Source organism: Shewanella sp. SR44-4 (assembly GCF_014163715.1).
Classification (GTDB): Bacteria; Pseudomonadota; Gammaproteobacteria; order Enterobacterales; family Shewanellaceae; genus Shewanella.
Genome location: NZ_JACJDU010000001.1, coordinates 1 through 57671 on the forward strand (window position 1 = coordinate 1; position 57671 = coordinate 57671).

The following is a 57671-nucleotide window of genomic DNA, read 5'->3' on the forward strand; positions in this document are numbered from 1 at the left end:
TCTTCAACAGACTCATGAACTAATTCAAGCTCTTGCTCAAACATAAAAAATCCCCACCAGAATACTGGTAGGGATTATCTTTCATCTGCAAGATCGGTCAAGTGCCCTTAAACGATCGGCATTGCATCAAAGATGGGCGTTTTTTTATGGATAACCAAAAAGTTTGCTAGGCGCTTATTTATGGATGATGCTTTTGTTACGGCCTTCTTGCTTAGCGACATATAAGGCTTTATCTGCACCCGATAACCAGGTTGAGCTATTATCTATTTCAGAATCTAAATCGTTAATGCCCAGACTCACCGTGACTCTAATGAGGCGGTTTTCGAATGCGACTTCCGATGCTTCAATGCGCTTTCTTAATCGTTCGGTAAAGTTGAGAGCTTCTTCTGCGGTTGTCTTAGATAGCACCACTCCAAACTCTTCTCCGCCATATCGGCCTGCACAGTCAGTGTCACGTAATGCTTGCTTTAACAAATAGGCAATATGTTGGATCACTTTATCACCGGCAGGGTGACCATATTCATCGTTAATGCGCTTGAAATTATCAATATCAATCATCACCAATGATGCCGCATCGCCATAACGTGAATAACGATCGAATTCTTTTTCCATGCAACTTTGCCAATGGCGACGGTTATGCAAAAGGGTTAAACCATCGGTTTGACTGAGTTGTTCAAGTTGCTCATTAGCGGCTTTAAGTTGCAGTTTATTAACCGCAATATCGGTCACATCATAGATAATAATGCTGATATGAGTGATTTGCCCTGTTAACGAAGCTAATGGCAGTAAGGTAATATTTTGGTACATAAAATCGGCTCGGCCAGTCACTGGACGATAGTTTTTAAACTGAAATACGTATGGACGCTGTTCCCAACTAATAAAGGTGCGATTTTTAAGTAAAAAAACCGACTCCATTTTATGTTTTAGCCACGTGGCGGGTAAGTCGGGAAACTTTTCAAATAGATTACTACCTTTAATAGAATTGGGTGAGACACCGCTGTGGTTTTCCATAAAACCGTTCCAAAGTTGGATGTTATAGTCGCGATCGAGCACAACTAAACCAACCTCAATGGTTTGCACCATATCGATTAGCCAGTGGAGTTCGTTCATCGCACTTTGATCATTTGACATAAAAAGTATCCAACATTAGTCGAGTAAATAGCCAAGTTTGTAGTTCAGCGTAGGAATTGAGTCTTCAGTAAATAGCAGCAGAAGATCACATTCAATATTGTAATCTTCTATTCGATAGTTAATTTCCATCGCGAGAGTGCGCTGCCATTTGTCAGAGTTGTCGTGAATGAGCTCGTTGACACTGCAGTGTCTGCCAAGCACTACTGGATGGGTCTGACTGAATTTCATGTCGAGTTGTTCAGAAATACCATTTAAAAAAGCGCCAATGAGCACATTACCAGTGTCCATCATTACTTCTATTTCAGTACCAATATCATTTGGATTTTCTAATCCCATTAACTTGGCCATATCTTCAAAACTAGAATCATGGAACAGTAATAACGCTTCACCTGCGATACCTGCACCAATAAATCCTTGGCAAAGCCCAGAGACTGTTGAGTTTCGTTCGGTGGCTTTTAAGGCCATCGTTAATTCGCTGACTTCAAGCACATTAACGTTAGGAATAGGCAGTAGTACAAATACATCCAGAAGCTTAGCGAGCAAGTCAGCGGCTCTGCCCATGGCGACGTTGGCTATTTCTTGACATGCATCACGCATGTCAACTTTCATCATTGGCGTTTCTTCAGCTTTATTACCCTGGGTAAGAGTCAAAATACCGTACTCTTGCAGAATATGGCTAATAGCCTCTGCACTAACGGGTTTTTGAATAAAGTCGAGGGCACCTAATGCTTTGACTCGTTCATGAGCCTTAATTTGAATATCACCTGACACCACAATAATCAGTGCCGGTAAATCTTGTTGTTGTACCGCTTGAAGTACTTCGTAACCATCCATGACTGGCATGTTGAGATCGAGAAACACAATCTCACCTTTACCTGCGCGAATAACTTCAAGGCCTTCAGCGCCATTGGTGGCGTAGCTAATTTCAACGTCCCAATCTTTGGGGAGAGTTCTTGCCATTTGTTTTCTGGCGAGCGCAGAATCGTCGCATATTAATATTGGAATGGTCATTGTTGCTGGTCTTCCTTATTTCGCCTTTAGGGGAAAAAAACTCGTTAATGCAACTGCGAGTGGTGCGAGGCGGATAGTTATTATTATAAGACTATTTACAGCGATTTTTTGTTCGTTAGATCATTATACTTATTTGCTTACAATATTGATAACTTAGTTTTAACATTTAATTAAGTTTGTAACATTTATGTGGCCGTTGCCACAAAGTCATCAATGTCATATCAATCAGGTGTTACATGTTATGTAAAAACATGAAGATTAGATGGTTATGCTTATATTGATAATATATCAGGCTAACACTCAATGAAATTTTGTTCAAAATAACGTGTGGCAATATTTTGACCAGTGCCGATTATTTGTCATGTTATTACTATTCGCCAGATAGTCCAGATATGTTAGTCTAAAAACTGGACTGACCAGTAACAGGGTGTTTCATGGAAAGAGAGTTGATTAAGTTGACGGTAGATAATGGCATTGCCCATGTTTGCTTAAATAGACCCAGTAAAATTAATGCGCTTAATGTTGAAATGTTTACTGCGATTGATAACGTAATTAAACAACTCCGTGGCGATAAACGAGTTAATGCGGTTATTTTATCGGGTGCGGAAGGTAACTTTTGTTCAGGCTTGGATGTGAAAAGTGTCGCGAGTTCACCTACAAGTGCATTAAAGCTTTTATTCAAGTGGTTGCCTGGTAATGCAAATTTAGCCCAACGTGTGTCGTTGGGATGGCAGCGTTTGCCTGTTCCTGTTATTGCGGTTCTAGAAGGCTGTTGCTACGGCGGTGGGACTCAAATTGCATTGGGTGCTGACATTCGTATTGCGACGCCAAGCTGTAAGTTGTCGATAATGGAAGCAAAGTGGGGACTTGTGCCAGATATGGCTGGTTTGGTGGCATTAAGGCAAATTATGCCCAAAGACAAAGCGTTGATGTTGACCTATACCGCGGATATTTTAACTGCCGAGCAAGCGCTTGAGCTAGGCTTGGTGACTCAAATAAGTGATAACGCTTATGAGTGTGCCACGTTATTAGCCCAAAAAATCATCCGCACTTCCCCGGATGCTAATGCTGCGATTAAACGCAGCATCAATCAAAGTTGGACCGCTTCAGTGCGCAGCCTATTAGCCCGAGAATCACTAAGCCAAATAAGGTTGTTGCTGGGTAAAAACCGCGTGATTGCTGCGATTAGACAAACTAAAAATCCTGATAAAGCCTATCGTTCTCGTCAATCTTGGTGGTAATAATCTGTTTTCGCTAATGCTCTATTTTTAGTCATGGCTACGCTGAATTTACTATCTTCCGATAACGGTTCTGGAAAAGCCTTCTATTTGATCGAGGGCTTCTTCCCAGCCACTCGGGCTGCTTAAGTCCAAGCTCATTTGGTATTGGCGATAATACTTAGCAGGTTTCACTTGATTGTAGTTGAGGCGGGTAGGTGCTTGTTCAATTGAATTCGGATGTGCATCGGCGGATTGAATATCAAGGATCGGGATCGACATGGTGACTAATTGTTCGGCGATCGATTTACGCTGACTTTGCGGATCAATTAAATACTCAAATTCGCGATAAGCGTTGACGATGACTAGCACATCAGGGATGGGAATTTTTTTGTCATAAAGCAGATTCGTGACCATGCCGGCCGTGTCATCAATAACAATTAGAATCTTGCCGCCAGGAAATAAACTGGTGGTTGAGGTTAATTGGTTCAGGGCTTCATTGAGATTACTTTGCTGAAAGTTACGTAATTCAAGCAATTGAGACGACTCATACTTTGGGATACTTTTATTGCTGGTTAATTGCAGTTGTTCGGTGCCTGCTTTAGTGATTTCTTCTGGTTTTGTTGCATAGTTAGGCCGATATAGCCCTTTTGCTGGGGTTAAGCTAATACTTGCCCAACCGCGGGCATTAATATTGGTTCGTAAGTAGCTGGCTAAGCCGGCAGCATCAGCATCGGTGTCCGACGCAGCAATAATCATCGCTGAACCAAAGTGTTTTTTACTCTGCCAAGACCTTACAAGCACTTCAGTTTGTTTACCGTCAATAGTGATAAATTTGATTTCATCGGTAGGTAAGTAGCCGTAAGGTTGCTGTGCCTTTGCGCCAGGCGCTGCCAGTAATATGCTTATCGTTACGATTAATAACCGACTAAATTGTCCTAGTTGCACCATAACCTCGAGCGAATAACACCATAATGCGGTTAGCTTAATGTATAACCGCGAATAAAAACAATGCCCTGATATACAGGGCATTGGTTACACGACATGATTTATACAACATTATTTAATGCTAGTTAGCCGTTATACGTGGCTGACAAGTACCATACGTATTGCATCAAGCTGTAATTGACTGTTATCCATGTAGCCCGTTATCTCGGTCATTTGATTACGAATATATTCTAGCTCGTCTTCACGAATGTTCGGATTTACGGCTTTTAGGGCTTCAAGTCTTTCCAGCTCGCCTGTGAGTTGTTGAGTCATTTTAGCGCGAGCATTCACTACTAGCTGCTTAAGCGACTCTTTTGCATACTCTTCACCTTTGGCCAATAACGGATGTAAAATAGGCTGTGAGGCATTAACAAGCTTGCTAGCGATGTGACGGTTTACCGCACTTAGCTGTTTGTCAAAACTGGCATAGTCCACTTTATCTGCCATGTTAAGACCATTTTTATCCAATAACACCCGGATAGGTGTCGGTGGTAAATAACGGTATAACTGAGTCGATTTTGGGGCAGAGGCATCAGCCATGTAAATTAATTCTAAAAACAGCGTCCCCGCGGGAAGCGCTTTATTCTTTAGAATTGCCACACTGGTGGTGCCCGTTTCTGAGCCGGTGATTAAATCTAAGCCGGTTTGTACTAAAGGATGCTCTTGGGTGATAAATGCAATGTCATCACGAGACAAAGCGGTTTCACGATCAAACGTCACCGTAATACCGTCTTCATTCAGCCCAGGATAAGTAGGGAACATCATGTGCTCACTCGGGCGTAAAATGATTGAGTTTTCACCGCGATCTTCTTGATCGACACCAATAATATCCCATAAACGAATGACCGAACCGATGAGATGAGTATCGTTATCGCTGTCTGATAAACGCTTAATTAATGCATTGGCACGCTCGCCACCGTGAGAGTTTATCTCTAGCAATTTATCGCGGCCTTGCTCCATTGCCTGTTTAAGCTCTTTATAACGATGCTGGGTGTGATTCAGCAATTGAGTCATCTGATCTTCATCATCGTCGCAAAGTACGTTAATCAGTTCATCGGCAAATTCGTTAAACAACACATGACCGCTCGGGCAGGTGAGTTCGAATGCATTTAATCCTTGATCATACCAACGCATCAATCTTTCTTGAGCGGTATCGCGCAAGTAAGGCAAATGAATTTGGATATCGTTTTGTTGCCCAATACGATCTAAGCGGCCAATACGTTGCTCTAACAAATCAGGATTAAGCGGCAAATCAAACAAAATCAAATGGCTAGCAAACTGGAAGTTACGCCCTTCGGAGCCTATTTCAGAACAAATTAATGCTTGGGCGCCGCCGTCTTCTTGAGCAAAGTAAGCGCCGGCTTTATCGCGTTCGATAATCGACATATCTTCATGGAATACCGTAGCTTGAATACCTTCGCGGGTTCGCAGCGCTTCTTCAAGGCTTAATGCAGTTTCAGCCTGGCTAGCAATAATCAGTACTTTTTTACTGCGATGCGATTTTAGGAACTCAATTAACCAGTCTACCCGTGGATCAAACTTCCACCAGCTGGCACTGTCATTTTCAAAGGCCTGGTAAAGCTTCTCAGGGCTTAATGCTTGTGCTGCTTTAGCCAGTGGCTGCTTGGCACTGCCCATCATGGCGTTAACGCGTTCAGCGGTCACGTACTGCGCAGGCATCTCATATGGATAAGCATTAAATATACGCTTTGGAAAGCCTTTTACTGATGCGCGACTGTTACGATAAAGTACGCGGCCAGTGCCATGGCGGTCGAGCAATTCTTGGAGCAATTCTTGACGTGCTGCTTGCTGTGATTCTGCATCAACCTCTTTTGACTGGATCAAACGAATGCTTGGCTCGATGTCTTTCTCGCTAAGCAACTCAGTTAAGCTGTTAATGGCACTGTCGGGTAATTTTTTATCCTGACTTAATGCTTCAGCTGCTTCTGCCACATCTTTGTAGCTTGCTTCTTCAGCTAAGAAAGCATCGTAATCATAAAAACGATCTGGATCGAGCAAACGTAAACGAGCAAAGTGGCTTTGATGACCGAGTTGATCAGGGGTCGCGGTAAGGAGTAATACACCAGGGACCACTTCACTTAACGCTTCGACGATTTTATAAGCGCGACTAGGGGCATCTTCTGACCATTCTAAATGGTGAGCTTCATCGACAACCATTAAGTCCCAATCAGCGTCTACAGCTTGTTCAAGACGCTTTTTCTTGCGCAGTAAATCAAGTGAACAAATAATTAACTGCTCGGTATAAAACGGATTGTCATTATCGGCATAAGCTTCTACGCAGCGATCTTCATCAAATACTGAAAAGCGTAAATTAAAGCGGCGCAGCATTTCAACTAACCACTGGTGACGAAGTGTGTCCGGGACTATGACTAAAATACGTTCAGCACGACCAGTGAGTAATTGCTGATGAATAATTAAGCCAGCTTCAATGGTTTTACCTAAACCGACTTCATCGGCCAGTAATACGCGTGGAGCGTAACGGCTACCCACTTCATGAGCAATCCACTGCTGATGTGCAATTAAGCCTACGCGTGGGCCTTGTTGACCGAGTAAATCTGAGCTGGCTAATTTGTGGCGCAATAACTGACATTGATAACGCACCCCAAAACGTTCTAGGCGGTCAATTTGTCCGGCGAATAAACGATCTTGTGGTTTATTAAAGCGAATATTATGGCTTAGCATGGTCTCACGAAGACTGACTTTTTCTTGAGTCTCGCTATGAATACCATGATAAATCACCAATTGGTTTTTTTCTTCAAGCTCTTCAATGGTGATACTCCAACCTTCACCGCTTTCGACAGTGTCACCTGGGTTAAAAATAACTCGGGTTAAGGGAGCTTCACTGCGAGAAAACATCCGGTTTTCTCCAGTGGCAGGGAATAGCAGCGTAACCATGCGGCCTTCAACTTGAACGACTGTTCCTAATCCGAGTTCTGACTCGGTATCACTTATCCAGCGTTGACCTAAGGCAAACGGCATCTTTTACTCTCATTTATTGCGTGAAACAAAAAAGGGGGCGTATGTTAAACCAAACCCATCCAGATTGAAATTTTAGCATTGATTTATCGTTTAGATGTTCATTTTTACACCATCTTGACATGTTAGCGTCACATTGACGTCATAGTGTGAAGCAAAGGCGATGATGATGACATTGAGTTTTTACCCGACAAGTGACATATTTTATTAAGGCAGCATTGCTCATGGCAATGACCTGTTTTCAATAGAGACTTTAATTATCCCTTTAATGTTATACGTTTAGTTAAGTTAAGTGATACTGATATCTATTCATTGAGAGCACTCTGGAGGCACCATGCAACGAAACGACAAAAAGTTGTTTGTACTGGATACCAACGTGTTACTGCATGAACCTTTAGCGATATATTCGTTTAAGGAACATGACGTAGTTATTCCCATGACAGTGTTAGAAGAGCTCGACAGTATAAAGGACCGCAAACGAGATGTGAGTCGTGATGCACGAGTGGCTATACGTGCATTAGAAGATATTCTTGGTGGTCCCACGACCCCAGAGCAAATTTTAAAAGGCGTTGCATTGCCTACTCGCGAAGAACATTCTCAAGTTTCTGGTCATTTATCGATTTTCCCAGATCATCAAGTCGAGTTTATTATCGGCTCGCTGCCTGGAGACAATAACGATAACCGCATTATCAACACCGCCCTGCATTTACAAAAAATCCATTTTCCCCGCACTGTCGTGTTAGTCACTAAAGACATTAACATGCGCTTAAAAGCCAAAGGTGCAGGTATTGAGCGCGTAGAAGATTACCGCAGCGATCAGTTGATTGATGATGTGCGTTTTCTCGCCAAAGGCTTTTATCAATTCTCTGGGGATTTTTGGCAAAATGTCGATAAAGTCTCCACCGAACGTAGAGGGTTGCATACGGTTCACCAAGTACCATTGGAACATCTTGGTAATGAAAACTTTTATCTTAACCAGTATTTAATCGATGAAAGCTCGGATTTTTGTGGTCGAGTAGTCAGTAAAACCGATAAACATTTAGAGATGATCGATCGCGGCCGTGATCGCTTATTACATCATGAAGCATGGGGAATTAATCCTAAAAATATTTACCAAGGTATGGCGCTAGATGCTTTGCTAGATCCTGATATTGAACTGATTATTCTGACGGGGCCAGCAGGTTGCGGTAAGACGCTATTGGCGATGGCCGCGGCATTAGAATTGGTAGTTGAACGTAAGTTATATGACAAAATTATCGTCACCCGTAATACCCCTGAAATTGCTGAATCGATAGGTTTTTTACCTGGCAGCGAAGAAGAGAAAATGACCCCTTGGCTTGCCGCAATTACCGATACGCTTGAAGTGCTCCATAAAAATGATGTAAACCCAGCTGGTAGCGTTAATTACATAATGGAAAAAGCCAATATTCAGTTTAAGTCGATTAACTTTATGCGTGGCCGCTCTATTCAAAACTCGGTGGTTATTTTAGATGAATGTCAAAACCTAACCGCGTCACAAATTAAAACCATGATCACTCGTATGGGCGAAGGCACTAAACTGATTTGTAGTGGTAATTTAGCCCAAATTGACTCGACGTATTTAACACCGGTTACATCAGGATTAACTTACATAGTCGAACGTTTTAAAGACTTTGAAGGCAGCGCCAATATTTATCTTAATGGTGTCGTACGGTCTCGTTTAGCGGAGTTTGCAGAGGAGCATTTGTAACGGCTTAACTTGCTAAGGAAATCACTTTATTAATCATGGTTATATCCTGTCTATATACATAAGGTTACACAAGATAACCTTATGTATTTTCAATCGCCTACAATATGCCTTAATATTTGTAGTCTGTATTACTTGCAGGTTGGACAAGTATCTCTGGAGCCATTAATACATGTGCTTGAGCTTATCTTCCTGATATCATAATCATTACTGTTATAACTGCCGTTTTTGGTGTTATTCGTTCGACAGCGGGTCTTTTTTTTACGCTGTATCAAGGGTGGTTAATGAAACCGACTGAGCCAGATTTACAACTAAAATCTCCTATTCAACGTAATTATAACCGAGCGGTGTTCTACACCTATATCGGGGTGATTGTGATGGCTTTGCTGACCGCTGGCATTATGTTTGAACGTCAAAAAGAGCAGCAAATTCAACAGCGAGAAGAACAAGTTGCCCGTCATGTTATGCAAATCGACTTATTGCTTGAGTCGAGCATTCGTGCGGTGAAAAGTTTGCGTGATGTGGCGGTGGACCATTTACGTTTGGGGGAGTTTGTTCGTAAAGAGCGCTTACCAGAGTATGAAAAATTTAACGAAGATGGCCAGTATTTCACCTTAGAACCTAATTATGCCAACAGCGGCGTGCCGTTTACCAATATGGGACGCATTACGGGTGCTGGTTCATTAGATGATCGTAGCGAGAGCTTTTATCAAGAGCTTGAAATGCTGTTTGAACTGTCATTATCCTTCCCAGTCGCGAAAGAAGCAGCGCCTAAAGCTTCGTCGATTTATTATATTTCTAAGCGTCGGATGATGTCATTTTATCCATGGGAAAATAATGACTTACGCTTTAGGGATGAGCTGCTCAATAAGAAACAATTTCAATTAGCGACACCTTCAATGAACCCACAACGGAGTGTGTTTTGGAGTGAGGCATACATCGACTCGACGAATCAGGGCTTAATTACTACGCTTGGGTTACCCGTGTACCTTGAAGATGAGTTTATTGGTTCGATTAACCTCGACATGACGTTATCATCGTTAGATAAACAAATTCGCACCTATTTTAAAATGCCAGGCACGGTGATTCTGCTTGACCAGCAAAATAATATTTTATCTCACAGTGATTTTGACTCCAGTGAAATGAATAAGGTTTATCACATAAGCCAGCGAATTCCGGCAGAGTTACATTCATTATCGGAATCTGAGCTATTTGATGCCCACGAAGGCATATTGCGAAACGGTTATTATATTCATAGTGTGGCACTGCATAACGCGCCATGGCGATTACTGTATTTGCAAGATGAAGATGATTTATTTAAAGATTCTTGGGACAAGCTGCAACTGAGTTTTCTGTTAGTGGTATTGGCTTTGTCGCTGCTGGTTACCATAGTGCATTGGCAAACTCGCCGAGCATTCGTTAGCCCTGCTTCACGTTTGTTAACCCATTTAGAAGCATGTTCACAAACGCCTATCCGTCCGCCAGAGAAAATTACCCGTGGTTGGGAGCCATGGTTTGCGCTAGTGAGTCGTATTTTTGAAGAAAACCGTCAGTATACTCATCATCTTGCCGAACAAAACAAACGTCTTGATAACTTAGTTGCTAGGCGCACTCAGCGTTTACGTGAAACAACAGAGCGCCGTGAGCGAGAGTTTGCACTGTTACGATCATTGATCGATTCGATCCCTGAAGCGATCGTGTTTAAAGACAAAGAAGGCAAATACTTAGGCTGTAATAAGTCAGCTGAAAGAATGCTGGGTTATACCGAAAATGAGATTATAGGCTTAACGTCATCAGAAGTGGTGAGCCCAGAGCAAGGCTTGCGCATTGGTGAAGAAGACAACAAAGTACTGACTCAGCAACATTCCTTGCGTTACCAAGAACGAGTCAATATTGAAGGTAAACCGGTATTACTCGATACCTTTAAATTGCCGTTTTACAATCGCCGTGGCGATCTATTAGGTTTGATCTCTGTTTGGCGCGATATTACCCGTGAATATGAAGCTGCTGAACAGTTACGTATGTCTGAGCAACGTTATCATCTTGCTATGGATGCGGTAGAAGATGGCCTGTGGGATTGGTACATTGATTCTGAACAGATTATTTGTAATCCGGCTTTTTATTCTATGTTGGGTTATCAAGCTAATGAGTTTCCACCGTTACTCGAATCAATCGATGAGTTGTATCATCCTGACGATCGTGAACGGGTCCAAGAGTACCGCTCTCAATATGTGCGCGATCCGGTTGGCACTTATGAAATCGAATTTAGAATGCGCGGTAAAAATGACCAGTACTACTGGGTGTTATCCCGTGGTCGAGCGGTTGAGTTTTCCGAGGATGGTTGTAGTAAGCGGATGCTAGGTACTCATAAAGACATTACCCGCCAGAAGAGTAACGAAGTCGCCTTGCTTGAAGCAAAACAAGACGCCGAGTTAGCCAACATGTACAAGAGCGAATTTTTGGCCAACATGAGTCACGAAATTCGGACACCTATGAACGCGATTATTGGGATGTTGCAGTTAGCACAACGCACTAGCTTGACCGTGCAGCAACAAGATTATCTTAATAAAGCCGGTTTTTCTGCCCAATCGTTACTGCGAATTATTAATGACATTTTAGATTTTTCTAAAATTGAAGCCGGCAAATTAGAATTAGAAAGAGTCGCGTTTCCGCTGGATAAAGTGCTTGATCATGTTATTGATATTAATGCGCTTAAAGCGCAAGAAAAAGGCGTTGAATTACTGCTATATGCGCCTGTTACCGCAGGGCTTATTTTGTATGGCGATCCACTGCGTTTAGGCCAGGTCATCGTTAATTTATTGTCTAATGCGGTCAAATTTACCCAAACCGGTGAAGTTGAGCTGGGTTGTGAAGATGTGGGTGAGCGTGACGACCGTATTACCATGAAGTTCTGGGTACGCGATAGCGGTATTGGGATCAGTAAAGATCAACAAGCAATGCTGTTTGATGCATTCTCACAAGCCGATGGTTCAACCACACGTAAATATGGTGGCACAGGCTTAGGGTTATCTATCAGTAAACATTTAGTGTCGATGATGGGTGGTACCATGCAAGTTGAGTCCGAGCTGGGCGCTGGCAGTACTTTTAGTTTTACCATTAGCTTTGAAATTGCCGAAGAACAAGTGATCGAGCCGCTGGTGGTGCCAGAACAGTTAAATAACCTGACAACGCTGGTGGTTGACGACAACCCAAGTGCATTACAAATTTATTCGACATTGATGACCGACTTTAGCTTTGGTGTAAACACGGCTGACAGTGGTCAAAAAGCACTGGATATATTGCGTAAAAAACCAGTCGATTTATTGTTGTTGGATTGGATGATGCCTGAAATGAACGGCTGTGATGTTATTAAGGCGATAGATGAAATGGTCGCAGATGGTAGCTTAGCAAAGCGTCCTATTATTATCTTAATGACCGCTTATGCTGCTGAACCGTTAGACCATGAGCTGCAAAAAAATTCTGTTTATGCAGTGTTACAAAAACCGTTTAAGGCCTCGGCGTTATTTGATGAAATTATTAATGCCTTTGCCAAAGAACCCAAGCTAAATGCAATGCCGGTTATTATTGAAGCAGAACCCGCTAAAGCATCTGGCTTAGTATTGTTGGTTGAGGATAACTTTATTAACCAACAAGTGGCATCTGAATTACTCAAAAGTGCTGGTTATGAAGTTGTGATAGCTGACAATGGCCAAGTGGCATTAGATGTGATTGATTCTAAACCATTTGATGCAGTGTTAATGGATATTCAAATGCCGGTAATGGATGGATTAACTGCCACCGCCGAATTACGCAAACGTTATAGCAAACAACAAATGCCCATTATTGCCATGACGGCGCACGCAATGTCGGGTGATAAAGAAAAAAGTTTAGCAGCAGGCATGAATGCGCATATCACTAAGCCGATTGTGCTTACTGAATTATTTGAAACCTTATCTCATTGGATTACATATAAACATAATCATAAAGACGATTAGTATTTTTGAAGATAGGATATAAACGACAGGGAGATTAATTATGGTCCGCCGAAGTATTTCATTGGCGCTGTTGCTGGCAATCACACCAGCAACATTACTTTCTAACGCAGCAATGGCTGCCAGCGACTCAGCCCAAAAAATAATTAATAATGCTGAAGTGGCAAAAGGCTTTATCAATCTATTTTATGATGCCAAATCCGCACAGCTTTATTTACAAGCGAATAAGCTCAATCAACCCTTTCTATTGCTGACCAGTTTACCTCATGGTGTTGGTTCAAATGATATCGGTTTAGACCGTGGCCAGCTAGGCCAAACCCGAATGGTACAATTTGAACAGCATGGTCCTTATGTTGTGCTCAAGCAGCTTAATACCTATTTTCGCGCCTCCAGTGATAACGTTGCTGAGCGTCAAGCGGTCACACAAGCTTTTGCTGAATCGATTTTATGGCGCGGTAAATTAGTAGAAGGTAAAACGGCATTAGTCGCGATTAATGACCTAGTGATTAATGATTTGCATGGGGTGTCGGATGTATTAACGGCAACTAAGCAAGGTCTGTACAGCTTAGACAGCAGCCGCTCAGTGATATTGCCGCAAAAGATTAAATCGTTTGAACGTAATGCTGATATTGATGTTAATTTAACCTTTAAAGCCAGCAAAGCAGGCAAGCAAGTTGAGCAAGTTACTCCAGACGGTAAATTGTTGTCTGTTCAAGTGCGCTATTCCTTTGTGCAACTCCCTGATGTGGGTTATCAACCTCGTCGTTATCATCCCATGAGCGGTTATTTATCTGATGAATATGCCGATTATTCTACCGCAGTTGATCAACCACTGACTCAACGCCATTTACTGCGCCACAGATTAGAAAAAGTTACTCCGGGTGATGCTCCCAGTAAAGTGGTTAAACCTATTATTTATTACCTCGACCCAGGTGTACCTGAGCCTATTCGCAGTGCGTTATTGGAAGGTGCACGTTGGTGGGAAAGTGCATTTACTGATGCCGGTTTCATTGACGGCTTTAAAGTTGAATTGTTGCCAGAAGGTGCAGACCCTCAAGACGTGCGCTATAACATGATTCAATGGGTGCATCGCGCCACAAGAGGTTGGTCATATGGGGCAGCAGTAACCGACCCTCGTAGCGGTGAAATCATTAAAGGTAATGTCACGCTTGGCAGCTTAAGAGTACGTCAAGATCATCTTATTGCTCGAGGGCTAACGGCTGGTTGGCCTGATCGTAAAGCCGCTGCTGATGCCTCCATGGCATTGTCGCTTGCCCGTATTCGCCAGTTAGCAGCGCATGAAGTGGGCCATACCCTAGGGCTTGACCATAACTTTGCTGCATCAACAAACGATAATGCTTCGGTAATGGATTATCCGCATCCGTACGTGAGTATTCAAGACGATAAAATTAATATTGCCACGCCTTACACCGAAGGAATTGGTGAGTGGGACAAATACACCATCGCTTATGGTTATGGAGGCCTTACGCAGACCGAGTCTTTGTTAACGTCGACCCTAACTAAAGGCTTTCGATATATTGGGGAAGCAGACTCTCGTAGTGCCAGCGCCAGTAATGCATACGCCAGTTTATGGGATCGTGGTAACGATGCGGTAGCAGAGTTAGTACGTTTAGAAACAGTGCGTCGTAAAGCGATGGATGACTTTAACTCAGATGCTTTATTAGCCGGTGAACCTCATGGCGAATTAGCCGATGTATTTGTGCCCATATATTTGCTCACGCGTTATCAAATAGAAGCCGCAGCAAAGTGGATTGGCGGGACGGATTACAGTTATCAGCAAGTAGGTTCTGGCGTACGTTGGAATTATATTCGGCCTAAAATGCAACTTGCTGCGCTCGATGCATTATTGGCGAGTTTGCAAACCGAGAGCTTGTTAGTACCAAGTAATGTGTTGCAAGCGTTAGTGCCAAAAGCCGGTAATTATCGAAAAACTCGTGAAAGCTTTGGATCAAACTTAGGCGTGATAACTGATCCTGTGGCGATGGCAGAAGTGTTGAGCCGTCACATTGTGGCGCAATTATTAACCCCTGAACGTTTAAACCGTGTCAGTCAGGCCTATATGGAAGACAGTCAGCAACTGTCGGTGGTTCAATTAATCGATAAGCTTGCGGGTGCCAGTTTGTATCAAGACTTACCGAGTGGCCAGGGCCTAGCGATGCAAATGCGCGTCAATACAGTGGTGATTGATAGTTTGTTAGCAACGTACCATAGCCCTAAAACAGCGCCCGAAGTCAAAGCACAGTTAGCCGCAAGAGTTGATTATATTATTAAGCAACTTAAACGCCGCGGTAACCGTGGCAGCGATTATCAATCGGCGCATTACGATTGGCTGTTTCAAGGTATAACGAAAGGCATGACCGATCCTACTTATCGATTAATCACCAAGCCGGTGGACTTGCCTCCTGGCTCGCCAATTTAAGTGTTGGCTAATAGTGTTGGGTGAGAGTGTTGAGTGATAGTGTTGAGTGATGTATAGCGGACAATACGCGACCTCTATTGGGGTCGCGTATTGCTTTGCATCACCGCAACAGCATGATGATAGTGTTTGGAGTATGGCTATTTTGTTTGCGGTAAAGTGGCTTCTGCAACGATGACTTTAGGGTTTCTAGGGTAGAAATCATCTGCTTTACGATCGATATGGCTAAATTGGCGAGTGTTTTTATAGGGCAGTTTCATAAAACCTGAAATGCCATGACCTTGAATTTTATTTGCGTGAGTCATAATTCGATCTAAACAGGCTCGAAATGCCGCCTGTTTTCGTGGATTTAATAAACGTAAGTAACTGTGGATTTTTAAATGGTTTGGTAGCGCTTCAAAAATAATACAGCCAGTATGGTGGATTTGATTTAACCACCCCAGTTCGGTCATGATTTCTGCTGGCAGTTCCAAGTTTTCTTCCGGATCTTTACCGTCTTCAAAGTATGAGTGCAGCCGAGATTTATCTTCTAAGGTGGGCACATCACCGACCTCAAACGGCATTTGCAGTTCACCGGTTATTTTATATTGGTGCTCGGTACTTTTTCGCTCAAGGTGTAAGGTGTCTTTGGCATTAAAGAAGCAAGCCTTGAACACTCCAATCCGCTTAATTCCTCGCGCCATGGTGACCATATTATTTACTGCTAACACTAACGGCGCTTTACTGTCGGGATCGTAAATAGCTAAATTGGAGTCGATAAACACCCCAGACTCTTGCCAATGGATCACCAAACCGCCAACGATTGGATACTGTGCTAAACGGCCTACTGCGGCAATAAAGCCTTTTTCGGTATCGGCCATACCCACCATAAAATTGCGATAGTATTTTTCTAATTGCACATCATCCATTTTGGCAATGGGATCTAGAGTATTGTGCTCTTTCAAAAACGATTTACGCGAGCTGTAACTTACGGTTTCGACGGCTTTAGATCGCGGTTGAGCCCACACCGGAATGTCGGGTGCTAGCGGAGGTGACGATAATATCGGCAAATGCATTCGATGGCTGTGGCGCAGGCTTTTGAGAAAGTAATCACCCGCAAGATTGCGCTGTTCAACATCATCACTGAGCATTGCATCGAGTGTTTTTGCCAGTTCGATAGGTAATCCTATGCTGGTGGCTGGAATGATTTTTGTGCCGAAACGGCTAATTTGTCCTGATGCGAGTGCATATAAGGTTGCAGCAGCGCCTTGCTCGTCGAATCGAGGCGTAGATAACGCACCGCTCAGTTGTTCGTCACCAATAAAATACACATCGCCCATGCGCGCGTTAGTGTGCTGTTGGTCGCTTGATAGTAAGGACATGACATTGTCATCAACCGCGCGGCCGTGTTCATCTCGCTGAGCAAATACCGCAGATCCCCAATCGATTAAGGACAATTTGTCGGTTTCACTATCATAAACCAAGTTAGATGGCTTAATATCGCCATGCACTAAAGGCTTACCCTTACGCAGATAATATAAAATATTGGCTAATTGTCTCGCAATACTGACGATAATTACCGGCGGTAAAGCCCCTAATCTCTGGCAAATTTTGTCGAGATCTTCTCCTTGAGCCCGTTCCATTACTAAAATGCCTTGCTTACCGACCCGTTCGAATTTTATCGCCCCAGGTATATTGGGGTGTTTTACTTGGCTAAGCATATAGGCTTCTTCTTCAAGCCTATCTTGGACGCTTTGGGGTAAATTTACCCTTGAGAATTTAAACACATGTGATTGGCTAAACTCATTGATACCCGCAAATACAAAGCCATAGGCCCCCTTACCAATAAATTCAATTTGCTGATATCCCAATTTACTCAGCTGTTGCTTACACAAGCGGATCCAGGCCTTATGCTTGCGTGCATCATTGGCGCTGAGCAGATAGATGGACTGCTCTTCATTGATATAAAAGTGTTGCAGCTGCGGTGTTTGCAAAGGTAAGCCTCCTTTTTAAGTCCATTAAACCTTGATTAACCTTACTGCGGCAAGTGCTTCTTATTGAAAACAACAGATTGTATCCAAACATCCACGCAGTCTATTTAAACATGGCGGTTCTTTGACTCAATACCGCACAGTATTTTCTGTGAGCAAGGATTTTTAATTGTAAAAGGCCGCTTCCTATCTAAAAAATTATGATAAGTAAACCTTGACCTATATCAAATCAAAATCAATCAACACTCGGTACTATGGCTGTACTAGTTAATCAACGTTTTTGTGAGAGGTTATATGCATAATATAAATAAAGCTGATTTAATTCAGCTATTTAATTTTCCTCGGCAGCGAATTTTACAATCAATGGAAGTCACCCATTGTCCCCATGCAGTGTTTTTTAATCAAAGTGATGAGCAATGCATAACCTGTCATCAGGGGGAGGAGTGTTTATGGATTAATCATAACGATGAAATGGTTGCGCTTGAGATGAAGTCGGTTGACCAATTAAAGCAACAATTATTAATAGCGGTCGATTACATTGACTCAAATTTAAGCCCACACCACATGTCGCGCAGAAAGTGCCAATGTGAAAACTGTCGTTGGTTAAGGCAAGTACAAATGACACTAGACGGTAAAGCTTAGGCAGTTGAATGCCAAATCATTAAGGGAGGTTGCATCCTTTTTTTTTAGTCTTTAAAGTAGCCAGCATCTCATTAGCAACTTGACTGAAGAATAGCATCATGGAACCCAGCTTTTGGCATGAAAAATGGCAGTTACAACAAATTGGTTTTCACCAAAACCAAGTGAACCCTTTTTTAGTAAAATATTGGTCGCATATTGGTTTGAATGAAAACACTGAGGTATTCGTTCCTCTATGTGGTAAATCATTGGATATGTTTTATTTGGCCGAGCAGCGCCATACTGTGCTGGGATGTGAACTCAATACCCTCGCAGTTGAACAATTTTTTACCGACAATGATCTTACTTATCAAGTTAATCCTACCGACGAACATGTAGTCTTTTCTGCCGATCAAGTCACCTTATATCAAGGGGATATTTTTACTCTACCCAAAAGTGCAACAGCGTCGATTAGTGGTTTTTACGATCGTGCTGCCCTGATTGCGTGGCCAGAAGAAATGCGCCAACAGTATGTTAAAGCACTCGCTGCGCTTATACCGGCGAATGTAAGTGGCTTATTAATTACCCTAGATTACCTACAAGATACTCTAAAAGGGCCGCCATTTGCAGTTAGTCCAGATTGGGTTAAAAGCTATTTAACGCCATATTTTGATGTTGAATTATTGGAGTGTGTTGATGTACTGGCTGACAATCCGAGGTTTATGAATAAACACGTGCCTTGGCTTAATGAAGCTGTTTATAAGTTGACCCGAAAATCATAAACAGACCCTAAAACCTACCTATAACATCGGTAGGTTTTTTTATAACAGGCTAAGTCGGCTGTTTTCTGTAGACTAGCAAATGAATAATCAAAGGATCCGCAATGAACTTCAGTGATAAACCTGACCGCACATCGTCAAAAGCCCATAAATGGGAAAAATACAAAGGTACAGATATATTGCCTATGTGGATTGCTGATACTGAGTTTCGCTGTGCTGAGCCTATTTTGTCTGCCTTACATCAGCGCATTGATGATGGCCTGTTCGGTTATACCTTACCTGCTCACGATACCGATGCCAGTGAGGCCGTTGTGGCGTGGTGTCAACGTCAATATAACTGGAAGATTGATCCTAGTTGGCTAGTGTGGACTCCGGGTGTGGTGCCTGCATTTAATGTGGCTATTCAAGCTTATTGCCAAGCAGGTGATACAGTTATCGTACAAACACCCAATTATCCTCCGATATTGGCTGCACCGGCAATTAATAATCTCAAGCGAACTTGTATCGGCTCGATAGAAGTGGATGGTCGCTGGACACTCGATTTTGATGCCTTGGAAGAGGCTGCTGCGGATCCTAAAGCCAGCTTATTTATTATGTGTAATCCAATGAATCCGCTTGGAACAGTCTTAAACCAAGCAGAACTCGACACAATTGCAGCAATATGCAGAAAACATGGCGTCATGCTGTGCTCGGATGAAATACACTGTGATTTAATTTTAGATGACGTGCCACATTTACCCGCCAGTGCGCACCCAGAATTGGCTGAGCATTCAGTGACATTAATGGCCGCCAGTAAAACCTTCAATATCGCGGGATTAGGTACGTCTTTCGCTATTATTCCAAACGAAAAATTAAGAGTAGCATTCAACCATGCAGCCCGCGGCAGGTTACCATCGGTAACAGTCATAGGTCTTACCGCCACTAATGCAGCCTTCAGGCATTGCGATGAGTGGCATCAACAACAAGTGGCGTATTTAACTGAAAATCGTGATTATCTAGTGACTGAAATCAACAAAATCGACGGTTTAAAAGCTATCTCACCCGCGGCGACTTTTTTACTGTGGGTTGATGCCAGCGGTTTACAAGTCCCCGATACGCAAGCCTGGTGTGAAGCCAAAGGTGTCGGCCCATCAGCGGGCAGAGACTTTGGTGATAAAGACTGTTTTCGCTTGAACTTCGGCTGTTCACGAGATTACTTAGTCGAAGCAATTAAAAAACTGCAGGGCAGAGACGTTTAACCACCGGCAAAACTTTTTTTTACGGGTAATATCAATATAAAGTAAAAAAATTGACCCTTTATCCAGTAGTTAATCGTATGAATATAGAATAAGAATTAAAGGAACGTGTTTCACGATGACATTACCTATACAAAACGCTCAAGGAATGGCTAAACGATCCGCAACATTTGTTGACTCTGGATCATTGCGCCGAACCCCTACACTGGACAGTGGCACCGTGGATGATAAGCGCCAAGAAATAGCGCTATACTTCACCAACACCTTTGATACCTATACGCAACTGTTTGATTGTTTGCGCGATGATACTGGTTTCTATCAAAAACCTATACCTTTGCGCCACCCGCTTATTTTTTATCTTGGGCATACGGCCACTTTTTTCATCAACAAGCTACTATTGGCAAAACTGATATCCGATCGGATTAATCCTCATATGGAATCTATTTTTGCTGTGGGCGTTGATGAAATGAGCTGGGATGATTTGTCTGAAGACAGTTATGACTGGCCCAGTGTTGCTGCGGTAAAAGACTACCGTGCAAAAGTGCGCGCCACAGTATTAACATTAATTGATACCTTGGACCTTGCCCTACCCATTGATTGGGAAAATACCTGGTGGCCCATCGTCATGGGTATTGAGCACGAGCGTATTCACCTTGAGACATCGTCGGTACTCATTCGCCAACATGAGTTGGCTAAAGTCCAGCCATTACCTCAATGGCCAGCTTGTAAAGATGCTGGCCAGGCGCCAAAAAATAAACTAATAAGCGTCGCCGCTGGCTCAGTTAATCTTGGACAATCATTTGATAGTGCATTTTATGGCTGGGACAATGAATATGGCCAACATCAGGCTGAGGTAGCTGAGTTTAAAGCCAGCCAATATTTAGTCAGCAATCAGGAGTTCCTCGAGTTTGTTGAGGACGGTGGTTATGAGCATAATCGTTTTTGGAGTGATGAAGGTCTGGCTTGGCGGCAATTTACTGAGGCAAAACACCCAGCATTTTGGCGTTGGCACAATGGCTGGCGCTTGCGCTTAATGACTGAAGAAATTGATATGGCTTGGGACTGGCCTGCCGAAGTTAACTATCATGAAGCGAAAGCATTTTGTGAATGGAAGACAGAAGAAACTGGACAGAAAATTCGCATGCCAACTGAAGACGAATGGTATCGATTGTGTGCACAAGCGGGCGTAGAAGAGCTGGGTAACAGCGCGGCCAATGCAAACTTGCATCTCGACCATTTTGCATCATGCTGCCCAGTAACACGCTATCAACATGGCAATTGGTTTGATGTGGTGGGCAACGTATGGCAATGGACTGAAACGCCTATTTACCCTTTCGATAACTTTAAAGTACATCCACTGTATGACGATTTCACCACGCCAACTTTTGATGGTAAACACAACTTGATCAAAGGTGGTTCATGGATTTCAAGTGGAAACGAAGCGCGTCTTAGTGCACGTTATGCATTTAGGCGTCACTTTACGCAGCACGCCGGATTTCGTTATATTGCCTCTGAAGTTGAGGCAACGTCTCCTAAGGCTTACTACGAAAGTGACCAGTTATTGTCAGAATATGCAGAGTTTCACTTTGGTGACACCTGGTATGGCGTAGAGAATTTTCCTAAAGCTTTAGCTGATATTGCACTTGAGGCAATGAAGGGTAAACCCACCGGTAAAGCACTTGACTTAGGTTGTGCCTGTGGCCGAGCAAGTTTTGAGTTGGCCCGCCAGTTCGATGACGTAGACGGTATTGATTTTTCAGCAAACTTTACTCGCCTAGCAGCTAAAATGGCGCAGCAAGGCGCAGTGCGTTACGCCCGTGCCGAAGAAGGCGAATTAGTGAGCTATCATACTCGTACCCTGCAAGAATTAGGGTTGGACACTTATGCAAACCGTGTCGCATTTCATCAAGGCGACGCCTGTAACCTCAAATCCCAATTCACGGCTTATGATTTAGTTTTAGCAGCTAATTTGATTGACCGACTCTACCAGCCGAGTCGTTTTCTGGCGGATATGGCACAGCGCATCAATGATGGCGGCTTGCTTATTATTGCATCGCCTTACACGTGGTTGGAAGAACATACACCTAAGGAAGAGTGGATAGGTGGTTTCAAAAAAGATGGTGAAAACTACAGCACGTTAGATGGCTTGAAAGATCAACTATCAAGCCATTTTAAGTTGGTTGGTGAGCCGCGCAAAGTCCCGTTTGTGATCCGCGAAACTCAGCACAAGTTTCAGCATACTTTGTCTGAACTTACGGTTTGGGAGCGCTTGCCACGCTGATAAGTGTCTCAATTTCTTGAGCAATCAATTTGTGGTCTGCCAGTTGTTCAAACCAGCTGGTGGCCACAGCATCGCTTTGCAATCCCAGTAAGGTTCCCAGCACTATTCCTCGATGTACGTTGTCACCGCCTAAGTTAGTATTCACTCGCAGTGCTTGCCAAGGATCATGTTGGTATTTACAGGCCAGATACAAGACGACAGGCCAAGAATCTGAAATATAACATGCCCTTGAAAATATTTGGCCGACGACCTGATTGTCGGGCACATTACGTTTTAACAGACCGGCTAAATTAGTACTGGTTAGGCCTATGCTTGCTTCAAGTAAAAGAGCCTTAACGCTTGCTTCATCCGGCCCATCCATCAGAGCGCACAACAGTTGCACGTAGCTATCACATACCTGCATTAAAGATTCATCAGGATGGGTTAAGGCCAGATGTGCTCGGCAGGTAATCTTTATTTCGGCTTCGCTTATGCCCTTAAGTCGTTCTGAAAAAACCAAAGGTGCTATGGTCACCAATGCACCAATAGATGCAGTGTCGTGAGTTATCATGCCACAGTTTTCAGGCTTGCGTCCCTGCGCCAAGTTAGCAAAAAATCCTCTATGGTAGGACTCTGCATAAGTATCGGGATGAGCGGCGGGAGTCATTGTCATAAAGTCAATGTAGGCATTAACAAATGCTTGTCGGTCATAGGGTTGTGGCGAACTCGCCAGGGTGCGCATCACTACTCGAGCGCAATGGGCGTTGAGGGTGTTTTCACCCGCCAGCATGCCTTGATGATAATGTACATTCGGTTTGTCCCAAAACTGCGCCTTATCTTTTAAAATAATATCGCCTACCACTTGCGGCGACTGATCGTTAGCTGAATGCCCCTTAGACGACCGATCATTGGACTGTCGCCCCCCTTTATGTTTGGAGTGCAAGGACATAATAGATGAAGGGTGAAACTCAGGTGCGGCCTCAAAGCGCTGAATACCACCAGTAAAGGCACGCTCGATTTCCATCGGTTGATAATACCAATGCACTGGCATGGCCAAAGCATCAGCAATAAAGCTTGTTTTAAGTGCCCAGGTAACGCGAAGTGGCTGAGAAGGGTTGTGATTCATGATAATGCCTCTTTCACATGGTAAAAAAGAATACGTATCTGCATTAGATACAGCAACAATAGACTCCGCAACAATAGGTTGTGAATCGATAACGAATGGATAATTTTTACCATGTGAATATTGATTAAAAATGTATGTGGTCATACTAGATACGTTATTTATACAAAACTAGACGTTTTTTTAAGGCAATAGGCTAAATTTATTTCGCAACCAAAATCTTCAACCCGACAAGCGCAACAGCTTTTTGAGTATGAGGAGGACGAAGAGGATATCGCGGATGTAACCCATTGAGTTTATAAATGTGCCTGTAAATGAGCTTGTAAATGAATGTATAAATAATCATGTGCAGCGCTCTGTGATGATATATCTTTTGAGTTGGCTTTTACTTGGTAGCTAACCTACTGGTTATAATAGATAAAATGTTTATTTTTAATATCCTGCTTGTTTATAGTTTACCCAATTACTTGTACTGATATACTCAGCTTCATCCCAATTGTTACCATAATGTGTGCCAATGTCTGTAATCACTCCCAACTTACCCCGTAGCCCTAGTTTTTTGCAGTCTCTTATCTGTTTTAGCGTGATTATCATCACCATAGCGGGTGGACTTTTTGGTCTAGGGATCAGCCTGCATACACTGATGTTTCTGTGCTTGTTATGGATAGGACTCAACGCTTTTAGTCTTGGTTACGGCTATATACATATACGTGAGTTGATGACTAGCGCCCTTACCAGAGCCATGCCTGCCATCTATATATTTATATTGATCGGCATGGTGATTGCTAGTTTTATGCACAGTGGCACCATCGCCACGCTTATTTATTATGGTCTTAGTTGGCTGAGTCCGAGTTTGTTTTTGGCGGTTGGTTTATTACTGTGCGCCTTGATGTCGCTAGCAACTGGAACATCTTGGGGTACTGTCGGCACCTTAGGCGTGGTTTTTATTGGCATCGGCTCTGCGATGAATATTCCACTGCCTTTAGTCGCAGGTATGATTGTCTGCGGTGCAACTTTCGGTGATAAAATGTCGCCGATTTCAGATACCACAAACCTCGCCGCTATGAGTGCTGGCACGGATCTCTATCGACACATTTACTCCATGCTGTTCACCACAACGCCGACCTTTATCCTCACTTTCTTAATATTTTTAGTGATCGGATTGAACTATAGTGAACAAAATCTAGACTTGGCAGAAGTTACCTCAATTCAAACCGCACTTGCCAACAATTACAGCCTTACGCCGCTGATTACGTTATTACCACTGATTTTACTCGCGGTACTGAGCATTAGAAAGGTGCCCGCTGAAGTGACGATGTCATGCAGCATAATTCTCGCCGTGCTAATCGCGATTTTTTATCAGCAAGAAAGTGCTATCTCCGTGCTTAATGCACTGTGGGAAAATACGCCCGAATCAACGGGTATCGCCAGTTTAGATGCTTTGCTTGGTCGCGGCGGCATTAGCAGTATGAGCTGGACCTTGCTGCTGGCGTTAATGGCTATCGCACTAGGCGGCATTTTACACGGCGCGGGATTTCTCAGCGCACTATTAGCCGGCATCATAAAAAGAGTGCAGCGCACCGCCACCCTTATTGCTACGACGATTATGTCCGGTTTTTTAGGTAACATTGCTATGGGAGAGGCTTATATTTCGATTATTCTCAGTTGCCAACTGTTTAAGCCCAAATATGAGCAACAAAATTTAGAGGCCGCCATTCTTTCGCGCTCAGTTGAAGAAGGTGCCACTATGACTACAGGCCTTATTCCGTGGACCACAGCTGGTGCCTTTTATACCGCCACTCTAGGGGTAGACGTACTTGACTACGCGCCCTATGCTTTTTTCAACTACCTTAATGCCATCATAGCTGTGGCAATGGCCGCCTTTGGTATTGGTCTTCTCAAACCGAAAACTAAACCAGCTTTGGCGTAAAGGATATTAATCTCTTATCAATCCATAGGGCTGTTAGCGTTAAGACTGTAAATTTAGCCAATGCTTGAGCTGAATCGACCGCCATAGCGTTTAACATTTTTTATAGCATTGTTTTTATAACATAGTATTTATAGCATTGATTATAAATACTATTAGCTACACTTCGTCTTCAAAGATACTTTCAATAGGTAGCTTGAATAAACGTGCCGCTTTAAAGGCTAATGGCAAACTAGGATCAAACTTACCTGTTTCGATCGCATTGATCGTCTGCCTAGAAACATTAAGTAAGTCTGCTAGTTGTGCTTGGGTCAGGTCTTGCTCTGCCCTGAGTACTTTTAGGCGATTTTTCATTGGTACTTCCTATGACCTAAAATAATACCGACTAAATAGGTGAGTCCCATAATGATCACCAAGTGAGAAATTTCCGCGTGACCAGCTATTAAGTTTGTTGTGTCTAAATTTGAGTAGCTCAAGCCAACAATTAGCCCCACCCCCAGACTGAGGCCCATCGCATTTAATTGAATTTTTTGCTGCAATTCATCTAAGCCAAGTAGTTGGCGTCTATTGGCTAAAATCATCCCGATACCCATCATGAAATTAATGCCAATGGCCATTATGGTGATGACATCTTGTTGCCAAATAAATTGTGGACCAAAGTTGGCGACGGCCATACTTATCACCCACGCTAAAGTCCATTTTGCTAAACGAGCTGTATTATGTTTGTTGGTATTTTTCCAGTCTTGATTGTGTGTTAGTGGCGACATTATCAACATTCCCTTGGTCGTGCTTAGTTGTCATTATGTCAACTAAGCTTGACTTTAAGTTATCGCAATCTATTAATGCTTGTCAAGTAAGCTTTACTTTTTCGAGATGTTGTAAATTAACCTCAACTCGGGGTAAAAGGTGGGATATGTAAGGAAAAATACAATATTCGGCCTATTTCATATCAAACTTGTTATAGCCAGTTGCACACGTGTAAGTGAACCATTATGTTCACTTACAGATTAAAGTTTGACGAACAATCACACTTCTGTCGGCACTATTTTTGTATAGTGCCAAGGGATTTAATGAGCCTCAAGACCCTGTAACAGTTCGTTTGTCGCAGTCGCTAATCATCTTCGAATATCTTGTTGGTATGCATTGAAGGGCCTGTGAGTCTCATCGCAGGATATTCAGTAAAACCTTATAGTGTATCGATTCACTTAATAAAGTAGGACAGTGATCCCCATGAAAACTAAAATAATATTAGACACAGATCCCGGTATTGATGATGTATTTGCTATTCTGTTTGCCGAAGCACATCCAGATATTGATCTTATGGCCATCACCACGGTTTATGGCAATGTGACCATTGAAAATGCGACCCGTAATGCGCTTTATCTTAAACAAAAATTTCTGCTGCAGGCCGATATTGTCACCGGCGCGAGTAAACCTATCGTACGTCCTCCTGTTGGCCCAACGGTCGTTGTTCACGGAGAAGGTGGCTTTGGTGATGTGAATGTCCCAGCCGAAGTAGAAGGTCAAGCTGATCCGCGGCCTGCGTATCAATACATCATTGACGCTGTAAAGGCGGAGCCTGGTGAGATTACTTTAGTGGCCATCGGTCCGTTAACTAACCTTGCGCTAGCGCTTCAGGCTGACCCAAGCATTGTCGACTTAGTTAACAAGGTGGTCATTATGGGTGGCGCTTTTGGTGAGAACGGCCATCGTGGCAATGTGACCCCTTTTGCCGAAGCTAATGTACACGATGATCCTCATGCTGCTGATATGGTGTTGACGGCCTCATGGCCTGTGGTTGTGATTGGCTTAGATGTGACTGAACAAAGCTTTTTTACTCGTGATTATCTTGATCAATTACGCGACAATGCAGGCGACGTGGGCCAATTTATTTGGGATGTTAGCCGGTTCTATTTGAGGTTTTATAGTGAAAAAGTGGGCTTAGAAGCTTGCCATGTGCATGACCCCTCTGCCATTGCCTATGTGATTAATCCAGAGTTGTTCACACTTAGAGAAGGGCCAATACGAGTCGTTGTCGATGGTGTTGCCGAAGGAATGACCATTCAGAAGATTGATGACCGTGTTTACCCGCATGATGAATGGATGAATCAGGCGCCGCAACAGGTTGCAGTCGCGGTCAAAGATGCCGAACTATTGGAGCTATATCGCGACAGTATTATCAATTATGCCGCAACATTGAAATAGCACTGTCGGCATCTGGCGGACTAATACCGCTTACCTAACACTAGCGCAGTAATTACTGCGCTTTTTTCATGGGCGTTCGACTCTAGTGTTTTACATTAGCGCTTTACATTAGAACTCAGCACTTGCTATTAAGCATTAAGTCTTGCTGCGACAAGTGAGCCGTCTGGCATATTTGCTGCGCCGAGGCGCTCAACAGCGAGTGACGCATAAGCGTTGGCATATTTAGCGGCCTGATGCAGTGTACTGCCTCTAGCAAGCTCAGCGACTAAAGCGCCATTAAAAGCATCGCCTGCACCAGTGGTATCAACAACCGCGCTTTTTAGTGCATCTAGCAGGGTGAAGTGATCATTTTCATAAAGTAATACCCCATCAGATCCGAGAGTGATGACTACCGATGTTACGCCTAAGGCATGTATTGCAATCGCGGCCTGCTTAGCACTATCTAGATTGGTTACTTCGATTCCTGTCATTAACGAAGCTTCTGTTTCATTAGGGGTGATCATATCAACCAAAGGTAATAACTCGAGAGTTCTCTGATGATACGGCGCCGGATTGAGGATCACTTTTGCGCCATTGTCTTTGGCAATGCTCATCGCGAGCTTGATAGCATCAAAATTGGTTTCAAGCTGGGTTAAAAATAATTGTGCACTAACAATATGGTGTTTGGCTGAGTGTATTTCATCATCGGTCAGCGTCATGTTTGCGCCTTCGTTGACCGCAATCATATTCTCGCCAGCTTGTTCACTAACGTAAATCATCGCGGTACCTGTCGGGCTAGTTGATGACTCGAGGATAATCGTGTTGTCTATGCCGGTACTGTTGAGGTGTTGGCGCGCAAATTGACTAAATTGATCAGTACCAATTTTAGTCATAAAGGTAATATGGGCACCATTTTTAGCCGCAGCATAAGCTTGGTTTGCCCCTTTGCCGCCAGCGCCAATACTACTGCTACTTGAATGCAAGGTTTCACCCGGTTGGGGAAAGCGTGCTAATTTTGCCACAATATCGACATTGAATGAGCCAAGTACAAATACATTATGTTTCATTTTGATTAATCTACCTTGGTTTGAGTCGAGTTCATTGCTGTCATTCAGTATGCTGCGGTCGAGTAATTCTGCCAACATAGCGTCCAAGCTATACTTTTTGATATTCGCGCCTTCAGACTGACAGACTCCACCATGAATTCGTTTTACTAGACCGTCTTTTTCCAGCTGCACGAGATCACAACGAACCGTTTTAGCGGTTACTGCCAGTAATGTGGATATTTTTTGGTTAGACAGTTTTTTATGCATACTGAGTAACTTGAGAATAACAGCCAGTCTTTCATTTCGACTTAGTTTTTTCATAATGGAATATAGTGCTTCAGCAGAAAATAAATTGTGATAAAGACCAGAGCTTAACATGCAAAGTGAACCAGTTGGTTCGTTTGCTATTGGTTGTTTGGGGGGGAGAATGATTTGGTCGCATTTATTTCAATGAGTCTGCTTAAATGAGTTTAGTCAAATCAGCTTAATTTATTGCGCTTAGTGAAGTGAGTTTCATTAAATGTACTTAGTAAGGAAGACGGGGTTTACTGCATATATTATATTATTCATTCTATTCACAGTGGTTTTTGAGAGTAAATATATGGTGAGCGAGTTTACTTTGTTGTCGTAAGTGATTGATTATTAATTATGGCTTGTAGCGTCTGTACTACTATTCTCATTGCATTCTTTGCGGATCAGCCCACGACTACGTGATGAATTGCTTTATTCAATATAGTCTCGCGGGAATCTCCATTGGTGGCAATAGTCTGTTGGCCCCAATTCAGTTTGTTAGGGCCAGTTAGATTGAATGGACTAAAAAGTGCAACTGCTTCCACTCAGCCTTATATGCAGCCCTTTCAATCGTGAGACTTTATGCGGTGAAGAGAACCTTCAGCCTTGCGAATACAGAACTGTGAATACTAGTGCTATTAAAACTAGTGCTGTAAATGTATTTCCTTTACCGGGCAAGGTATCTTAATTTTGGCTTGATTGAGTGCTTTGATTATGGCTAGGTTAGTGTGGTACTTCTCTTCGAAATAGCGTGTTGTCGGTACCCAATAACGTACACCAACTTCTATCCCCACAGTATTAAATCCATTGATGCCGACTAATGGTTTCTTGTCTTGATAAATTGCCGGAGCAGCGGCAAGCACGCCATTAATTAATTGGATAACATGATCCGCATCAGCTTGGTAATCAATGTTAATTTTGTTTTCAACCAATTTATAAGCGAATGAATTATGTAAAATTTCACCGACAATGTGCTTGTTGGGAATACTGATTTGTTCGCCTTCTTCGTTGGTTAATATGGTTTGGCCTAGTTTAATGATTTCAACCACACCGCTGACACCTTTAATTTCAATGGTATTGCCAACCACAAAAGGGCGGGTGACAATAATGGTAATGCCGGCAGCATAATTAGATAACATTCCTTGTAACGCCAAGCCTGCTCCGAGTGAAGCGGCACCAATAGCAGCCACCATTGGCGTTACGCTAATCCCTAGTTTGCCTAAACAGATAACAGCAACCATCACAATAATAATGATTTTAACTAAGTTGGAAGCAAAGTTACTGAGGGTGATATCAATGTTATGTTTTTTCAGTTGAGCGGCGACAACGTTGGCGGCTTTGTTTGCCACCCAAAGCCCCAATAAGAAAATAATAATCGCACCCGCAATTTGAAAGCTGTACGCAACAACAAACTCAGTGATGACGCTATAGACATTTTGCAGTTGTTGGAGCTCCTGATCTAAACTGGGTTCGTTCATTCTATGTTCCTTATTGAAGCACGTTAAGTTGTTATCAAATTGGATGATAACAACTTTTTACTCTAAGGTGTAAGTCTGTGATGAGTGTTAAATGCCATCACGGCGAAAATATTTTCAACGACTTTATGAGCATTTTTCTGACAAATGTCTATACTTTCTAGACGCAGAAACCAATCAATAACGCAGTGTATTAAGCTAGTAAGGCGTTGCGTGTTATTGATATTTCTCGAAGAATAAAAAAGTATACTTTTTGCATAAAAATTCGTTGCGTATTGATTAAAAATATCGTTTACTGCGCATGTTTTTACAGATTCGTAATGACACTTTTATCGCCCTACTTACAGGAGGCACTGGCCTAATGAGCCAATTTCAATCGATTGATGTTGCAGATTATTATGACAAGGACACGTTTGACCGCATAGAGGCATTTGCTAAAGATAAGCCAACGCCATTTGTAGTTATTGACACCCAAATCGTTGCGAAACAATATGATGATATGGTTAATAATTTTCCTTTCGCTAATATCTATTATGCGGTTAAGGCAAATCCGGCCAAAGAAATTTTAACCTTGTTACGAGACAAAGGTTCAAACTTTGATATCGCGTCCATTTATGAACTTGAAATGGTCACGTCGATAGGTGTTTCTGCTGATCGTATTAGCTACGGTAACACCATTAAGAAACGCGTTGATGTACGATCATTCTTTGAACAAGGCGTACGTATGTTTGCTTCAGATTCTGAAGCCGATTTACGCATGATTGCGGAAGAAGCTCCTGGTTCAAAAGTGTACTTGCGTATTTTAACTGAAGGTACACACACAGCCGACTGGCCTTTATCACGTAAGTTTGGTTGCCAAAATGAAATGGCGTACGACTTATTAGTATTGGCAAAAGAGTTAGGCTTACAACCGCATGGTATTTCTTTCCACGTTGGTTCACAACAACGTGATATCGGTGCGTGGGATTCTGCTATCGGTAAAGTGAAAAGCATTTACGACCGTTTAAAAGAAGAACATGGCATTGTGTTAAAGATGATCAATTTAGGGGGGGGGTTTCCTGCCAACTATATGGATAAAACGAATGAACTAGGTGTTTATGCTCAGCAGATTAAGCATTTCCTAGAAGAAGATTTTGGTGACGAATTACCTGAGATTATTCTAGAGCCTGGCCGTTCATTGCTTTCAAATGCTGGTGTATTGGTATCTGAAGTGGTATTGATTTCGCGTAAATCAAACACTGCATTAGAGCGCTGGGTATTTACAGATGTGGGTAAGTTCTCTGGTTTAATTGAAACCATGGACGAAGCGATTAAATTCCCAATCTATACTGAGCGCAAAGGCGAGTTAGATAAGTGCGTTATTGCTGGCCCAACCTGTGACAGTGCCGATATTATGTATGAGCACTATAGCTATGGTTTACCGGTTGATTTAGCCATCGGTGACCGTATGTACTGGTTAACCGCTGGTGCTTACACTACGACCTATTCAGCAGTATGTTTTAACGGCTTCCCACCACTTAAAGATTATTATCTTTAATTGATGGTGTAGTTTGACGACATCCTAAAGGACGCACTAGCGTCCTTTATTTTTATGTGCGCCTAAACCTCTTGTTGATGATTTTTTAAAATATCTAATATTTGTTCTTTAAGGTGCAATCTCGTGCTTTTCATTAGTTTTAATTCAGCTGTTGCATCACTACTACTGTGCTTTTCTAGTGCGGTAATTTGCTCATCGAGTTGATTGTGGTCATTAAACTTTTTGATAAAGTGCTTATCTGTGACTTTAAGTTTAGATATTAAGTCTCGGTACTCTGGAAACATAAGTTACTCCTTTAAGCTGAGTCAGCGGATTTCGGGTTCATTTCAATTTGCATTCATCAGATGTTATGCCAATAACAATGATGCTTGCTTTAGCAGCAACACAATTTGGAAATGAGATGTGTTGAATCTAATATTGATTAACTTTATGCTCAGTGGTTATGCTTACCTTCAGCCTAAAACCATTTTAGCGAGGTTAACTTGATGTAAATCACGTTAATGATTGTTAAGCGAGATAAGATATTTGTTGTTTCTATCGACCTTCAACTATGCTGAAACGGGTGTATTTGGTGGGATTTGGACATATATTAGTAATAATTTAACGAATGAATATTAACTATTATGAATTTATATGTGATCAAGTTAACCTTATCCCCCTAAAGACTAGGTTAAAGTCTGGGTTATAAGAATTTAATATTCAAAACTGAAAGGGGTTTTCACAATGTCCGATGTATTTCACTTAGGATTAACTAAAAAAATGTTAGATGGCGCTACCTTAGCAATCGTTCCTGGTGATCCAGAACGTGTTAAGCGTATTGCTGAGTTAATGGACAACGCAACGTTCTTAGCGAGCCATCGTGAATACACAAGCTACTTAGCTTATATCGATGGCAAAGCCGTGGTTGTGTGTTCAACCGGTATCGGTGGACCATCAACTTCTATTGCGGTTGAAGAATTAGCACAATTAGGTGTGCGAACTTTCTTACGCGTAGGTACAACTGGCGCAATTCAGCCGCACGTAAACGTGGGTGATGTGATTGTGACTCAAGCTTCTGTGCGTTTAGATGGCGCAAGCTTACACTTTGCACCGCTTGAGTTCCCAGCAGCAGCAGACTTTGAATGTACAACTGCTATGGTTGCAGCATGTCGTGACGCTGGTCTAGAGCCACACATTGGTATTACTGCTTCTTCTGATACTTTCTATCCAGGTCAAGAGCGTTACGATACTGTCTCTGGTCGCATTACGCAGCGTTATGTTGGCTCTATGAAAGAGTGGCAGTCAATGGGTGTGCTGAACTATGAAATGGAATCAGCTACGCTATTTACAATGTGTGCAACTCAAGGTTGGCGTGCAGCATGTGTTGCCGGTGTTATTGTAAACCGCACACAGCAAGAGATCCCTGACGAAGCGACAATGAAGAAGACTGAAGTAAGTGCCGTGTCTATTGTTGTAGCAGCAGCGAAAAAATTATTAGCTTAAGCTAACGTTTTAACCATCACGTTATAACAAGATATTGTGTAAAAACAGATTGTGTTAAGGCTGATGGCGTTAAAACGGATTACGCAAAACAAATTGCCTCAAATCAATGAGTGTTGAAATGTAATCATTAAAAAAGGTGCCTAGGCACCTTTTTTGTTATCTAATTTATATCAATAGTGGCATCAATTAGAAATGATATTGCGCAATAATTGAGTAGGTATTTTGGTCGATACCCGCAACACCGTATTTGCTTTGCCAGTAATCATATTCAAAACCTACCAACAGTTTGTTTTGCTTGTGATCACCGAACAGTGTTTTACCTAAGTCATACTTTATTTGTGGGTTGATGTGCAGGTTTTCGTCGTAGCCGTTGTTGTCGGCAGAAAATACCCAATCAATGAAGCCATCTATAATAATGTTGGCATTGCCCACTGGCATATCGATTCTAAATACCGGCGTAAACTGCCAACCATCACTAATATTACCACTGCTTATTGCATCTCGGCGGTAAGTGTTCAGTTGTAAATAGCTAAAAAATGGCACGTCAAGGTCTACACCAATACCATAAAGCATGCTGTGAACTGGGCCTTCACCTTCTTCGTAAGTTAATGCTAAAGAGACATCTTTTATCGCACCAAAGCTCACTGGCTGACCCAATATTTTGCTAGCACTGAAGCGCGGAGATATTTCGCCATAAGTCGAACTATCAACACCGTTATTATTACCATTAAAATTAATAAAATCTTGGAATGCAAACCAATCGCCATACTTCCAAGCACCGGCTGTTTCTAGGGTAATGGTTGTTTGTCTTTCTGATGGCGCTAAGTCATAGTTTTCGCCATGCAAGACAGTAGCGCTAACATCCCACCATTGAACTAAATCGTCAGCAAAAACATTTTGTGAGAGTACTAATGTGGCTAAAAGGTAGATTTTTTTCATTTTTCTTCCGGTTAGTAAAATGATCAGAGACGTCAATTTTGACAGTTTAAAGGTAAGTTTTATAGCGATCGAGGTTAAATTTGTGACCTATTATTCCCAATCGTGCACAATGGGGCGCAATATATTCAATATTTTGAAAGAGCACAATTAAAACCGACCAGAATGTACAGATTTCATTGTTTTCATCATCAATATAATCTTATGACAGGTATTAGCACTGTCAATGCGATGTAACGCATAAAGGTGTTTGATTGGCGCTGTTATCTTACTTAAAACGAATACCACCATGGTGACAAATAAAATGTCACTTTGCAGTAATACTGATTTGTATAGGGGGACTTATTATTACAGTTACTCATTACTAGCGATACGTATTCGTGTGGTAATGGTAAGTTGATGAATCGTTTGTCCCGTTTACTGTTCGCAACAACGCTTTGACATAATATGTCGCATTAATAAATAAAGCTGTTATAGTGAATTTACGGACATTCTCATTTATGGGGGAGAATATGGAGCTTGCAAATCCGATCGCAGTCTGGCTAGTGCTTGGGCTGTTATTGATGATCTCGGAGATTATCATTCCGGGTGGTATCGTTATTTTATTAGGTGCGGCTTGCGTTATCGTCGCAGCAGCACAAGCTGTTGGCATTATCGATGGCTTGGTACAAAGTCTGACATTATGGTTTATGGCTTCAATGGTGTTATTACTGAGTTTTCGTCATGTGACCCAGCGTTTAGTGGGCGGCGATTCACATGTCGATAATACCGATGAAGAGGCGGATCTTTATAATCAAGTCGCTATCGTTAAGCAAGCCATCGGCCCTGGTCAAAAGACCGGTCGAATTAGCTGTTTGGGTACTGATTGGACTGCTTTAGGTGATGGTACCGTGATAAAAAAAGGTACCAAAGTCAGGATCATTTGTCGGGATAATATTGCTTTTGTTGTTGAACCTATCATCGATTCTGTATAGCGATTTAGTTGATAACCTTTTGTTGCCGCGAGTTATTACTGCGAGTTGTTACCGCGAGTTGTTACGGGAGTTGAGGTTATTGAGTACTTAACTGTAAAAAATTCAGATTATTGTGATATGAATATTGTTTTGTCATTATTGTTTCGTAAATTTAGTGTCATGAATATTGTTTCGTAAATTAAGTATTGTTTCGAAATCGTCGTGTTGTGATTGCCGTTAAGTGTTATCTAGGAAAGTCAGATTAAAAGGGAGTAGATATGTTTGTGTTAACAATCGTTTTTTTATTTGTAATGTTCATTTTGTTCAAACTAATGTTAATTGTGCCAATGCGTGAAGTGCATGTTATTGAGCGTTTGGGTAAGTTTCGTACCGTGCTCGAGCCAGGGTTTCATTTTCTTGTTCCTTTTGTCGATCGGGTTGCTTATCGCCACGACACTCGTGAAGAAGTATTAGATGTGCCGCCGCAGAGTTGTATTTCAAAAGACAACACCCAGTTGGAAGTTGACGGTTTAGTCTACCTTAAAGTGATGGACGGCAAGCTGGCCAGCTATGGTATTGAAAACTATCGCCGTGCAGCGGTTAACTTAGCGCAAACAACCATGCGTTCAGAAATAGGTAAGCTGACCTTGTCGCAAACGTTTTCTGAACGTGACAGTTTGAATGAATCCATTGTGCGCGAAATTGATAAGGCTTCTGATCCTTGGGGGATAAAAGTATTACGTTACGAGATTAAAAATATCTCCCCTTCAATGAAAGTTATTCACACCCTTGAAAAACAAATGGAAGCAGAGCGTCGCAAGCGTGCCGAGATCACTTTGGCCAATGCTGAAAAAGCAGCAATGATCAATATGTCGCAAGGTGAACGTCAAGAGGCGATTAATTTGTCCGAAGGTCAAAAACAAAAGCGCATTAATGAGGCTTTAGGTACAGGGCAAGAAATTTCTATTATTGCCACTGCAAAGGCAGAAGGCATGGAAATGATCTGCAAAGCCTTAACGGTAAATGGCGGCAATGACGCCATGAACATGTTGCTTAAAGAGCAGTTTATTGGTCAAGTGGGCAAGATTTTATCTGAAGCTCAAGTCTCTGTTGTGCCTGCTGAAATGGCCAAGCTAGAAGGCTTTTTTGAAGGTATGGAGCAAGTAACTCATGCCGTATCAAACTCATCAGCAAAAGGAGCTCGCTAATGTTGATTAACGGAATTGATACTGATTTTATTGTGATGGCTATCTGGGGCGTAATTTTTGCTATTTTTGTGCTAAAACTATTCCAGTCTATCTGTCTTGTACCGACCAAGTCGGCTTATATTGTTGAACGTTTAGGTAAATATCACAATACCTTAGATGCAGGCTTCCATGCACTGATCCCTTTCGTTGATAAAGTGGCTTATATCCACGACTTAAAGGAAGAAACGATTGATGTACCGCCACAAGAATGTTTCTCCAGTGATGAAGTTAATGTTGAAGTGGATGGAGTGATTTATATTTCGGTTACCGATCCCGTTAAAGCCAGTTATGGTATTACCGACTACCGTTATGCCGCCATTCAACTTGCTCAAACAACTACGCGTTCTGTGATTGGTACCTTAGATTTAGATCGTACTTTTGAAGAGCGTGATGTGATATCAGCCAAAGTGGTTGAAGTTCTCGATGAAGCTGGCTCTATGTGGGGCATTCGAGTGCATCGTTACGAGATTAAAAATATCACCCCACCAGAAACAGTTAAAAACGCCATGGAAATGCAGGTGAATGCCGAGCGGGAACGTCGGGCATTATTAGCTAAAAGTGAAGGTGACAAGCAAAGTAAGATTAATCGTTCAGAAGGTGTGATGGCAGAAACCATTAACCGTTCTGAAGGTGAGATGCAACGCCGCATTAATGAGGCCGAAGGTAAAGCGCAAGAAATTCTCACTTTAGCGAAAGCAACTGCTGAGTCGATAGAACGATTAGCGGTGGTTATTTCATCTGAAGGCGGACAAAGTGCATTGCGTATGCAACTTGGTGAACAGTATATGAAGCAGCTAGATGGTTTAAGCAAACCTGATAGCCGTATTGTGTTACCGGGTAATCTAGTTAATTTTGAATACTGGATGCAAAGTATTGGCTTAAAAGACGATAAAAAATAATCGTTATTACTGCTATGTCACGCCACCGCGTGACGAACATTACATAAAAAAGGTTAGCGATTTCGCTAACCTTTTTTATTGTTTTTACCGCCGCAGTCTATTTAAATTATACCTATACCGCTGCAGTCTGTTTTAATTATGCTTTTACCGCTTTTACCGCTTTTACCGCTTTAACTGGGAACCATCTCTCGAAGTAAATGTTCGCAAAAGGCTTTTGCCACAGGCGATTGAGGACTTTTGGTCGAATAGGCCAAGCTGATGTCGGCAAAGCCAATGCTGTGTTGCGGCAGAACATTGATTAATCGTCCCTGATTTACCGCCTCGTGAGCAATAACATGAGGTAATAAAGCGATACCCGCCCCGGCTAAACATAAGTGATATAACGAGTTAAAGTCGCTGCAGATAACTTTATAATGAGTTGGTACATTTGCATGCTGAAAATGCCAAGTCTGCTCTAGTTGCCCATGTGCATCTCTAAAGCCTAGTAATGAATGGTATTGTAAGTCATCGGTATTTTCGATCAGTGATGATTTTTCTAAATAACTTGGGCTAGCATAAATTTTACGCTCAAAAGTCGTCAATTTATGTACAGCAATGTTGGCACCGTTTACTTGACCGACATCAATAATCAAGTCGAGCCCTAAACGATTGAGCTCTTTACTGCCACCAGACACAATTAACACCTCTAATTGGACTTGCGGATACGCATGAATGAAGTGAGCGATATATTCATCCATCAACTTGTCGACGAAAGGCAATAAACCAATGCGTAAATTACCTTGTACTTCATCATGACGATGTTTAAACACATATCCGGCATGATTTAATTGATTCACTAAAGGTTCGATTTGAGCAAGATATTGTCGACCTGCAGAGGTTAAGGCCATGACTCTTGTTGTGCGAGTAAATAACGGTGCCCCGAGCTGTTTTTCTATTTCTCCAATCCGGCGGCTGACTAATGCTCTGCGAGTATCAAAAGATTTTGCCGCTTTTGAAAAACTGCCTAACTTTGCTACAGCAATGAATAGCTCTAAATCTTTGATATTCAATATGGCAACCTATACAGCTGAAGCTGTGGACAATAAATCCATTTTAATGGACTTTTTAGTATTAATGGCATTGAACATATCGATCATAAACCGACATGTCACCAGATTTACTCGCCATAAAAAGCAAACTTAATCTAGTTTCTTTAGTCATGAATGTGAGTGTTTAATAGCCTATTAGGCCAATTACTTAACGCTAACATTAATTAATTGTTTATTTTATATAGTAATTTTCGCTTACAGCTTTGTCAATTTAGGTGTGATTTTCGCGGTTAGAACATCACAAGTGAGTGATTTTAGTGACTTTGATATTAATGTCGTCTAAAGGTTCACTCTGCTACCTAAGGTGATAGTGGGCATAAAATAGCTGAAGTATTGCACGCCATTATCTCGCTATTTAAGATATAATGCCTCGCAGATTTCTGGGAGGAAAAATGGACGTATCATCATTATTAGACGGCCTAAACGATAAACAGCGTGAGGCAGTCGGCGCGCCACTTTCAAATATGTTGGTGTTAGCGGGTGCCGGCAGTGGTAAAACCCGTGTATTAACCCATCGTATTGCGTGGTTAATGCAAGTTGAACAACAAAGTCCATATTCTATTTTGGCAGTCACCTTTACCAACAAAGCCGCGGCAGAAATGCGTGAACGGGTGGAAAAGGTTGTGGGCACTAACATGGGGCGGATGTGGATCGGTACCTTCCATGGTTTAGCGCATCGGTTATTGCGAACCCATTATCAAGATGCCAATTTACCGCAAAGTTTCCAGATTATCGATTCTGACGATCAGTTACGTTTACTGAAACGCATTCTTAAAAGCCTTAATTTAGACGAGAAGCAATATCCTCCTCGTCAGGCCCAAGGCTATATTAACGGCAAAAAAGACCAAGGATTACGACCTAAGCATATCGATGCGGGCGGTTTTCCGATTGAACAAAATTTACTGAATATTTATAAGGTTTACCAAGAGTCTTGCGATCGCGCAGGTTTGGTCGACTTTGCCGAAATCTTACTACGAGCTCATGAATTATGGCTCAATAAACCGCATTTACTGGCACATTACCAAGAACGCTTCCGTCATATTTTAGTGGATGAGTTTCAAGATACCAACGCGATTCAATATGCGTGGATCCGTGTGTTAGCCGGTAACACAGCCAATGTGATGATTGTCGGTGATGACGATCAATCTATTTACGGTTGGCGTGGTGCGCAAATTGAAAACTTACATCGTTTCTTAAAAGACTTCTCGGGTGCAACAACCATTCGTTTAGAACAAAATTATCGTTCAACAGCGAATATTTTGAATGCCTCTAACGCTGTGATTGCCAATAACCCAGATCGTTTGGGCAAAGAGTTATGGACCGAAGATAAAGATGGCGAGCCCATTTCGGTCTATTGCGCCTTTAATGAAATGGATGAAGCCAAATTTATTGTTGGACGCATTAGCGACTGGCATGAAAAGGGCGGCAGTTTGAGCGAGTGCGCCATTTTATATCGTTCAAATGCACAATCGCGAGTATTAGAAGAAGCCTTTTTACACAAAGGGTTAGCGTATCGTATTTACGGTGGTCTGCGCTTCTTCGAGCGACAAGAAATTAAAGATGCTATGGGCTATATGCGTCTGATTAATAACCAAAATGATGATGCGGCATTCGAGCGTGTGGTGAATACGCCAGCTCGTGGTATCGGCGATCGTACTTTGGATATCATCCGCTCAACCGCTAGACAGCATGAACTGACGCTGTGGCAAGCTTGCGTGAGTTTAATCGAAGAGAAAGTCCTTGCCGGGCGTGCGGCTAATGCCATCAATGGCTTTATGGAACTGATTATTGCGATGCGAACGGATACGGCAGATATGTTGCTGTACCGGATGGCTGACGATGTGATTGACCGTTCAGGCTTGCGTACCATGTATGAGGCCGAAAAAGGCGAGAAAGCTCAAGCTCGAATTGAAAACTTAAACGAGTTGGTTACTGCTGCGCGCAGTTTTGAAATGCCTGAAGAGCTTGAAGACATGGGCGAACTTAATGCCTTTTTGTCTCATGCAGCATTAGAAGCTGGCGAAGGTCAGGCTGATGCCTTTACCGATGCCGTGCAGTTGATGACATTGCATTCAGCCAAAGGGCTAGAGTTCCCAATGGTGTTTATGGCGGGCGTTGAAGAAGGATTATTCCCGAGCAAGATGGCACTGGATGAAGGCGATCGTTTAGATGAAGAGCGCCGTTTGTGTTATGTCGGTATGACCCGTGCTATGCAAAAACTGTACATCAGTTATGCTGAGTCTCGTCGTATTTATGGCCGTGAAGATTATGCTAGCCCATCACGGTTTATTAACGAAATTCCTGAAAAGTTTGTTGAGCAAATCCGTATACGTGCTCAGGTTAAGCCGTCAGTTAGTCAGCGTTTTCCTGCGAAGGCTACGGTTGCCACTAAAAAACCTCATGGTTTTAACGACACCGGTCATAAAGTGGGTTCTAAAGTGAAGCACTTTAAGTTTGGTGAAGGGGTCGTGACTAGCTTTGAAGGTTCTGGTGAAAAAGGACGTGTGCAGGTTGAGTTTGTCGATTTTGGCAGTAAATGGCTGTTGGTGTCGTTAGCAAAACTAGAGCGTTGTTAACGTGTTTCGCTTGCTAAATCATGGAGAGATGACGCCAATGACATTGCAAGATAAGCTTCGTGCTTATGCACGATTAATGCGGATAGATAGGCCTATTGGTACCTTGCTTCTGCTATGGCCGTGTTTAATGGCACTGGTGTTAGCGGCTCAAGGGCTGCCAGACATTAAGGTGTTGTTAATCTTTATTATTGGCGTGGTGATTATGCGCGCCAATGGCTGCATTATTAATGACTTTGCCGATCGTAAACTAGATGCTCATGTCGAGCGTACGAGTATGCGACCGTTGGTGTCGGGGGAAGTGTCTGTTAAAGAGGCACTGACTCTATTTACCCTCTTAGGTTTGGCTGCGTTTTGCTTAGTATTATGGCTTAATCCACTGGTAGTGCAGTTATCTGTGGTGGGGATTATTTTAACGGTGATGTACCCGTTTATGAAACGGGTGACCAACATGCCACAAATGTTTTTGGGCATTGTGTGGAGTTGGTCAATTCCGATGGCCTATGCCGCTCAACTTGGTGAAGTGCCAGTTGAAGCGTGGTGGTTATTTATGGCCAATTGGTGTTGGACGGTAGCGTACGACACCATGTATGCCATCGTCGATCGTGACGATGACTTAAAAGTAGGCATTAAATCAACGGCTATTTTATTCGGTCGCTTTGATCGACAGATTATCGGTTTGTTTCAACTTGCTGCACTAGGGTGTTTTGTGATGGCTGGGCTGGTGGCCGACCGTGGGATTATTTACGGCTTAGGTATTATCAGCTTTATTGGTTTTGCCGTGTATCAGCAACGATTAATTTTTGGTCGTGAACGTGCACCATGTTTTAAAGCCTTTTTAAATAATAACTGGGCCGGAATGGTATTGTTTATCGCACTTGCGTTGGATTATATGATTTAACGTTTGTGGTTTATTACCATAGGGCAGGGATGCATGAAAACAATTTATGGGTTAATCGGCGCGATAATGTGTTGTGGGCTATCTCTAGCCAGTGCGTCAGCTAACAATGATGCTGTACTGCCAGGCTTAACAAGCAACGCTGTCGATGTGCATTCCACAGCTGCAGTAGTCAATATTCCTCGTACCCGCCAATTTGTGCTTAAAGATGGCGATCGTGACTATCAAGTGATGATCAAGCTCCCCAAAAAATACCAGCAAAATAGTTCACATCAATATCCAGTGATATACATGACTGACTCCATGTATAGCTTACAAGTGGTGTCTGGTGCGACGCGATTTCCAATGAACAGTAACATGATGCAGCAAGCTATTTTAGTCGCCATAGGCTATCAGAGGCCAAGCAAAGGTTCGGTGAGTCGGATCCGCGACTATACCCCAAGTCACGATGCGAGTTGGAAACTACCCACTGGCGAGGCCAAGCGACACGTTGCTTTTATCAGCCAGGTTGTTATGCCATTCGTTGAAAAAAACTATCGGGTCGACAGCCAACAAAACACCTTTGTGGGTAATTCGCTAGGCGGGTTAATGGGTGCTTATATTTTATTAGAACAGCCAAAGTTATTTAATTATTACGTATTGGGCAGTCCATCTCTGTGGTTTGACAATAAACAATTATTGCAGCAGTTTGATCAGCGTTTTAGTCAAACATCAGCAATATCTGCCAAGGTGTTTATTGGCATTGGCGAATTGGAAAAACCACCTTATACCGATAATGGTCATCAGATGGTTGCAGATGCGCAGGCTTTATTTAAACGACTCCAATCCCATCCATCGGCGCAATCTGGTGACTTAGCACTCAAGCTGCTAGTCATCCCCGAGGCCGATCATTCGATGGCTTTTCCTACCACCGCGATTCATGGTTTAACTTGGCTGTTCAAGCGCAACTTATCTTGATACCCATTGACGGCAATTTTTAGTAACAATTTTTGTGCCAATCAATAGCGGTGAAACTAATGTTTGCTGATATGTTAACAACTTGTATCTTCACGTTTATATTAAGAATAATGATATGGCGTGGGTCAGTAACATATACAGGGATAAGTATTCAATGAGAGCCACGGTTAAGTATCGGTTAGTCTTTTTAGTCTTAATGGTGTTGAGCTTTGTGATAGGCGTTCAGTGGACACCAGAGTCGTTAACAAGCGATACTGATAAGTGGCCGTTATATCTTATTTGCGGATTGTATTTTGTGTTACTGCCACTGAGCTACTGGTATTGCATTATTAAAATGGGTGGCCAGAAACTGTGGAAACTGATTGTTATTTTCAGTTTGAGCAGCTTGGTTGCTCGGTTAAGTTTTCCTGCTGAAGTCGCGCATTATTTTGAGTTTATTGCATGGTTACGCTATCCGATTATTGCGGTGCTGTTGGTCATTGAATTGTATTTGGTGGTGAGTGTTGTTCGTGGCTTGATTAAGGTACGAAAGCTTAAGGGCGATCCTAGAGTCGGGGCGGTAGAAACGTATCGGGATGGCGATGATAAAAGCTTAACTATTGCGCTTATTCTCGCCAGTGAAGCGACTAACTGGTTTTATTCTATCCCTTGGTTCTCACGTCATCATCCACCAGTAATTGCCAATATCAATCTTGTTAGCGCGACACGCTGGCATGTGTGGTTAATGCTTATTGGTTGTGTTGGTGCGTCGAGTCTGAGTTACGTATTACTGGCATCGTGGAGTGAGTGGGTGGCGATTATTGTCTCGAGCATTATTGCCTATACCTTAATGTCTATCGTGGCTAACCATCGATTATCACGTTATTACTCTTTGTATTTAATCAGAGATAACTTAGTGATCAATAATTCATTGTGGGGATTTATGGTAGTGAACATTGCTGATATTGCTAGTGCCGCTGATCAACAATCAACTGAATTAAATAAAGATGAGCCAGAAACCATTATGATTGGCCGTGGGCAGAGTAATGTCACTATCACCCTCAACCGTCCGGTTATTTATCATGGTGGTATGGGCCAGTTACCCGAACCGATGAAAACGGTGCATTTGAGTGTGGACAATCCGCAGCAGTTAATTCAGGCGCTTAATAACAAAGTCTCTGTGGCAGTGTAATAATAAAAATCCCATAAAAAATGCGCTGATAAAAGCGCATTTTTTATGGGTAAATCAGTACTCGCAAGTGAAAGCCCTGTAGTTGATTGGCTGATTAGTCTCGCACTAACTTAGTCTCGTACTAACTTAGTTAAGTCTGCAGGGCGATAATAAACTGATTTTAATACTTTGCCTTGGCGAACCACTTTACCCGCCATATCGACATCTTTAGCGCACTTAGCAATAATAAACTCACCTTTAGTGCTACCGACTATCTCAACACCTTGCTTGGCGTAAAAGGCAATGGTTTCATCCAATTCTTGCTGGTTACGGCATACTTTGCTCATGTTGCTTGAGTGCACTTCATCCCAGCATTGGATAAAGTCTATTTCACGGTTTTTAGCCACGTTAAGCAATAAATCGATAAGATAGCTGATCTCTAGACGATCGCTTACCTGAGACGCACCTATGTGCACTAAACGACCCATTAACACATAGACAGAGTCAACAATCGCATCAGCTTGTTCCATGCGAGAGTCTGCTTCTGCAAGCTCGGTCATTTCTTCAATAATTAATGAGGTGTGTAAGGTATCAGCTTTGTCGTCTAGGCTAGCACTGTCGTTAACCGGTAAATCAAAAGTACTGCGAAACTCAAAAATATCGCGATATAAATGGTCATAGATAGGCTGAGTGAGTTGACTGAGTTTCATTGGAGTACCTTATTAATAAATGTGCGCTAATTTTAAATAAATGAGCCATGGAATACAAAGGCAATCAGTCGATTTACCGATAAAAAAACCGGCAAGATAGCCGGTTTTAATGGTTTTATTGGGAAAGCCTATTTGATAAATGCAAAAGCATCACCATACAAATGGGCTTCTTCAATGCCAAGCTCACGGAACAATTCTCGTGCAGTGCCAACCATATCAAAACGGCCAGCAATGTAGATATCGTAGCCATTCAAACTGACAAAATCCTGCTTAATCTGCTCGAGTAGATTAGCTTTTTTACCTTCCCAATTACCGTCAGCAAGTTCTACTACTGGAATAAACTCTAACCAAGAATGATCGGCATGCCATTGACGAGCGATGTCTTGATAGTACATAGCTTCTTCGTTACGACAACCCCAATACAGTTTAGTATTAATGGTTTCGCCGTTAGCAATCTGTGCTTCAACGATACTTTTTATATATGAGAAACCGGTACCGCCTGCAATGAGGATGCGTGGTCGATGGCTCTCACTACGTAAAAAAGCTTCGCCAGCAGGTGCTTCAATATCAATATGTGTCGCTGTTTGTAAGCGTTCAACAACTTGCATTGGATAACTTTCGCTAACCGCGGCACCAATGTGCAACTCAATTAACGCTGCATTAGGCGCGGAAGCGATAGAAAAAGGACGTTTGTCTTTTTCACCCATGACCACAGTTAGGTATTGGCCAGCCTTAAAGTCAAAGGCTGCTTCGGGTTTAAGGAACACTTGGTATACAGCGTCATTAAACGGGGTGACTTTTTCTATCTGACAACGAATGGTTTTCATCTAACGTCCTTTAAACCCTTTTATAATTTTTTATCAACGAGTTAATTATAGCTATTTACGCCCTGATCGGATCGCTGTAGTTACAATGTTGGCATATCTTGTATGCCGAGATCATCCCAAATTTGGTCAATTCTCTGTTTTGTCTTTTCATCCATCACGATAGGGGTGCCCCATTCTCGCGTGGTTTCACCAGGCCATTTGTTAGTGGCATCTAAACCCATCTTAGATCCTAAACCAGCAACGGGTGAGGCAAAATCAAGATAATCTATTGGAGTATTATCTACCATCATGGTATCGCGAATAGGATCCATTCGTGTAGTAATGGCCCAAATAACATCTTGCCAATCACGGCAATTGACATCGTCATCAACAACAACGATAAATTTGGTATACATAAACTGGCGCAAGAATGACCAGGCCCCCATCATGACACGCTTAGCATGACCAGGATATTGCTTACGGATTGAAATCACAGCCATACGGTATGAACAACCTTCAGGCGGCAGATAAAAATCAATAATTTCTGGATACTGCTTACGTAAAATGGGGACAAATACTTCGTTCAACGCTACGCCTAACATGGCCGGCTCATCAGGTGGACGACCGGTATAGGTACTATGATAAATGGCGTCTTTACGATGAGTAATGTGAGTTACGGTAAATACTGGGAATGAGTCGGTTTCGTTATAGTAGCCAGTGTGATCGCCATATGGACCTTCTACTGCTGTCTCATCTGGGTCAATATAACCTTCAAGAATAATCTCGCTGGTGGCTGGCACCTCAAGATCGCAGCTAATGGCTTTACAGACTTCAGTTCGTTCGCCGCGCAGTAAACCTGCAAAAGCATATTCACTCATGGAGTCTGGCACAGGAGTGACAGCCCCTAAAATGGTCACTGGATCGCTACCTAATGCCACTACGACAGGATAACGCTCTCCCGGATGAAGCTGTTTAAAGTCTTTAAAATCTAAGGCACCGCCACGGTGATCAAGCCAGCGCATAATCAGCTTGTTTTTGCTTAATAACTGTTGACGATAAATACCTAGGTTTTGTCTTTTTTGACGCGGTCCTTTGGTGATGGTGAGTCCCCAAGTCACTAATGGGGCGACATCTCCAGGCCAGCAATGTTGGATTGGCAACGATGTTAGGTCAACTTCATCACCGGTTTTAACCACTTGCTGACAAGGCGGATTACGCACTGTTTTAGGCGGCATATTTAATGCCTGTTTATACATAGGTATTTTGGCGATGGCATCTTTAAAGCCACTTGGTGGCTCAGGTTCTTTTAAGAATGCTAATAATTCACCGACTTCACGCAAAGCCAAAGGGTCGTCTTTACCCAATGCCATAGCAACACGTTTAGGCGTGCCAAATAAGTTAACCAGTACTGGCATGGTATGGTTGGTCGGATTCTCAAATAACAGTGCGGGGCCTCCTGATCGTAAAACACGATCGGCGATCTCTGTCATTTCTAAATGAGGGTCAACAGGGTAGCTAATGCGCTTTAACTCGCCATTTTTTTCCAAATGATCGATGAAGCTGCGTAAATCTTTAAAACTCATGTTTACCGCCTGTAAATGAAATCCAAACCAATATGGCGCGCACTATAGCATTTTTCTAATATAGGGTTAATACCAATCCATATAAATTGGTATTGCTCTGCGGGGTTCAATACTGGTTAGGTTGGATATTAGTTCTTTTCGTTTGAGAGTAAATATCTGAATGTCATTTAATCAGTTCATCAGGTAGTCAGCTATCTAAGGCTATTGTGCCACACCATTAACTGTCATTGATTATTAACTAATCATTTTGAAAGGCTATAAGCGTTAATACCAATAATATAATCACATCAATTGAGGAGGCATCAATTGAGAGTTTATCGAGTGAATGAAATTCTCTAAGTCGTTTGATTATGCTATTGGAGTGAATGATGGTTATAGGTGTAAATAATAATTGAGTAGACCTATCATTTCAGAACCATAACGGATATCGACTTTAACTCGACTTAGCGTAAACTGGTGGATGTCGATAATGTGCTGGAGGTGATGTATGCCGATTAATAGATTCCCTGTGTTGCTATGGTCTTTTGGGAGTGGAGTTTGTTTACTATGCAGCTTGACTCTGTCTGTGCAGGCGAAAGTGCCATTGGATATTGCTCTAGGCGATAGAGTGTCACATTCGGTAGGTTATCAACATCAAGGTCGACGTCATTCTTCGCATTATCGTGACCCATGGCGCTGGGGATTTGGTTGGAATAGTGTTTGGGGGCCGACGATTGGGCTTAGTCGATATAATGGCTATGGCAGTCGATATAATGGCTATAGCAGTCGATATGACAATCGCTGGGGTATAGACGAATATCGTCGCAGCAACGATAATTTTTACCCTTATCGAACGGTTAATGTTGCACCTCGCCAAAGCTATCAAGTGGTTGAACCTGCAGTGATATCTGCGCCGCAGCGAACGACTACCCAAGTTCAATATGCTTCTGGGTTAAGTCGTTTACCTGAAAATGCCAAAGTGATTCAGCGCGCGAACGGTACCGTTTATGAATGGCAAGGCGTTGAATATTATTTTGACTGGAACACTCAAACCTATGAGATTGCCAAAGTTGATATCCCATAGCTACCTGTATAGAAACAATACTCAATGCTATGGTCTGCTTTAGCCTGGTACATAGCAGTATCGGCTGCAGTGATGAGTTCTCGGCTATTTAAACCATGTTCTGGCAGTATACTAATTCCGATACTGGCGCCAACTTCTAAAGTATGCTTCCCAATAATGATCGGTTGCTTAATATTGGTTAATAGCTGGTTTATTTTATGTTCTATATCGATTGGTTCTGGGAGCATATCAAGCCAAACGATAAATTCATCGCCGCCGAGTCTGCCCACTATATCGGTAGCGCGTAGACTATTAACCAAACGTTTTGCAATGGTCATGATCACTTCATCACCAATACTATGGCCCAGGGTGTCGTTAATATTTTTAAATTTATTAAGGTCAATAAATAATAGTGCCGCTTGATTTTCTCCGCGTAAATCCCTTGCTATAGCAGTATCAATTTGTTTTATGAATGCGCGACGGTTATAAATACCGGTTAGTTCATCATGTTCAGCTAAGAAAATGAGTTGGTCTTGTTGTTCAATTAATTTACGGGTTTGGCTGTCTACTTCTTGCTTTAATTCATCCTTTTTAATGGTGATTTGAGCAAGTGAAAGCTTCATTCTATTGAAGTTATGGGCGAGTGCAGATAACTCATCGGTATCACTGAAATTAATTTGACTCTTTAGGTCTCCAGCCGCAAGTGCTTCCATCCCTTGGTTGAGTGAGGCTAACCCTTTCTTAAATCGAATGAGTGTCATAAATGACCATACGGTGACCAGAATCGCTAATATCAATAGCACCATTCCGACAAGGAATAATAACGTTTGTTGTTTTTGGCTCGCTTGTTTAATCGATAATTGATGAAGATTAAACATTTCTTCAGTCATCTCTTCAATAACCATGCTGTATTTTGCTTTAAATAACCGTTCTGCTGTGAGGGTGGATGACACATCGACTTGTTTACTATGAAAGCTATTTTGAGTATTAATGAGTGCTCTAATATTGGTATTCAGTCTATTCAGGTTTCCAATAATGAGTTTTTGTTGCGTACCCCATTGAATGTCTTCTGAGAGGTTTTTGGCCAGTTCAGCTTGGCGTATATTTAACTCTGATAACCCTTGGTCATCTGTATACTCTTGGTAAAGCCACAGTTGACTACGCAAACTATCAATGTTGATTTGTAACTTCATTGAGTAATTGAGTTGACGGTATATTTGTTGTTGATAATAGTGAACTTGTATCAGTGACAAGCCGACAATCAATGTAAGCAGCGAACAGAGTGTTGCGGTCAGTTTTAGACGTTTAGATAACATCATAGATTACCATCCCGCCTCTAAACTGGTGAACTTTTCAAACAATTTTCGGTCAAGAATCTGCCTAAAATCAACACTATTCTCTTCAGAGACTAATTTATTATCAATTGCCCATTGGCTTTGAGTTTGGATGTTAGAAAAGAGTGCATTACTGAGTGATAACCGAAAAGTATAATCATTCCAGGAATAACTAAGTTGGGATTGATCGATATCTAATACACGGCTAATTTTCGTCTGAGCAAGATCTGGGTGTGTATGAATATAATCGGTTGCGTCGTTAATTGATTTGAGTAGCGCTAACTTTTCTGTAGTTGATAGCCTTGTCTCTTTAAGCTCGATTAAGTTAAACGATAAGTGGTATAGGCCGCGACTGCTGATAACGTTGGTATTTGAGGGGACTTGTTGTGTTAACAAATAACTTAAGGGCTCCCAAGCTGAAATAATATCAACCTCATTATTTAATAACGCCGGAATAAGCTGCTCCGCAGGTAAATATACTCGCTCGATTGGCTGCTGAGTTTTGTTATACATAATCAATAAACTATCGAAAAAAAACTCACTGGCACTGCTTTTTACTATCCCTATGCGTGCGTGGGCTAAATTATCCAGTTGTTGATATTTTTGCGGTGTTAAACTCAGTAATTTGAGATCATTATCTGATTCGACAAAACTGGCTAATACAGAAAAATTTGTTTGTTTAAAGCTATTAAACATGACCACAGTTTCTGAGGCCGTGGCGAGGTCAACTTGTTTATTCTTAAGGGCGTCAAAGCATTTCACTCCGCTGTCGAATCTCACTAGCTCAACATTAAGCCCATTCGCTCTAAAGTAACCTTGTTGTTGTGCAATAAAAAAAGGTGCAGAAAGAGGTGTGCCAGATACCGCAATTTTAATGGGGTCTTTTAGGGCGGAAGCGGTAAGTGATTTGCTTGTACCAAGGTCACAACTGACAATGCCGATTAATATGAAAGTTAAGATAAACATGTTCAACACTTTGATCATAAAGATACTTCAATAAGGAGTGAATAAGGTTAAGTGTAGCGAATGTATTTTTTTTTGATGTTAAATTTTTGCAAACAAAAGATTTTTTAATAATATCAATCAATAGCGTTAGTACTAAGGTATGAGTGATGACATTAATTTATTTATAGTGAGCAATAGGGAAAGCAAGATTATATTTTATTTGTTTATTAATTTCAATGCATTATGATTTGTCTGATGAGTCTGTGTCACTGTTGAATATTCAATATGCGGGGAAATATCTCAGCTAATATATTTTCTGCTTGTTGAAACTTTAATTGGTTAATTGATTGTGTTAATAATTCAATATGTTGTGGTGCAATGAGGTTAAGTGTGTTGGCTATTTTGGCAAATGTATTAATGGCATTCATATTATAGTGATTAACTTCTTCCATTAGCGTGTCATATATCATAATAAATTCGCTGTTCACTGCTAATATCGGCATGTTCTCTTGGCTATTTGATGCTTGTAATTCCATTTCTAGCAAGGAGGCTAGCATTATCGCTAGATCTTTATTCGTGGTTAATTTCGCCAATAATATCTTATGAAACTGGCTAAATTCAGTAGGAGAGTAGTGTGCTAGTTTAATTTCATGGTTTCGTGCGTAGCAGGCTAATTCGGTGAAACCTAAAGTAGCAGCAGAACTTTTTAGTGTATGCAGCATAGGTGCAAAGTCCGCCGGAATGTTCGGTGAAGCCATGGTTTGTTGGATGTACAAGGTTAAGTCATTAATCAACAGCTGAACAGACTTAAAATAGGTGGATTTATTGCCGCTAAAACGATTAACAGCCTGATGATATTCAAGCTGATGCTCTGCACAAAATAGCGTGGTACGTCGTTCAGTATTACTCATGTTCATTTCAAACTCATCTAATTAGTCTACCTGTATTGCCTATGAGTGTTTCAACAGCCTCTCAATAACGATAACTCAATTGTCTATCTGAATATGGTCGCGCTAGTATGTAGGCAGATATTAAGATGCACGTTGGATACATGCTGTGCAAATATATTACTTAACGAAACTGTGTACCATTTTTGTGTTTATGTCGTTTTCGCGTATTCATATCTTTTATGATCAAGCACATTTGGTATCGACTAAGTTAACATAATGTACTTATTATGTAGGTGTTGTTTTCATTAAATTAAGGTAGTGGGTTACGTTGCTGCCTATTATTGATAGACGTAAAAAAATTAAGCTATTATAAATGTATGTTGGTTACAGATAACCTTAAGATTAAATGGATGTTATCTAGCTGAAAATAAGGGAGTTATTTTTCTATGTTGTTATCGGGTTTATCCAATACTGTTTATAAAATTCTGATTATTGACGATAATATTCAAAATATATTTATGCTGGAAGATATTTTGTCGCCTCTTGGTAATATCTTTTTTTCAGAGTCTGGCACTAATGCACTCGCGTTAGTGGATAAAATTAAGCCTGATGTCATTTTACTCGATATTGAGATGCCTGACATGGATGGATGGGAAGTGTGTCGTGCACTCAAAGCTAATCCATTATTTAGCGATATTCCAATTATTTTTATTACCGGCCACACTGAGCCTGAATTTGAAAGGTTGGCGCTAGAAAGTGGTGGGGTCGATTTTATTACTAAACCTTTTAACGCTTCTATTTGTTGTTTACGAGTCCATACACAACTTAAATTTAGGCAGCAAAACCAATTAATTATTAAAGCTAAAGAAGAGCTACAACAATTAGTTAATCAAGTCCCAATGCTTATTACCTATTGGGATGATTTAGGTCAGAATTTATTTAGTAATGACAACACTGGTTTGTGGTTTGATAGCTTGGTCGGTGATGTTAAAAACAAGCATATTTCGACTATTTTTCCTGAAGCGCTCAGTAATGCAATTTTAAATCATCACCGTCATATTACCTCAGATGCATTAAAGTACATTGTCACAGTCCCTAACCGTGACGGTATGAGCTTTTATGAAGTCTTTCAGTCCAAAATGAAATCAAGTGCTGGAGTCGATGGCTACTTGGTTACTGTTGTTGACGTCTCTGAAGTAAAGCATGCTAAGCAAGCGCTGTACTCTGAAAAGGAGCGTCTTCGAGTAACACTCAATTCTATTGGTGATGCTGTTATTGCGACTGACACAAGAGGGCTTATTACTTTTATGAACCCAATTGCGGAGCGCATGACGGGTTGGCGGTTAAAAGAGGCATTACATCAAAAAATTGAAAATGTGATGCATTTGAAAGATTCTGATACTCAGCAGCCATTATTGAACCCGTTATATTTAGCTCTTCGCGAGCAGCGCATTGTGGCAATGGCGCTAAACAGCCTACTTACGTCACGTGGAGGGCATGTTTTTTATGTGGAGGATTCTGCCGCGCCAATCCGTAATGAAAATGGTGAAATGATTGGCGCCATTATGGTGTTTCATGATGTGAGTGAAGCGATGGCGATGGCGATGAAAATGAGCCATTTAGCCAACCATGATCAGTTAACTGATTTACCTAATCGGATATTACTTCAAGATAGGTTAAGCGTGGCGTGTTCTACAGCAAGATCTTATGGCACCAAAGCAGCTGCACTATTAATCGATATTGATCATTTTAAATACCTTAATGATTCCTTAGGCCACCAATATGGTGATGAGCTCATTTGTATGATGGCAAGACGAATACGCACATTAATACCTGCCTCATATACATTAGCGAGATTAGGTGGTGACGAATTTGTGATTTTAATGAGCGAGACTCGCTCTGTTGAGGCCTCTTCGCAATTAGCATCTACATTAGTTGAAGCGATGCATGAACCTTTTATTCTTGATAATCAGAAGTTTAATGTATCGATAAGTATTGGTGTTAGTGTGTTCCCAAATGATGCTTTAGATGCCGAGGAGTTAATGAGGCATGCGGACGTGGCAATGTACCGTGCCAAACAGGAAGGCCGAAATCGTTTCTGCTTTTTCTCGCATGATTTAGAAAGTTCGCTTATGGAGCGCCATCATTTAGAGACTCGTTTAAGAAAAGCATTAATTAATGATGAACTTTTTGTGCATTATCAACCTAAAATTGATTTACAGACAAACATTATTATTGGTGCTGAGGCTCTTGTTAGACTGGCCAATGATGAGGGTGAGCTTATCTCTCCCGCAGAGTTTATTCCATTAGCGGAAGAGTCCGGTTTAATTATTATGCTAGGTAAACAAGTGCTTAATAAGGCCTGTGCTGAAGCTAAACGTTGGTTAGAAATGGGCTATACGATTCCTATTTCGGTAAATGTGGCCGCGGCACAGTTTGCTGATCCCGACTTAGCCGATATGATCAAGAAAGCACTATTGGAGCATAATTTACCGGCACATTTACTTGAATTGGAAATTACCGAAACTGCATTGATGATTGATGCAGCGGACATGCAAAACAAGTTGAGTGAGTTAATATCATTAGGGATTAAGATTGCTATTGACGATTTTGGTACTGGTTATTCCAGCTTGGCCTATTTGAAAAAGTTTAATGTTGATGTAATGAAAATTGATATGTCGTTTGTGAAAGATATGCTCAACAATAAACATGATTATGAAATTGTGAAGACGATTATTTCGTTGGGTAAGTCGATGGGGTTAGTGCTAATTGCCGAAGGTGTTGAAACTGAAGCGCAAAGCCACGCATTAGTTGAATTAGGATGTTTTATGGGTCAAGGTTATTTGTTTAGTCGCCCACTCAATAGCTCTGATTTTGAAGCCTTCATATCGCAGAGCAATAAATGTGTTAAAGGTGTAAATTCCGTCGATGAATAAGCGGTGGCTTATTCAGTTAAGCTTAAGCTGTTTTTGAGTTAATAGAAATGAAAAAGCCCCATTGCATCCTTTGCGTTGGGGCTTTTGTTTGCATTGTCTGTGGTTCTATTTATGCCACTGGGGTATCCAACACTCCAATGCGATCAACCTGTACCAATTGATGCTCCAGAGTGTTATCAAGCTCGTGATTATTATTGTTTTGAGCTTGTCAGCCAGAGGCTGGAATAAAAATGACGTTATTGGATTATAGAGTCTGGGGACCCAATAACGCCTGAACTGTTGTGTTAGCTGCCTTCCTTAACGGCTAACGGTAGAGCGATAAAGCGGCAAGGATGCAAGATAGTTTGCGCTTATTATTATTAGAATGTTTGTTGCTGTGCGTTATCAACTTGCTGGGGGACGAGTTGTTAACACGGTCAAACATCCTTGCCAAAACGGTTTTGATATTTAGATCCGTAAAACACCTTAATAAAAATGACGTTATTAGATTAATAGAGTCTGGGGACCCAATAACGCCTGAACTGTTGTGTTAGCTGCCTTCCTTAACGGCTAACGGTAGAGCAATAAAGCGGCAAGGATGCAAGATAGTTTGCGCTTATTTTTATTAGAATGTTTGTTGCTGTGCGTTATCAACTTGCTGGGGGACGCGTTGTTAACACGGTCAAACATCCTTGCCAAAACGGTTTTGATATTTAGATCCGTAAAACACCTTAATAAAAATGACGTTATTGGATTATAGAGTCTGGGGACTCAATAACGCCTGAACTGTTGTGTTAGCTGTCTTCTTGACGGCTAACGGTAAAGCAATAAAGCGGCAAGGATGCAAGATAGTTTGCGCTTATTTTTATTAGAATGTTTGTTGCTGTGCGTTATCAACTTGCTGGGGGACGAGTTGTTAACACGGTCAAACATCCTTGCCAAAACGGTTTTGATATTTAGATCTGTAAAACACCTTAATAAAAATGACGTTATTAGATTAATAGAGTCTGGGGACCCAATAACGCCTGAACTGTTATGTTAGCTGCCTTCCTTAACGGCTAACGGTAGAGCGATAAAGCGGCAAGGATGCAAGATAGTTTGCGCTTATTTTTTATTAGAATGTTTGTTGCTGTGTGTTATCAACTTGCTGGGGGACGAGTTGTTAATACGATCAAACATCCTTGCCAAAACGGTTTTGATATTTAGATCTGTAAAACACCTTAATAAAAATGACGTTATTGGATTATAGAGTCTGGGGACCCAATAACGCCTGAACTGTTATGTTAGCTGCCTTCCTTAACGGCTAACGGTAGAGCGATAAAGCGGCAAGGATGCAAGATATTTTGCGCTTATTTTTTATTAGAATGTTTGTTGCTGTGTTATCAACTTGCTGGGGGACGAGTTGTTAATACGATCAAACATCCTTGCCAAAACAGTTAATGTTACTAACTTGCCATTGTTTGTAATTGTTGACTTAACTGGGCAATCTTTTGTTGTAAATAGGCTATTTCTGATACGATCGCGCCCTTGCTTTCAGTTTGGCGACTATCGTTACTTCTCACCCATTGATAAACCGTTTTAGCCGACACGCCATATTGTTTTGCTACGTCGGATAATAATCGATTATGGTTTTTGACCTCATTAATCACTTGTCTTTGTAAGTCGATTGGATACTGTCTTGCATTTGACATATTCATCAAATAATTTCCTTCCGATTTATCTATGTTTACCTGAGCGAGTTTCAACTTCATCCCACTGACTGCAACCGAGATGTGCTAAGAAAAAAATGTTTTGACGGCATTGTGCAATGACATTATTGACCATGACATTTATCGATATAATGCTACGTGTTACGGTTATTTTATTCATCGCTATCTCCTACAATTACAATGGACTGCTTAAAAAATAAACTACTACTTAGTAGGTACGTATTTCTTATATGGAAAGCTTGTGCCAACTTTGATAAATATTTTTAGTTGTTATTTATCAGTGCATTAACTATTACCTGTAGTTTTGTTATTTTTGCGTCGCCAACCAGATTGGTGCAATTGCACTAATGTGGTGAGCATGTGCTGCCGGCAACACATTACGGTTGTGATTGTCGTAGCGCAGTATGGATGACAAATATGGCAAAAAAAGGTCACCTTAATGACAAGATGAAGGCAAGGTTTTCACCGAATGAGTTGTTGCCAGTTGATGGTTTGAAAAACGTTAACAAAGTGAGGCTGCAGACATAGCTGCAAAAGTGATCAGAGTACTAAGCGCTTGGTAAATGAGCTTATGTGTGAAAAAGACTTATGTGTATAGCGACGCCGCCGACGTCCGTAAAATTGCACTAGATAGCGCAATTTCGTTGGACGACATGATATGTACGATTTAAATCAATGGTTTAGTGCATTAAAAATAATGTAGCTAGGCCCAAAAATGCAAATAAGCCAACGACATCGGTTACCGTCGTTAACACCATACCCCCCGCCAACGCAGGATCGATATTTAGCTTTTTTAACATTATGGGGATAGTGGCGCCAGCAAAGCCTGCTACCGTCATATTAATCAGCATGGCACTGCCAATTAATCCACCTAATGCGATGTCGTCTTTCCAAAGCCATACCGCAAAAAAGACCAATACAGACCACATTAAACCGTTCAATAATCCGATGCTTAATTCCTTACCAATTAACCAGCGTGAGTTACTTTGGCCAATATGCCCAAGTGCAATCCCGCGGATGACGAGTGCTAGGGTTTGATTACCCGCAACGCCTCCCATACTCGGTACAATGGTCATTAAAATTGCGATGGTGGCGAATTGCTCTAAGGTACCTTCAAACATGTTACTGACAGATGAGGCTAGTAATGCTGCAAATAGATTGATGGTTAGCCATAGAGAGCGTCTCAGAGTGCTTTTAAGCACAGGGCCAAAGGTATCTTCATCATCATCCATCCCTGCCATTCCCATCATTGAATGTTCGGCATCCTCGCGGATGACATCAATAACGTCATCGATAGTAATTCGACCAAGCAATTTTGCTTGGCTGTCGACGACTGGGGCAGATATCCAATCCATCCGTTCAAATTTTTGCGCCACATCTTTATCGGACATCTCTACAGGAATACTTTCTAATTCTGTGTCCATAATACTGCGGACCGTTACGCTTGGATCGCATGTGAGTAAATCAGCTAATCTTACTCCGCCTAAAACATGATCATGGCGATCCACAACATATAAAGTATCAGTCGTATCAGGTAAATTTCCCCGTTGACGTAAATAGCGTAATACCACTTCGATATTGACATCTGGTCTTAGGGTGACGGTATCAGTA

General features: G+C 41.9%; 43 protein-coding genes (1 of these 43 running past the window's edge). 21 read left to right on the plus strand and 22 right to left on the minus strand.

Annotated elements, in window-relative coordinates; translation table 11 throughout:
* Window positions 1–174 precede the first annotated feature (174 nt).
* The gene (locus H5125_RS00005; RefSeq protein ID WP_162023916.1) at window positions 175–1131 is read right to left on the minus strand and encodes a sensor domain-containing diguanylate cyclase; all 957 of its coding nucleotides are present in this window, start codon (window positions 1129–1131) and stop codon (window positions 175–177) included.
* 15 nt (window positions 1132–1146) lie between these two features.
* Window positions 1147–2142, minus strand: a complete 996-nt coding sequence (locus tag H5125_RS00010) for a response regulator (protein WP_101085144.1) — start codon at window positions 2140–2142, stop codon at window positions 1147–1149.
* A 434-nt stretch (window positions 2143–2576) separates the two neighbouring features.
* Between H5125_RS00010 and H5125_RS00015 the strand changes: the two genes are divergently transcribed.
* The gene (locus tag H5125_RS00015; protein WP_182743089.1) at window positions 2577–3383 is read left to right on the plus strand and encodes a crotonase/enoyl-CoA hydratase family protein; all 807 of its coding nucleotides are present in this window, start codon (window positions 2577–2579) and stop codon (window positions 3381–3383) included.
* A 51-nt stretch (window positions 3384–3434) separates the two neighbouring features.
* Here the strand turns inward: H5125_RS00015 and H5125_RS00020 are convergent, their stop codons facing one another.
* Window positions 3435–4310, minus strand: coding sequence for an alpha/beta hydrolase family protein (locus H5125_RS00020; RefSeq protein ID WP_243756324.1), 876 nt, complete (start codon window positions 4308–4310; stop codon window positions 3435–3437).
* 129 nt (window positions 4311–4439) lie between these two features.
* Window positions 4440–7346 carry an RNA polymerase-associated protein RapA gene (rapA, locus tag H5125_RS00025; RefSeq protein WP_182743093.1) on the minus strand — a complete coding sequence of 969 codons (2907 nt, stop codon included), beginning with the start codon at window positions 7344–7346 and terminating at the stop codon, window positions 4440–4442.
* A 331-nt stretch (window positions 7347–7677) separates the two neighbouring features.
* Between rapA and H5125_RS00030 the strand changes: the two genes are divergently transcribed.
* The 3 genes from H5125_RS00030 (at window position 7678) to H5125_RS00040 (ending at window position 15501) form a co-directional block, all read left to right on the plus strand.
* Window positions 7678–9072 carry a PhoH family protein gene (locus H5125_RS00030; protein WP_182743095.1) on the plus strand — a complete coding sequence of 465 codons (1395 nt, stop codon included), beginning with the start codon at window positions 7678–7680 and terminating at the stop codon, window positions 9070–9072.
* A 281-nt stretch (window positions 9073–9353) separates the two neighbouring features.
* Complete coding sequence (locus H5125_RS00035; RefSeq protein WP_182743097.1) at window positions 9354–13064, plus strand: response regulator; 3711 nt, start codon at window positions 9354–9356, stop codon at window positions 13062–13064.
* Between the two features lie 40 nt (window positions 13065–13104).
* Window positions 13105–15501 carry a zinc-dependent metalloprotease gene (locus H5125_RS00040; protein ID WP_182743099.1) on the plus strand — a complete coding sequence of 799 codons (2397 nt, stop codon included), beginning with the start codon at window positions 13105–13107 and terminating at the stop codon, window positions 15499–15501.
* Between the two features lie 137 nt (window positions 15502–15638).
* On the opposite strand, the gene H5125_RS00045 is transcribed toward H5125_RS00040, so the two are convergent.
* Window positions 15639–17471 (minus strand): protein kinase domain-containing protein, encoded by a 1833-nt coding sequence (locus H5125_RS00045; RefSeq protein WP_182743101.1) that lies wholly within the window; start codon window positions 17469–17471, stop codon window positions 15639–15641.
* A 291-nt stretch (window positions 17472–17762) separates the two neighbouring features.
* Here H5125_RS00045 and H5125_RS00050 point away from each other — a divergent pair, with 291 nt between their 5' ends.
* The 4 genes from H5125_RS00050 to ovoA all read left to right on the plus strand — a co-directional run bounded on the left by H5125_RS00050 (window position 17763) and on the right by ovoA (window position 22381).
* Window positions 17763–18110 (plus strand): hypothetical protein, encoded by a 348-nt coding sequence (locus H5125_RS00050; RefSeq protein WP_101085154.1) that lies wholly within the window; start codon window positions 17763–17765, stop codon window positions 18108–18110.
* Between the two features lie 98 nt (window positions 18111–18208).
* The gene (locus tag H5125_RS00055; protein WP_182743103.1) at window positions 18209–18868 is read left to right on the plus strand and encodes a thiopurine S-methyltransferase; all 660 of its coding nucleotides are present in this window, start codon (window positions 18209–18211) and stop codon (window positions 18866–18868) included.
* A 101-nt stretch (window positions 18869–18969) separates the two neighbouring features.
* The gene (locus tag H5125_RS00060; protein WP_182743105.1) at window positions 18970–20103 is read left to right on the plus strand and encodes a MalY/PatB family protein; all 1134 of its coding nucleotides are present in this window, start codon (window positions 18970–18972) and stop codon (window positions 20101–20103) included.
* Between the two features lie 115 nt (window positions 20104–20218).
* Window positions 20219–22381 (plus strand): 5-histidylcysteine sulfoxide synthase, encoded by a 2163-nt coding sequence (ovoA, locus tag H5125_RS00065; RefSeq protein ID WP_182743107.1) that lies wholly within the window; start codon window positions 20219–20221, stop codon window positions 22379–22381.
* Here ovoA and H5125_RS00070 read toward each other — a convergent pair.
* On the minus strand, window positions 22353–23486 hold the full coding sequence (locus H5125_RS00070) for an ADP-ribosylglycohydrolase family protein (RefSeq protein WP_182743237.1): 1134 nt from the start codon (window positions 23484–23486) through the stop codon (window positions 22353–22355). The genes ovoA and H5125_RS00070 overlap by 29 nt on opposite strands.
* A 514-nt stretch (window positions 23487–24000) precedes the next feature.
* On the opposite strand from H5125_RS00070, the gene nhaC reads away from it, so the two are divergent.
* Window positions 24001–25413: a Na+/H+ antiporter NhaC gene (gene nhaC / locus H5125_RS00075; protein ID WP_182743109.1), complete on the plus strand. Its 1413-nt coding sequence runs from the start codon at window positions 24001–24003 to the stop codon at window positions 25411–25413.
* A gap of 156 nt (window positions 25414–25569) precedes the next feature.
* Here the strand turns inward: nhaC and H5125_RS00080 are convergent, their stop codons facing one another.
* Together H5125_RS00080 and H5125_RS00085 are read right to left on the minus strand one after the other, a co-directional pair.
* Complete coding sequence (locus H5125_RS00080; RefSeq protein ID WP_162023905.1) at window positions 25570–25764, minus strand: helix-turn-helix transcriptional regulator; 195 nt, start codon at window positions 25762–25764, stop codon at window positions 25570–25572.
* On the minus strand, window positions 25761–26177 hold the full coding sequence (locus H5125_RS00085; RefSeq protein WP_101085159.1) for a hypothetical protein: 417 nt from the start codon (window positions 26175–26177) through the stop codon (window positions 25761–25763). Before H5125_RS00085 ends, H5125_RS00080 begins: the two co-directional genes overlap by 4 nt.
* 463 nt (window positions 26178–26640) lie before the next feature.
* Between H5125_RS00085 and H5125_RS00090 the strand changes: the two genes are divergently transcribed.
* Window positions 26641–27615, plus strand: a complete 975-nt coding sequence (locus H5125_RS00090) for a nucleoside hydrolase (RefSeq protein WP_182743111.1) — start codon at window positions 26641–26643, stop codon at window positions 27613–27615.
* A 128-nt stretch (window positions 27616–27743) separates the two neighbouring features.
* On the opposite strand, the gene rbsK is transcribed toward H5125_RS00090, so the two are convergent.
* Both rbsK and H5125_RS00100 read right to left on the minus strand, forming a co-directional pair.
* The gene (gene rbsK, locus H5125_RS00095; RefSeq protein ID WP_174839656.1) at window positions 27744–28961 is read right to left on the minus strand and encodes a ribokinase; all 1218 of its coding nucleotides are present in this window, start codon (window positions 28959–28961) and stop codon (window positions 27744–27746) included.
* A gap of 614 nt (window positions 28962–29575) precedes the next feature.
* Entirely contained in the window at window positions 29576–30409 is an 834-nt protein-coding gene (locus H5125_RS00100; RefSeq protein WP_101085162.1) for a mechanosensitive ion channel family protein, read from the minus strand.
* 358 nt (window positions 30410–30767) lie between these two features.
* Here H5125_RS00100 and H5125_RS00105 point away from each other — a divergent pair, with 358 nt between their 5' ends.
* The gene (locus H5125_RS00105) at window positions 30768–31943 is read left to right on the plus strand and encodes a type III PLP-dependent enzyme (RefSeq protein ID WP_011638842.1); all 1176 of its coding nucleotides are present in this window, start codon (window positions 30768–30770) and stop codon (window positions 31941–31943) included.
* Between the two features lie 62 nt (window positions 31944–32005).
* On the opposite strand, the gene H5125_RS00110 is transcribed toward H5125_RS00105, so the two are convergent.
* A complete protein-coding gene (locus H5125_RS00110) occupies window positions 32006–32227 on the minus strand; it encodes a YdcH family protein (protein ID WP_162023902.1) in 222 nt (73 codons plus the stop codon).
* A gap of 439 nt (window positions 32228–32666) precedes the next feature.
* On the opposite strand from H5125_RS00110, the gene udp reads away from it, so the two are divergent.
* Entirely contained in the window at window positions 32667–33425 is a 759-nt protein-coding gene (gene udp, locus H5125_RS00115) for a uridine phosphorylase (protein WP_011638840.1), read from the plus strand.
* 186 nt (window positions 33426–33611) lie between these two features.
* Here udp and H5125_RS00120 read toward each other — a convergent pair whose 3' ends face one another.
* Window positions 33612–34364 (minus strand): outer membrane protein OmpK, encoded by a 753-nt coding sequence (locus tag H5125_RS00120; RefSeq protein WP_101085164.1) that lies wholly within the window; start codon window positions 34362–34364, stop codon window positions 33612–33614.
* A gap of 509 nt (window positions 34365–34873) precedes the next feature.
* On the opposite strand from H5125_RS00120, the gene H5125_RS00125 reads away from it, so the two are divergent.
* The 3 genes from H5125_RS00125 to H5125_RS00135 all read left to right on the plus strand — a co-directional run bounded on the left by H5125_RS00125 (window position 34874) and on the right by H5125_RS00135 (window position 37460).
* A complete protein-coding gene (locus H5125_RS00125) occupies window positions 34874–35335 on the plus strand; it encodes an NfeD family protein (protein ID WP_101085165.1) in 462 nt (153 codons plus the stop codon).
* Window positions 35336–35592: 257 nt separating this feature from the next.
* The gene (locus H5125_RS00130; protein WP_101085166.1) at window positions 35593–36522 is read left to right on the plus strand and encodes a slipin family protein; all 930 of its coding nucleotides are present in this window, start codon (window positions 35593–35595) and stop codon (window positions 36520–36522) included.
* Window positions 36522–37460 carry an SPFH domain-containing protein gene (locus H5125_RS00135; RefSeq protein ID WP_101085167.1) on the plus strand — a complete coding sequence of 313 codons (939 nt, stop codon included), beginning with the start codon at window positions 36522–36524 and terminating at the stop codon, window positions 37458–37460. Before H5125_RS00130 ends, H5125_RS00135 begins: the two co-directional genes overlap by 1 nt.
* 170 nt (window positions 37461–37630) lie before the next feature.
* Here H5125_RS00135 and H5125_RS00140 read toward each other — a convergent pair whose 3' ends face one another.
* On the minus strand, window positions 37631–38509 hold the full coding sequence (locus H5125_RS00140) for a LysR family transcriptional regulator (RefSeq protein ID WP_101085168.1): 879 nt from the start codon (window positions 38507–38509) through the stop codon (window positions 37631–37633).
* Window positions 38510–38940: 431 nt separating this feature from the next.
* Between H5125_RS00140 and uvrD the strand changes: the two genes are divergently transcribed.
* The 4 genes from uvrD (at window position 38941) to H5125_RS00160 (ending at window position 44147) form a co-directional block, all read left to right on the plus strand.
* A complete protein-coding gene (uvrD, locus tag H5125_RS00145) occupies window positions 38941–41124 on the plus strand; it encodes a DNA helicase II (RefSeq protein WP_011638834.1) in 2184 nt (727 codons plus the stop codon).
* A 37-nt stretch (window positions 41125–41161) separates the two neighbouring features.
* A complete protein-coding gene (gene ubiA, locus H5125_RS00150) occupies window positions 41162–42022 on the plus strand; it encodes a 4-hydroxybenzoate octaprenyltransferase (protein WP_182743113.1) in 861 nt (286 codons plus the stop codon).
* Between the two features lie 33 nt (window positions 42023–42055).
* Window positions 42056–42976 (plus strand): alpha/beta hydrolase, encoded by a 921-nt coding sequence (locus H5125_RS00155; RefSeq protein ID WP_182743115.1) that lies wholly within the window; start codon window positions 42056–42058, stop codon window positions 42974–42976.
* A gap of 154 nt (window positions 42977–43130) precedes the next feature.
* The gene (locus H5125_RS00160) at window positions 43131–44147 is read left to right on the plus strand and encodes a hypothetical protein (RefSeq protein ID WP_182743117.1); all 1017 of its coding nucleotides are present in this window, start codon (window positions 43131–43133) and stop codon (window positions 44145–44147) included.
* Window positions 44148–44257: 110 nt separating this feature from the next.
* Here the strand turns inward: H5125_RS00160 and H5125_RS00165 are convergent, their stop codons facing one another.
* From H5125_RS00165 to ubiD, 3 genes are all read right to left on the minus strand, one after another.
* On the minus strand, window positions 44258–44836 hold the full coding sequence (locus H5125_RS00165; protein ID WP_101085172.1) for a nucleoside triphosphate pyrophosphohydrolase family protein: 579 nt from the start codon (window positions 44834–44836) through the stop codon (window positions 44258–44260).
* Between the two features lie 128 nt (window positions 44837–44964).
* Window positions 44965–45663, minus strand: a complete 699-nt coding sequence (gene fre, locus H5125_RS00170) for an NAD(P)H-flavin reductase (RefSeq protein WP_101085173.1) — start codon at window positions 45661–45663, stop codon at window positions 44965–44967.
* Between the two features lie 80 nt (window positions 45664–45743).
* On the minus strand, window positions 45744–47225 hold the full coding sequence (ubiD, locus tag H5125_RS00175) for a 4-hydroxy-3-polyprenylbenzoate decarboxylase (RefSeq protein ID WP_101085174.1): 1482 nt from the start codon (window positions 47223–47225) through the stop codon (window positions 45744–45746).
* Window positions 47226–47712: 487 nt separating this feature from the next.
* On the opposite strand from ubiD, the gene H5125_RS00180 reads away from it, so the two are divergent.
* Window positions 47713–48288 (plus strand): hypothetical protein, encoded by a 576-nt coding sequence (locus tag H5125_RS00180; protein ID WP_182743119.1) that lies wholly within the window; start codon window positions 47713–47715, stop codon window positions 48286–48288.
* Here H5125_RS00180 and H5125_RS00185 read toward each other — a convergent pair.
* The 3 genes from H5125_RS00185 to H5125_RS00195 all read right to left on the minus strand — a co-directional run bounded on the left by H5125_RS00185 (window position 48258) and on the right by H5125_RS00195 (window position 51463).
* Window positions 48258–49586 (minus strand): diguanylate cyclase domain-containing protein, encoded by a 1329-nt coding sequence (locus H5125_RS00185; protein WP_182743128.1) that lies wholly within the window; start codon window positions 49584–49586, stop codon window positions 48258–48260. The two genes, H5125_RS00180 and H5125_RS00185, sit on opposite strands and share 31 nt — an antisense overlap.
* A gap of 3 nt (window positions 49587–49589) precedes the next feature.
* Window positions 49590–50567: an ABC transporter substrate-binding protein gene (locus H5125_RS00190; RefSeq protein WP_157822763.1), complete on the minus strand. Its 978-nt coding sequence runs from the start codon at window positions 50565–50567 to the stop codon at window positions 49590–49592.
* Window positions 50568–50812: 245 nt separating this feature from the next.
* Window positions 50813–51463, minus strand: coding sequence for a hypothetical protein (locus tag H5125_RS00195; RefSeq protein WP_182743130.1), 651 nt, complete (start codon window positions 51461–51463; stop codon window positions 50813–50815).
* Window positions 51464–51882: 419 nt separating this feature from the next.
* Between H5125_RS00195 and H5125_RS00200 the strand changes: the two genes are divergently transcribed.
* Complete coding sequence (locus H5125_RS00200; protein ID WP_182743132.1) at window positions 51883–54372, plus strand: EAL domain-containing protein; 2490 nt, start codon at window positions 51883–51885, stop codon at window positions 54370–54372.
* A gap of 1424 nt (window positions 54373–55796) precedes the next feature.
* Here H5125_RS00200 and H5125_RS00205 read toward each other — a convergent pair.
* From H5125_RS00205 to mgtE, 3 genes are all read right to left on the minus strand, one after another.
* Entirely contained in the window at window positions 55797–56048 is a 252-nt protein-coding gene (locus tag H5125_RS00205; protein ID WP_101085179.1) for a transposase, read from the minus strand.
* 19 nt (window positions 56049–56067) lie between these two features.
* Window positions 56068–56220, minus strand: coding sequence for a hypothetical protein (locus tag H5125_RS00210; RefSeq protein ID WP_157822764.1), 153 nt, complete (start codon window positions 56218–56220; stop codon window positions 56068–56070).
* A gap of 520 nt (window positions 56221–56740) precedes the next feature.
* On the minus strand, window positions 56741–57671 hold the 3' portion of the coding sequence (gene mgtE / locus H5125_RS00215; protein ID WP_182743134.1) for a magnesium transporter. It continues 434 nt past the right edge of the window; 931 of the gene's 1365 nt are visible here — the last part of the coding sequence; its start codon lies off the right edge, out of view — the gene reads right to left on this strand; its stop codon occupies window positions 56741–56743.

Excerpts from the sequence above, each read along its gene's own strand:
- H5125_RS00005 (WP_162023916.1), bottom strand. The coding sequence starts at position 1,131 with ATGTCAAATGATCAAAGTGCGATGAACGAACTCCACTGGCTAATCGAT.
- H5125_RS00010 (WP_101085144.1), bottom strand. The coding sequence starts at position 2,142 with ATGACCATTCCAATATTAATATGCGACGATTCTGCGCTCGCCAGAAAA.
- H5125_RS00015 (WP_182743089.1), top strand. The coding sequence starts at position 2,577 with ATGGAAAGAGAGTTGATTAAGTTGACGGTAGATAATGGCATTGCCCAT.
- H5125_RS00020 (WP_243756324.1), bottom strand. The coding sequence starts at position 4,310 with ATGGTGCAACTAGGACAATTTAGTCGGTTATTAATCGTAACGATAAGC.
- rapA (WP_182743093.1), bottom strand. The coding sequence starts at position 7,346 with ATGCCGTTTGCCTTAGGTCAACGCTGGATAAGTGATACCGAGTCAGAA.
- H5125_RS00030 (WP_182743095.1), top strand. The coding sequence starts at position 7,678 with ATGCAACGAAACGACAAAAAGTTGTTTGTACTGGATACCAACGTGTTA.
- H5125_RS00035 (WP_182743097.1), top strand. The coding sequence starts at position 9,354 with ATGAAACCGACTGAGCCAGATTTACAACTAAAATCTCCTATTCAACGT.
- H5125_RS00040 (WP_182743099.1), top strand. The coding sequence starts at position 13,105 with ATGGTCCGCCGAAGTATTTCATTGGCGCTGTTGCTGGCAATCACACCA.
- H5125_RS00050 (WP_101085154.1), top strand. The coding sequence starts at position 17,763 with ATGCATAATATAAATAAAGCTGATTTAATTCAGCTATTTAATTTTCCT.
- H5125_RS00055 (WP_182743103.1), top strand. The coding sequence starts at position 18,209 with ATGGAACCCAGCTTTTGGCATGAAAAATGGCAGTTACAACAAATTGGT.
- H5125_RS00060 (WP_182743105.1), top strand. The coding sequence starts at position 18,970 with ATGAACTTCAGTGATAAACCTGACCGCACATCGTCAAAAGCCCATAAA.
- ovoA (WP_182743107.1), top strand. The coding sequence starts at position 20,219 with ATGACATTACCTATACAAAACGCTCAAGGAATGGCTAAACGATCCGCA.
- H5125_RS00070 (WP_182743237.1), bottom strand. The coding sequence starts at position 23,486 with ATGAATCACAACCCTTCTCAGCCACTTCGCGTTACCTGGGCACTTAAA.
- nhaC (WP_182743109.1), top strand. The coding sequence starts at position 24,001 with ATGTCTGTAATCACTCCCAACTTACCCCGTAGCCCTAGTTTTTTGCAG.
- H5125_RS00080 (WP_162023905.1), bottom strand. The coding sequence starts at position 25,764 with ATGAAAAATCGCCTAAAAGTACTCAGGGCAGAGCAAGACCTGACCCAA.
- H5125_RS00085 (WP_101085159.1), bottom strand. The coding sequence starts at position 26,177 with ATGTCGCCACTAACACACAATCAAGACTGGAAAAATACCAACAAACAT.
- H5125_RS00090 (WP_182743111.1), top strand. The coding sequence starts at position 26,641 with ATGAAAACTAAAATAATATTAGACACAGATCCCGGTATTGATGATGTA.
- rbsK (WP_174839656.1), bottom strand. The coding sequence starts at position 28,961 with ATGAAAAAACTAAGTCGAAATGAAAGACTGGCTGTTATTCTCAAGTTA.
- H5125_RS00100 (WP_101085162.1), bottom strand. The coding sequence starts at position 30,409 with ATGAACGAACCCAGTTTAGATCAGGAGCTCCAACAACTGCAAAATGTC.
- H5125_RS00105 (WP_011638842.1), top strand. The coding sequence starts at position 30,768 with ATGAGCCAATTTCAATCGATTGATGTTGCAGATTATTATGACAAGGAC.
- H5125_RS00110 (WP_162023902.1), bottom strand. The coding sequence starts at position 32,227 with ATGTTTCCAGAGTACCGAGACTTAATATCTAAACTTAAAGTCACAGAT.
- udp (WP_011638840.1), top strand. The coding sequence starts at position 32,667 with ATGTCCGATGTATTTCACTTAGGATTAACTAAAAAAATGTTAGATGGC.
- H5125_RS00120 (WP_101085164.1), bottom strand. The coding sequence starts at position 34,364 with ATGAAAAAAATCTACCTTTTAGCCACATTAGTACTCTCACAAAATGTT.
- H5125_RS00125 (WP_101085165.1), top strand. The coding sequence starts at position 34,874 with ATGGAGCTTGCAAATCCGATCGCAGTCTGGCTAGTGCTTGGGCTGTTA.
- H5125_RS00130 (WP_101085166.1), top strand. The coding sequence starts at position 35,593 with ATGTTTGTGTTAACAATCGTTTTTTTATTTGTAATGTTCATTTTGTTC.
- H5125_RS00135 (WP_101085167.1), top strand. The coding sequence starts at position 36,522 with ATGTTGATTAACGGAATTGATACTGATTTTATTGTGATGGCTATCTGG.
- uvrD (WP_011638834.1), top strand. The coding sequence starts at position 38,941 with ATGGACGTATCATCATTATTAGACGGCCTAAACGATAAACAGCGTGAG.
- ubiA (WP_182743113.1), top strand. The coding sequence starts at position 41,162 with ATGACATTGCAAGATAAGCTTCGTGCTTATGCACGATTAATGCGGATA.
- H5125_RS00155 (WP_182743115.1), top strand. The coding sequence starts at position 42,056 with ATGAAAACAATTTATGGGTTAATCGGCGCGATAATGTGTTGTGGGCTA.
- H5125_RS00160 (WP_182743117.1), top strand. The coding sequence starts at position 43,131 with ATGAGAGCCACGGTTAAGTATCGGTTAGTCTTTTTAGTCTTAATGGTG.
- H5125_RS00165 (WP_101085172.1), bottom strand. The coding sequence starts at position 44,836 with ATGAAACTCAGTCAACTCACTCAGCCTATCTATGACCATTTATATCGC.
- fre (WP_101085173.1), bottom strand. The coding sequence starts at position 45,663 with ATGAAAACCATTCGTTGTCAGATAGAAAAAGTCACCCCGTTTAATGAC.
- ubiD (WP_101085174.1), bottom strand. The coding sequence starts at position 47,225 with ATGAGTTTTAAAGATTTACGCAGCTTCATCGATCATTTGGAAAAAAAT.
- H5125_RS00180 (WP_182743119.1), top strand. The coding sequence starts at position 47,713 with ATGCCGATTAATAGATTCCCTGTGTTGCTATGGTCTTTTGGGAGTGGA.
- H5125_RS00185 (WP_182743128.1), bottom strand. The coding sequence starts at position 49,586 with ATGATGTTATCTAAACGTCTAAAACTGACCGCAACACTCTGTTCGCTG.
- H5125_RS00190 (WP_157822763.1), bottom strand. The coding sequence starts at position 50,567 with ATGTTTATCTTAACTTTCATATTAATCGGCATTGTCAGTTGTGACCTT.
- H5125_RS00195 (WP_182743130.1), bottom strand. The coding sequence starts at position 51,463 with ATGAACATGAGTAATACTGAACGACGTACCACGCTATTTTGTGCAGAG.
- H5125_RS00200 (WP_182743132.1), top strand. The coding sequence starts at position 51,883 with ATGTTGTTATCGGGTTTATCCAATACTGTTTATAAAATTCTGATTATT.
- H5125_RS00205 (WP_101085179.1), bottom strand. The coding sequence starts at position 56,048 with ATGAATATGTCAAATGCAAGACAGTATCCAATCGACTTACAAAGACAA.
- H5125_RS00210 (WP_157822764.1), bottom strand. The coding sequence starts at position 56,220 with ATGAATAAAATAACCGTAACACGTAGCATTATATCGATAAATGTCATG.